Annotated in this window: 53 protein-coding genes (2 of these 53 cut by a window edge); 25 read left to right on the plus strand and 28 right to left on the minus strand. The window is 70.4% G+C overall.

Going from position 1 to position 57027, the window contains the following annotated elements; genetic code table 11:
- A protein-coding gene (locus tag DN771_RS09600; RefSeq protein WP_162941749.1) for a DUF480 domain-containing protein crosses the window boundary here: on the minus strand, window positions 1-97 show its beginning. 674 nt of this gene lie to the left of the window's left edge; the window shows 97 of its 771 coding nt (coding positions 1-97); the start codon lies at window positions 95-97; its stop codon lies off the left edge, out of view.
- A 100-nt stretch (window positions 98-197) separates the two neighbouring features.
- Here DN771_RS09600 and DN771_RS09605 point away from each other — a divergent pair, with 100 nt between their 5' ends.
- Complete coding sequence (locus DN771_RS09605) at window positions 198-1418, plus strand: siderophore-interacting protein (protein ID WP_116997142.1); 1221 nt, start codon at window positions 198-200, stop codon at window positions 1416-1418.
- A 25-nt stretch (window positions 1419-1443) separates the two neighbouring features.
- Window positions 1444-1662: a hypothetical protein gene (locus tag DN771_RS09610; RefSeq protein ID WP_116997143.1), complete on the plus strand. Its 219-nt coding sequence runs from the start codon at window positions 1444-1446 to the stop codon at window positions 1660-1662.
- A gap of 140 nt (window positions 1663-1802) precedes the next feature.
- Here the strand turns inward: DN771_RS09610 and DN771_RS09615 are convergent, their stop codons facing one another.
- Window positions 1803-3041, minus strand: coding sequence for a chloride channel protein (locus DN771_RS09615; RefSeq protein ID WP_116997144.1), 1239 nt, complete (start codon window positions 3039-3041; stop codon window positions 1803-1805).
- Window positions 3042-3145: 104 nt separating this feature from the next.
- Between DN771_RS09615 and DN771_RS09620 the strand changes: the two genes are divergently transcribed.
- Window positions 3146-3640, plus strand: a complete 495-nt coding sequence (locus tag DN771_RS09620) for a Dps family protein (RefSeq protein ID WP_116997269.1) — start codon at window positions 3146-3148, stop codon at window positions 3638-3640.
- Between the two features lie 83 nt (window positions 3641-3723).
- Here the strand turns inward: DN771_RS09620 and DN771_RS09625 are convergent, their stop codons facing one another.
- Window positions 3724-4611 carry a family 43 glycosylhydrolase gene (locus tag DN771_RS09625; RefSeq protein WP_205528506.1) on the minus strand — a complete coding sequence of 296 codons (888 nt, stop codon included), beginning with the start codon at window positions 4609-4611 and terminating at the stop codon, window positions 3724-3726.
- 483 nt (window positions 4612-5094) lie between these two features.
- On the opposite strand from DN771_RS09625, the gene DN771_RS09630 reads away from it, so the two are divergent.
- Together DN771_RS09630 and DN771_RS09635 are read left to right on the plus strand one after the other, a co-directional pair.
- The gene (locus tag DN771_RS09630; RefSeq protein WP_240394200.1) at window positions 5095-6339 is read left to right on the plus strand and encodes an ammonium transporter; all 1245 of its coding nucleotides are present in this window, start codon (window positions 5095-5097) and stop codon (window positions 6337-6339) included.
- A gap of 34 nt (window positions 6340-6373) precedes the next feature.
- Window positions 6374-6715 carry a P-II family nitrogen regulator gene (locus DN771_RS09635; protein WP_116997146.1) on the plus strand — a complete coding sequence of 114 codons (342 nt, stop codon included), beginning with the start codon at window positions 6374-6376 and terminating at the stop codon, window positions 6713-6715.
- A 109-nt stretch (window positions 6716-6824) separates the two neighbouring features.
- Here the strand turns inward: DN771_RS09635 and DN771_RS09640 are convergent, their stop codons facing one another.
- Window positions 6825-8279 carry an amidase gene (locus DN771_RS09640; RefSeq protein ID WP_116997147.1) on the minus strand — a complete coding sequence of 485 codons (1455 nt, stop codon included), beginning with the start codon at window positions 8277-8279 and terminating at the stop codon, window positions 6825-6827.
- A gap of 63 nt (window positions 8280-8342) precedes the next feature.
- Window positions 8343-9605 (minus strand): acyl-CoA dehydrogenase family protein, encoded by a 1263-nt coding sequence (locus DN771_RS09645; RefSeq protein ID WP_205528507.1) that lies wholly within the window; start codon window positions 9603-9605, stop codon window positions 8343-8345.
- Window positions 9606-9735: 130 nt separating this feature from the next.
- Between DN771_RS09645 and DN771_RS09650 the strand changes: the two genes are divergently transcribed.
- From DN771_RS09650 to DN771_RS09665, 4 genes are all read left to right on the plus strand, one after another.
- Window positions 9736-10425, plus strand: coding sequence for an alpha/beta fold hydrolase (locus DN771_RS09650; protein WP_162941750.1), 690 nt, complete (start codon window positions 9736-9738; stop codon window positions 10423-10425).
- 86 nt (window positions 10426-10511) lie between these two features.
- Complete coding sequence (locus DN771_RS09655; protein ID WP_162941751.1) at window positions 10512-11951, plus strand: MFS transporter; 1440 nt, start codon at window positions 10512-10514, stop codon at window positions 11949-11951.
- Window positions 11952-12010: 59 nt separating this feature from the next.
- Window positions 12011-12718: a crotonase/enoyl-CoA hydratase family protein gene (locus DN771_RS09660; RefSeq protein WP_116997151.1), complete on the plus strand. Its 708-nt coding sequence runs from the start codon at window positions 12011-12013 to the stop codon at window positions 12716-12718.
- Window positions 12719-12727: 9 nt separating this feature from the next.
- Entirely contained in the window at window positions 12728-13396 is a 669-nt protein-coding gene (locus DN771_RS09665; RefSeq protein ID WP_116997152.1) for an MSMEG_1061 family FMN-dependent PPOX-type flavoprotein, read from the plus strand.
- 62 nt (window positions 13397-13458) lie between these two features.
- On the opposite strand, the gene DN771_RS09670 is transcribed toward DN771_RS09665, so the two are convergent.
- The 3 genes from DN771_RS09670 to DN771_RS09680 all read right to left on the minus strand — a co-directional run bounded on the left by DN771_RS09670 (window position 13459) and on the right by DN771_RS09680 (window position 16634).
- Window positions 13459-13878 carry a TIGR03618 family F420-dependent PPOX class oxidoreductase gene (locus DN771_RS09670; protein WP_116997153.1) on the minus strand — a complete coding sequence of 140 codons (420 nt, stop codon included), beginning with the start codon at window positions 13876-13878 and terminating at the stop codon, window positions 13459-13461.
- 111 nt (window positions 13879-13989) lie between these two features.
- The gene (locus DN771_RS09675; protein WP_116997154.1) at window positions 13990-14928 is read right to left on the minus strand and encodes a fumarylacetoacetate hydrolase family protein; all 939 of its coding nucleotides are present in this window, start codon (window positions 14926-14928) and stop codon (window positions 13990-13992) included.
- Window positions 14916-16634 (minus strand): class I adenylate-forming enzyme family protein, encoded by a 1719-nt coding sequence (locus DN771_RS09680; RefSeq protein ID WP_116997155.1) that lies wholly within the window; start codon window positions 16632-16634, stop codon window positions 14916-14918. The genes DN771_RS09675 and DN771_RS09680 overlap by 13 nt, the downstream gene beginning before the upstream one ends.
- A gap of 160 nt (window positions 16635-16794) precedes the next feature.
- On the opposite strand from DN771_RS09680, the gene DN771_RS09685 reads away from it, so the two are divergent.
- The 6 genes from DN771_RS09685 to DN771_RS09710 are packed head-to-tail and all read left to right on the plus strand — an operon-like array spanning window position 16795 to window position 23318.
- Window positions 16795-18324 (plus strand): ABC transporter substrate-binding protein, encoded by a 1530-nt coding sequence (locus DN771_RS09685; RefSeq protein ID WP_162941752.1) that lies wholly within the window; start codon window positions 16795-16797, stop codon window positions 18322-18324.
- A gap of 3 nt (window positions 18325-18327) precedes the next feature.
- Window positions 18328-19272 (plus strand): ABC transporter permease, encoded by a 945-nt coding sequence (locus DN771_RS09690; RefSeq protein ID WP_116997157.1) that lies wholly within the window; start codon window positions 18328-18330, stop codon window positions 19270-19272.
- Window positions 19269-20150: an ABC transporter permease gene (locus tag DN771_RS09695; RefSeq protein WP_205528508.1), complete on the plus strand. Its 882-nt coding sequence runs from the start codon at window positions 19269-19271 to the stop codon at window positions 20148-20150. Before DN771_RS09690 ends, DN771_RS09695 begins: the two co-directional genes overlap by 4 nt.
- A complete protein-coding gene (locus tag DN771_RS09700; protein ID WP_116997158.1) occupies window positions 20147-21223 on the plus strand; it encodes an ABC transporter ATP-binding protein in 1077 nt (358 codons plus the stop codon). Before DN771_RS09695 ends, DN771_RS09700 begins: the two co-directional genes overlap by 4 nt.
- Window positions 21220-22353: an ABC transporter ATP-binding protein gene (locus tag DN771_RS09705; protein WP_116997159.1), complete on the plus strand. Its 1134-nt coding sequence runs from the start codon at window positions 21220-21222 to the stop codon at window positions 22351-22353. The genes DN771_RS09700 and DN771_RS09705 overlap by 4 nt, the downstream gene beginning before the upstream one ends.
- A complete protein-coding gene (locus DN771_RS09710) occupies window positions 22278-23318 on the plus strand; it encodes an MBL fold metallo-hydrolase (protein ID WP_116997160.1) in 1041 nt (346 codons plus the stop codon). Before DN771_RS09705 ends, DN771_RS09710 begins: the two co-directional genes overlap by 76 nt.
- A 70-nt stretch (window positions 23319-23388) precedes the next feature.
- Here the strand turns inward: DN771_RS09710 and DN771_RS09715 are convergent, their stop codons facing one another.
- Both DN771_RS09715 and DN771_RS09720 read right to left on the minus strand, forming a co-directional pair.
- The gene (locus DN771_RS09715; RefSeq protein ID WP_116997161.1) at window positions 23389-24942 is read right to left on the minus strand and encodes a class I adenylate-forming enzyme family protein; all 1554 of its coding nucleotides are present in this window, start codon (window positions 24940-24942) and stop codon (window positions 23389-23391) included.
- Window positions 24939-25613, minus strand: a complete 675-nt coding sequence (locus DN771_RS09720) for a GntR family transcriptional regulator (RefSeq protein ID WP_116997162.1) — start codon at window positions 25611-25613, stop codon at window positions 24939-24941. Before DN771_RS09720 ends, DN771_RS09715 begins: the two co-directional genes overlap by 4 nt.
- A 98-nt stretch (window positions 25614-25711) precedes the next feature.
- Between DN771_RS09720 and DN771_RS09725 the strand changes: the two genes are divergently transcribed.
- Both DN771_RS09725 and DN771_RS09730 read left to right on the plus strand, forming a co-directional pair.
- On the plus strand, window positions 25712-26623 hold the full coding sequence (locus DN771_RS09725; RefSeq protein ID WP_162941753.1) for an SMP-30/gluconolactonase/LRE family protein: 912 nt from the start codon (window positions 25712-25714) through the stop codon (window positions 26621-26623).
- Window positions 26620-29022: an HAD-IC family P-type ATPase gene (locus DN771_RS09730; RefSeq protein WP_116997164.1), complete on the plus strand. Its 2403-nt coding sequence runs from the start codon at window positions 26620-26622 to the stop codon at window positions 29020-29022. The genes DN771_RS09725 and DN771_RS09730 overlap by 4 nt, the downstream gene beginning before the upstream one ends.
- Here the strand turns inward: DN771_RS09730 and folE are convergent.
- Window positions 29000-29590: a GTP cyclohydrolase I FolE gene (folE, locus tag DN771_RS09735; RefSeq protein ID WP_116997165.1), complete on the minus strand. Its 591-nt coding sequence runs from the start codon at window positions 29588-29590 to the stop codon at window positions 29000-29002. The genes DN771_RS09730 and folE overlap by 23 nt on opposite strands.
- Before the next feature lie 4 nt (window positions 29591-29594).
- The gene (folP, locus tag DN771_RS09740; RefSeq protein WP_116997166.1) at window positions 29595-30485 is read right to left on the minus strand and encodes a dihydropteroate synthase; all 891 of its coding nucleotides are present in this window, start codon (window positions 30483-30485) and stop codon (window positions 29595-29597) included.
- A gap of 57 nt (window positions 30486-30542) precedes the next feature.
- On the opposite strand from folP, the gene DN771_RS09745 reads away from it, so the two are divergent.
- Both DN771_RS09745 and DN771_RS09750 read left to right on the plus strand, forming a co-directional pair.
- Window positions 30543-30980, plus strand: coding sequence for a nitroreductase family deazaflavin-dependent oxidoreductase (locus tag DN771_RS09745; protein WP_116997167.1), 438 nt, complete (start codon window positions 30543-30545; stop codon window positions 30978-30980).
- A gap of 29 nt (window positions 30981-31009) precedes the next feature.
- The gene (locus DN771_RS09750; protein ID WP_116997168.1) at window positions 31010-31603 is read left to right on the plus strand and encodes a DinB family protein; all 594 of its coding nucleotides are present in this window, start codon (window positions 31010-31012) and stop codon (window positions 31601-31603) included.
- A 12-nt stretch (window positions 31604-31615) separates the two neighbouring features.
- Here the strand turns inward: DN771_RS09750 and DN771_RS09755 are convergent, their stop codons facing one another.
- From DN771_RS09755 to DN771_RS09780, 6 genes are read right to left on the minus strand one after another with little or no spacing between them, the layout of a single operon-like run.
- On the minus strand, window positions 31616-32320 hold the full coding sequence (locus DN771_RS09755) for an ABC transporter ATP-binding protein (protein WP_116997169.1): 705 nt from the start codon (window positions 32318-32320) through the stop codon (window positions 31616-31618).
- The gene (locus DN771_RS09760) at window positions 32317-35124 is read right to left on the minus strand and encodes a branched-chain amino acid ABC transporter permease/ATP-binding protein (protein ID WP_116997170.1); all 2808 of its coding nucleotides are present in this window, start codon (window positions 35122-35124) and stop codon (window positions 32317-32319) included. The genes DN771_RS09755 and DN771_RS09760 overlap by 4 nt, the downstream gene beginning before the upstream one ends.
- A gap of 35 nt (window positions 35125-35159) precedes the next feature.
- On the minus strand, window positions 35160-36389 hold the full coding sequence (locus tag DN771_RS09765) for an ABC transporter substrate-binding protein (protein ID WP_162941754.1): 1230 nt from the start codon (window positions 36387-36389) through the stop codon (window positions 35160-35162).
- Window positions 36386-37942 (minus strand): aldehyde dehydrogenase family protein, encoded by a 1557-nt coding sequence (locus tag DN771_RS09770; RefSeq protein WP_162941755.1) that lies wholly within the window; start codon window positions 37940-37942, stop codon window positions 36386-36388. Before DN771_RS09770 ends, DN771_RS09765 begins: the two co-directional genes overlap by 4 nt.
- 15 nt (window positions 37943-37957) lie before the next feature.
- Entirely contained in the window at window positions 37958-39490 is a 1533-nt protein-coding gene (locus DN771_RS09775) for a carboxylesterase/lipase family protein (RefSeq protein ID WP_162941756.1), read from the minus strand.
- 2 nt (window positions 39491-39492) lie between these two features.
- On the minus strand, window positions 39493-40890 hold the full coding sequence (locus DN771_RS09780; protein WP_116997174.1) for an amidase: 1398 nt from the start codon (window positions 40888-40890) through the stop codon (window positions 39493-39495).
- Between the two features lie 142 nt (window positions 40891-41032).
- Between DN771_RS09780 and DN771_RS09785 the strand changes: the two genes are divergently transcribed.
- Window positions 41033-41665: a TetR/AcrR family transcriptional regulator gene (locus DN771_RS09785; RefSeq protein WP_162941757.1), complete on the plus strand. Its 633-nt coding sequence runs from the start codon at window positions 41033-41035 to the stop codon at window positions 41663-41665.
- Between the two features lie 5 nt (window positions 41666-41670).
- Here DN771_RS09785 and DN771_RS09790 read toward each other — a convergent pair whose 3' ends face one another.
- Both DN771_RS09790 and DN771_RS29425 read right to left on the minus strand, forming a co-directional pair.
- Entirely contained in the window at window positions 41671-42399 is a 729-nt protein-coding gene (locus DN771_RS09790; protein ID WP_116997176.1) for a VOC family protein, read from the minus strand.
- Entirely contained in the window at window positions 42396-43583 is a 1188-nt protein-coding gene (locus DN771_RS29425) for a mandelate racemase/muconate lactonizing enzyme family protein (RefSeq protein WP_162941758.1), read from the minus strand. The genes DN771_RS09790 and DN771_RS29425 overlap by 4 nt, the downstream gene beginning before the upstream one ends.
- Before the next feature lie 117 nt (window positions 43584-43700).
- On the opposite strand from DN771_RS29425, the gene DN771_RS09800 reads away from it, so the two are divergent.
- Window positions 43701-44711: a LacI family DNA-binding transcriptional regulator gene (locus DN771_RS09800; RefSeq protein WP_162941759.1), complete on the plus strand. Its 1011-nt coding sequence runs from the start codon at window positions 43701-43703 to the stop codon at window positions 44709-44711.
- A gap of 16 nt (window positions 44712-44727) precedes the next feature.
- On the opposite strand, the gene DN771_RS09805 is transcribed toward DN771_RS09800, so the two are convergent.
- Entirely contained in the window at window positions 44728-45741 is a 1014-nt protein-coding gene (locus DN771_RS09805) for an NADP-dependent oxidoreductase (RefSeq protein ID WP_116997178.1), read from the minus strand.
- 138 nt (window positions 45742-45879) lie between these two features.
- On the opposite strand from DN771_RS09805, the gene DN771_RS09810 reads away from it, so the two are divergent.
- Together DN771_RS09810 and DN771_RS09815 are read left to right on the plus strand one after the other, a co-directional pair.
- Window positions 45880-47028 carry a LysM peptidoglycan-binding domain-containing protein gene (locus tag DN771_RS09810; protein ID WP_116997179.1) on the plus strand — a complete coding sequence of 383 codons (1149 nt, stop codon included), beginning with the start codon at window positions 45880-45882 and terminating at the stop codon, window positions 47026-47028.
- Between the two features lie 61 nt (window positions 47029-47089).
- Window positions 47090-48808, plus strand: coding sequence for a SulP family inorganic anion transporter (locus DN771_RS09815; protein WP_205528509.1), 1719 nt, complete (start codon window positions 47090-47092; stop codon window positions 48806-48808).
- Window positions 48809-48867: 59 nt separating this feature from the next.
- On the opposite strand, the gene DN771_RS09820 is transcribed toward DN771_RS09815, so the two are convergent.
- Entirely contained in the window at window positions 48868-50391 is a 1524-nt protein-coding gene (locus DN771_RS09820; RefSeq protein WP_116997180.1) for a class I adenylate-forming enzyme family protein, read from the minus strand.
- Between the two features lie 140 nt (window positions 50392-50531).
- On the opposite strand from DN771_RS09820, the gene DN771_RS09825 reads away from it, so the two are divergent.
- Window positions 50532-51233: a TetR/AcrR family transcriptional regulator gene (locus DN771_RS09825; protein WP_116997181.1), complete on the plus strand. Its 702-nt coding sequence runs from the start codon at window positions 50532-50534 to the stop codon at window positions 51231-51233.
- Here the strand turns inward: DN771_RS09825 and DN771_RS09830 are convergent.
- Window positions 51187-51972 (minus strand): SDR family oxidoreductase, encoded by a 786-nt coding sequence (locus tag DN771_RS09830; RefSeq protein ID WP_116997182.1) that lies wholly within the window; start codon window positions 51970-51972, stop codon window positions 51187-51189. The genes DN771_RS09825 and DN771_RS09830 overlap by 47 nt on opposite strands.
- A gap of 136 nt (window positions 51973-52108) precedes the next feature.
- Between DN771_RS09830 and DN771_RS09835 the strand changes: the two genes are divergently transcribed.
- Complete coding sequence (locus tag DN771_RS09835) at window positions 52109-53305, plus strand: aromatic ring-hydroxylating oxygenase subunit alpha (protein WP_205528510.1); 1197 nt, start codon at window positions 52109-52111, stop codon at window positions 53303-53305.
- Window positions 53306-53357: 52 nt separating this feature from the next.
- Here the strand turns inward: DN771_RS09835 and DN771_RS09840 are convergent, their stop codons facing one another.
- The 5 genes in view from DN771_RS09840 to DN771_RS09860 are tightly spaced (at most 12 nt apart) and all read right to left on the minus strand, a layout consistent with a single transcriptional unit that may run on beyond the window.
- On the minus strand, window positions 53358-54569 hold the full coding sequence (locus DN771_RS09840) for a thiolase C-terminal domain-containing protein (RefSeq protein WP_116997183.1): 1212 nt from the start codon (window positions 54567-54569) through the stop codon (window positions 53358-53360).
- Window positions 54566-55225 carry a TetR/AcrR family transcriptional regulator gene (locus tag DN771_RS09845; RefSeq protein WP_116997184.1) on the minus strand — a complete coding sequence of 220 codons (660 nt, stop codon included), beginning with the start codon at window positions 55223-55225 and terminating at the stop codon, window positions 54566-54568. Before DN771_RS09845 ends, DN771_RS09840 begins: the two co-directional genes overlap by 4 nt.
- A 12-nt stretch (window positions 55226-55237) precedes the next feature.
- A complete protein-coding gene (locus tag DN771_RS09850; RefSeq protein ID WP_116997185.1) occupies window positions 55238-55672 on the minus strand; it encodes a Zn-ribbon domain-containing OB-fold protein in 435 nt (144 codons plus the stop codon).
- Window positions 55669-56433, minus strand: coding sequence for an ABC transporter ATP-binding protein (locus DN771_RS09855; RefSeq protein WP_116997186.1), 765 nt, complete (start codon window positions 56431-56433; stop codon window positions 55669-55671). The genes DN771_RS09850 and DN771_RS09855 overlap by 4 nt, the downstream gene beginning before the upstream one ends.
- On the minus strand, window positions 56417-57027 hold the 3' portion of the coding sequence (locus DN771_RS09860) for an ABC transporter ATP-binding protein (RefSeq protein WP_205528511.1). The gene runs 142 nt beyond the window's last position; 611 of the gene's 753 nt are visible here — the last part of the coding sequence; its start codon lies off the right edge, out of view — the gene reads right to left on this strand; the stop codon is at window positions 56417-56419. Before DN771_RS09860 ends, DN771_RS09855 begins: the two co-directional genes overlap by 17 nt.

A 57027-nucleotide genomic window follows, 5' to 3' on the forward strand; every position in this document is an offset into this window, starting at 1 on the left:
GCAGCGCCGTCAGCGTGAGCGGATAGCTGTCGGGGACCGCCGCTTCCTTCTCGATCAACGAGGCCAGCACGCGGATCTGGGGACCGGACAGCTCCATGGCGTCAGTCTGGCGCGGCGGGACCGGTGCATCGGGTCTCCGGCAGCCGACTCGAACCGCGATTGCCCAGCGGGACGTCCGACCATTAGGTTCTCTTAACGTGACGACGCAGGAGACCAAGACGACCGTGACGACCGTGACGACCGTGACGACCGCGACGACCGCGACGACCGACGCTCCATCGATCGCCGACGAATTGGCCGCGGCCGAAGCGTCGATCATCGACCACTTCAACGCCTTCTATCCCGATGCCGTCGCGGTCGTCTGCCGGGCCCACACCGGCCGGGACGACCTCACCGCCACCGCGCTGGCAGGGCTGAGCCTCGAGTCGCTGGCGCTGCGGGCCACGGCGGCCGACGGATCTGTCCACGAGGCGATGGTGCCGTTCTCGCGTCCGGTGGCCACCCTCAACGACCTCCATCCGCTGGCGATCGAGGTGACGACGGCCGCCCGCACGTCGCTCGGCATCACCGAGCTGACGAGCGCCGAGATCGAGGACCAGAAGCTGCACGCCATCCGCACGCACATCACGTCCGTCGTGAGGGTCGAGCAGCTCACCCCGAGCTTCCGGCAGATCACGTTCGGCGGCGGCGATCTGACCTCCTTCCAGCCCGGCGGGCTCGACCAGTTCATCTACGTGCTCGCCCCACCGCCGGGCCGCACCGAGCTGACGATCGACGCCTCGTTCTCGTGGGACGACTACGGCCAGATGCCCGACGACGAGCGTCCGATCGGGGCGTACTACACGCTGCGCCGCTGGCGACCCGACGTCGCCGAGATCGACATGCTGTTCGTGCTGCACGGGGTGGCGGACCGCCACGGCGAGCCGGGTCCGACGGCTCGTTGGGCCGCCAAGGCCGAGCCCGGCGATCCCGTCGCGCTGTGGGGTCCGCGCACCGCCTACGAGCCGCCGGCCGACACGGATTGGCTGCTGCTCGCCGGCGACGAGACCGGGCTGCCGGCCATCAGCGTGATCCTCGAGCACCTTCCCGCGGGCACCCCGGCCCACGTGTTCGTCGAGTTGGGCGACGACGCCGATCGTCTCGCTCTGCCCGAGTCGCCCGACATCCACGTCACGTGGTTGATCCGCGGCGACGCGCCGGCCGGAACGACGACCCTCCTGATCGACGCGGTTCGGGCGCTCGACCTTCCCGACGGCAAGGTCTACGCCTGGGGCGGCGCCGAGTCGCGCACGATGACGCAGATCCGCAAGTACCTCCGCCGCGAGCGCGGCTTCGAGCGCACGCAGGTCTGCATGGTCGGCTACTGGCGTCACGCCTCCACGTCCGACGCCGACGCCTTCGACACCGAGGACGCCTGACCGCGCCCACACCTTCAGCGGCGCGATGAGCGATCGGTCCGCTCGGTGGCCTCATCGCTCATCGCGCCGTGGCAGCCCCGGGTCGCCCGATGCGGTCCTCACGTACGGCAACCCCGACGACCCGGCCGACCCGGCCGACGCCGTCGGGCTGGCGGACTTCTCGGCCGGTGAGTTCCAGCCCCTCGCCTTCACCGCCGAGGCCGTGGCCGCAACGACCGTCAGCTCGGCGACCGTCACCGGCTGACGCCCGTCGTTCTGGTGGAGCAACAACGCTCAGCCACGGCCTTTCGGCTCCACCAGAACCATCGCCGTCGTTCTGGTGGAGCAACAAGGCGCAACCACGGCCTTCTGGCTCCACCAGAACGCACACGGCAGAGCGACAGGTCAGCGGTGCTTGACGGCGACGACGCGCTGGGTGGCGTAGATGCTGCGGTGACTCGAGAACACATAGGCGACGACGCAGCCGATGGCGATCAACGGGATCGCCTCCGCCCCGAACATCTCGGCGCCCATCACGGTGCACGCCAGCGGGGTGTTCGATGCCGCCGCGAAGACCGCCACGAAGCCGACCGCGGCGAGGAGGTGGGGCGGGGCGTCGAGCACGCCCGACAGGCTGGCGCCGAGCGTCGCGCCGATGACGAACAGCGGCGTGACCTCGCCGCCGGGGAAACCGGAGCCGAGCGTGACCGCCGTGAACAGCAGCTTCAGGGCGAACACGTACCCAGCGACCCCGACGCCGGCGAGGGCGTCGTCGGCGAGCGGCAACGACAGGCCGAGGTAGTCGCGCCCGCACAGCGCGGCGAGGGCGACCAGGACGACGCCGCCGAGCGCCGGGCGCAGCGGTGCCCACGTCACGTAGCGCCGGACGACGGCGGCGACGCCGTGGATCGACTCGATGAACGCCACGCTCGCCAGTCCGAAGGCGAGTCCGGCCGCGGCGACCTTGAGCGCGACCACGGCGCCGAGTCCGGTGGCGATCTGCGGTAATGCGGCGTGCTCGTAGCCGAGTCCCGACACGACGAGATCGCCGACGACCGACGCCGTGAGCGCCGGCACCAGCGCTTCGTAGCGGACGCGCCCGACCGCCTGCACCTCCATGGCGAACACGGCGCCGGCGAGCGGCACACCGAACACCGACCCGAAGCCACCGCCGAGGGCGGCGATCAGCAGCAGGCGACGGTCCTCGTCGCGCAGCCGCAGCGTCCGCGACAACAGGTCGGTGAGGCTCCCCGACATCTGCAGCGCCGTCCCCTCGCGTCCGGCCGAGCCACCGAACAGATGCGTCAACCACGTGCCGCCGAGCACGAGCGGGGCCATGCGGCGGGGCACCCACTGCGTGGGCTCGTGGATCTCGTCGAGCAGCAGGGCGTTGCCGCGCACCGCCCGTCCCCCGAACAGGTGGTACAGCAGCCCGATCACCAGGCCGCCCATCGGCAGCAGCCAGACGAGCCACCCGTGGTCGAGCCGGAACTCGGTGACCCGATCGAGCCCTTCGAGGAACACCCACGACGCCAACCCGGCGAGCGCGCCCGACGCTGCTCCGAGCACGATCCAGCGTGCCAGGAACGCCGTGACCGAGGCCTGCTGCCGGAGCGCCGCGGCAACATCGGGGCGGCTCGGCATGGGGCCAGCATGGAGCACAACACCGTCGCCGAGCCAGGCATTCCGACTACCCGGTGGTCGAACATCACGGCGACGACCAGCATCTTCTCGGCGACAATGGAGCCATGAGCGACACGCAACACCTCGGTCCCGCAGGCATCGACATCGGCATCCCCAGCGAGACGCGCAAGGAGATCGCGGACGGTCTGAGCCGGGTCCTCGCCGACACCTACACGCTGTACCTGAAGACGCACAACTACCACTGGAACGTCACCGGCCCGCTGTTCAACACGCTGCACCTGATGTTCGAGACGCAGTACAACGAGCTGTGGCTGGCGGTCGACCTGATCGCCGAGCGCATCCGTTCCCTCGGTGAGTTCGCGCCCGGCTCCTACAGCCAGTTCGGCGGGCTCACCTCCATCACCGAGGCCGACGGTGTCCCCTCCGCCGAGGAGATGATCGCCGACCTCGTCAAGGGCCACGAGACCGTGGCCCGCACGGCCCGGGAGATCTTCCCGACGGTCGACGCCGCCAACGACGAGCCGACGGCCGACCTCCTGACGCAGCGACTCCAGGCGCACGAGAAGACGGCCTGGATGCTCCGCTCGATGCTCGCCTGACTGTGACGCGTCGCCGTCGGTCCGGTGACGTTGAAGGGCCTCGGAGCCCTCCGGTCAAGCGTGGGGGCCGATGCCCTGCGACGTCATGACGACCGGTCGCAGCCGGCCGTCGGGCTCGTAGGAGAGGCGATCGATGCAGACCGACCGGTGGTGGCTGTCGCCGCCGGGCAGCGCGCCGTTGTGGTACAGGAAGTACCACAGCCGCCCTCGAACTCGATGACGCACGGCCGGTTGGTCTCGCAGTTGCCGGCGACCTCGTTGAGGAGTCCGACGAACGTCCACGGCCCACCGGGGTGCCGGCTCATGGCGTAGGCGACGCGCTCGGGATTCCCGTAGCCGTAGCTGAGGTAGTACCAGTCGAGCCGCCGATGGAGGTGCGCTCCCTCCTCGAACTCCGGGAGGTCGACGGCCACGATCGACCCGTCGAGTGACGTCATGTCCTCGCCGAGCACGGCGGAGTAGCACCGCCCGTTGCCCCACACGAGGTGGACGGTTCCGTCGACGACGATCGCCGTCGGATCGAGGTTCGCCTTGGGGTTGTCCGTCGGGGGCAGGTCGGCCCGCGTGACGAGCGGCCGGCCGAGGAGATCGCCGAACGGACCGACCGGCGTCGGCGCCGCGGCGATGCCGATGGCCGAGTCCCCGTGGCGATCCGCCACCGAGACGAACCAGTAGAACGTGCCGGCGAGCTCGAGCATCTTCGATGCGTACGCCTTGCCGCTGGCCCAGGCGAAGTCGTTGGCGCTCAAGGGCACGGGGTGCTCGGTCCATGTGCGGAGATCTGGACTGGAGAAGCACAGCCACTCGTTCATGACGTAGTCGTGCGTCCCAGGCGGAGCCTCGTCGTGTCCCGTGTAGAGGTAGACGTAACCGCCGTGGACGATCGCCGTGGGGTCTGCCGTGAACTTGTGGCGGATGATCGGATTCCCGTCCGGGAGACGATCCGGCCGTCCGTCGACCGCGTCGCTCATGGCCCGTGCCGTACCCACGCGATGGTTGGCGAAGTCGGGGACCCATCCGCCACGGCGGGTGACTCGATGACGCTCACCGCCCAGGCAAACCTGCCGCTGAGTCAGCATTAACACGGAGGAAACAGTGCGCGACGCCCTCACTGACCCCCACTTCGTGCCGTTGACCACGAGGTTCCTGGTCGTCGGCCCGCGCTGTGCCGAGAGCCCAAACCTTCGTAACGCGCCGGAAACACGCCATTCATCACGGTGTGATCGACCATCTCTATGGTCCCGCAGTGCAAGGCGGCCACGGAGTCAGCGACGCCTCTCTCGGCCAGAAACACCAGTGACGTCCCACGTCGTGGGCGTCACAACTCGGGTCCCTGACGCGTTCGCACCCATCCGGTCGGCGGGTCCGGACCCTCTCACCGACACAAGGAGACTCCTATCGTGGATACCGGCGATGCTGCGTGGGTGCTGGTTTCAGCAGCACTCGTGCTCTTCATGACTCCGGGACTAGCCCTCTTCTACGGAGGAATGGACCGCAGCCGCAACGTGCTCAACATGCTGATGATGAACTTCTGGTGCCTGTTGATCATCCCGATCCTCTGGGTGGTCGCCGGCTTCTCGCTGGCCTCGGTGGACAGCAGCCAGATCATCGGCAACTTCGACCTGGCCTTCCTCGACGGGATGAGCATCACCGGTGAGGACGGCGGCGCCGGCCTGCTCACCATGGTCTTCCTCGGCATGTTCGCCGTCATCACGCCTGCCCTGATCTCGGGCGCCGTCGCCGACCGCATGAAGTTCGCCGCCTGGGCGATCTTCGCCCCGGTGTGGATGCTGCTGGTCTTCGTCCCGGTGTTCAAGTGGGTCTACGGCGGCTGGCTCGGCGACCGCGGTTCGCTCGACTTCGCCGGCGGCACCGCCATCCACGTCAACGCCGGCATCGCCGCCCTCGCCGCCGTCCTCGTCCTCGGCCCCCGCAAGGGCTGGCCGCGTGAGGGTCACCGCCCGCACTCGATGCCGCTCGTCATGCTCGGCACCGGCATCCTGTGGTTCGGCTGGTTCGGTTTCAACGCCGGCTCGGCACTCGCGGCCAACGGCCAAGCCGTCCAGGCCTTCCTCAACACGTTCCTCGCCGCGGCTGCCGCCGGTCTCGCCTGGGCGATCGTCGAGCGCATCCGTGACGGACACTTCACCAACCTCGGCGCCGCCTCGGGCATCGTGGCCGGCCTCGTGGCCATCACCCCGGGCGCCGGCTTCGTCGCCGGCATGTCGCCCATCTACATCGGCGCCATCGCCGGCGTGGTGTGCTGCTTCGCCGTCGGCCTGAAGACCAAGCTCGGCTACGACGACGCCCTCGACGTGGTCGGCGTGCACTTCGTCGGCGGCCTCGTCGGCTCGCTGCTCATCGGGTTCTTCGCCGACCCCGACTTCTTCGGCGGCGAGTTCATGGAGGGCCTGTTCTTCGGTGGCGGCCTCGAGCTCCTCGGCGAGCAGGCCCTCGCCAACCTGGCGGCGATCGTCTACTCGTTCATCGTGACCACGATCATCATGCTCGCCCTCAAGGCGACGATCGGCGTGCGGGTCCCGGAAGCTGCCGAGGAATCGGGGCTCGACCTCGCCGAGCACGCCGAGACCGCCTACCACAGCGGTGCCGCTGCGTCAGGATTGCTCGGCGGCGGAGCCGCCTCAGGAGTACATGGTGCCTCCGCTGCTGACCGTCCTGCCTTCGTCACCGGCCACTGAGCCCCAACCAGACTCGAACGGGAGATCCAACGCCATGAAACTGATCACGGCCGTCATCCAACCGGCCAAGCTCGACGACGTCCGTCGCGAGCTCAAGGCCGCCGGGGTGCAGGGCATGACCGTCACCGAGGTGCAGGGGTTCGGCCGCCAGGCCGGCGTCACCGAGGTCTACCGCGGTGCCGAGTACACGCCATCGTTCATCCCCAAGATCAAGGTGGAGTTGCTCGCCGACGCCGCCGACACCGACCGGCTGACCGAACTGATCATCACCACCGCCCGCAGCGGCGCCATCGGCGACGGCAAGGTGTGGTCGGTCGACCTCGACGCCGTCTACCGCATCCGCACCGGCGAGTCGGGAGCCGATGCTCTGATCTGATGCCGCCCCGTGGAAGGGGGTTTGCCGAACCGGTGAACACACGAAGGGCACCCGTCCGACAGCTCGTCGGGCTGGCGCCCTTCGTCGCGTCCGGCGCGAGTTGGCGCTGTCAGATCGTCGGGCGGAGGTGGGCCCAGGGGCTCGCCTGCTCGAGCTGCGACGCAACCCGGATGAGCACGTCCTCGCGTCCGTAGGCGGCAACGAGCTGGATGCCCACCGGCAGGCCGTCGGGGGTGCGGTGGAGCGGCAGGCTGATCGCCGGCAGTCCGCTGACGTTGAAGGCGGTCGTGAACGGGACGAAGCGGCCGACCCGGCGACCGTACGCCTGCGGATCGGCGGGGTCGAACCCCAACTCGCCGAGCTTCGGGGGCGGGTCGCCGAGCGTGGGACTCACGAGCAGATCGAAGCCGTCCGCCCACCATTGCTGCACGCCACGACGGAACACCGCACTGGCGGAGAGGGCGAGGGCGTAGTCGGGCGCCGGGAGGGCACGGCCATTCGTGGCGAGCACCCAGTTGAACGGCTCGACATCGGCCTCGGTGACCGGACGGCCGATCAGCTCCCCGATCCGCACGATGCTGGCACTCATGTTCGTCGCCCACAGGGCGTTGAACCGCCGCGCCGACTCGGGGTCGGCGAGCGGCGCCGGGAACGACTCCTCCACGTGATGACCGAGTGACTCGAGCAGCGCCGCAGCCGCTCGGGCGCCGTTGGTGCACTCGGCGTCGATGTCCACCCCGAGGGGATGATGGTCGAGCAGGCCGATGCGGAGGCGCCCGGGATCGGCACCCAACTCGTCGACGTACGGGCGATCCGGTGGTGGGGCGATCACCGTGTCGCCCACGCCCGGACCGCGGACGGCGTCGAGCATCGCTGCGGTGTCCCGGACGGTGCGGCTGACGCAAAGCTCGACGCTGAGCCCACTCTCGTCGCGGGTCGGGCCGAGCGTGATGCGGCCCTGCGACGGCTTGAGGCCGACGAGCCCGCAGCACGACGCGGGGATGCGGATCGACCCGCCGCCGTCGCTGGCGTGGGCGATCGGCACCATGCCCGCGGCGACGGCCGCCGCCGCGCCGCCGCTCGAACCGCCCGGCGTTCGGGTGACGTCCCAGGGGTTATGCGTCGGACCCCAGGCGGCCGGCTCGGTGGTGGGCACGCTGCCCAGCTCCGGGCTGTTCGTACGCCCGGCCGTCACCAGCCCGGCGTCTCGGAATCGTCCGACGAGTGTGGTGTCGGCATCGGCGACCGGCATCGTCGCCTTCATCGCCGCGTTGCCGTTGCTCATCGGCTGGCCGGCGTACGTGGCCCACAGGTCCTTGAGCAGGAACGGCACACCGGCGAACACGCCGTCGACGCCGCGACCCGACCGCGCGTCGATCGCCGCCGCGGTCTCGCGAGCCTCGTCGAACCACCTGAGCACTACGGCGTTGATCGCCGGATCGGTCGCTTCGATCCGTTCGATCGCCGCCTCGAGCAGCTCGACGGCCGTCACGTCCTTGCGCCGCACGAGCTCGGCCTGTTCGGTGGCGTCGAGCCAACGGGTGTCGTCTGCGAGGTTCCCCATGACGCGAACCGTACGCCGCGGCGAGGACGTCCGTGGGAGCCGGACGGTGTCAGAACCGGCGTTTCACGACGAGCGGAGCGCGGCGCGGAAGGGGATGTCCTTGTCGGGCGCCGGCTCGCGCGGCAGGCCGAGCATGCGCTCGGCGAGGATGTTGCGCTGGATCTCGTCGGTGCCGCCGGCGATCGACTGGGCGGGGACGGAGACGAGCACCTCGGCGATCACGCCGTCGAGCGGGCCATCGGCGCCGCTGAGCGTTCCCGACGCACCGGCGAGCATGGCGTGGACAGCTGCCGCCTGCCGGGCGACGACGCTGCGACCGAGCTTGCCGATCGAGCCCTCAGCGCCGGGCTGCCGTCCCAGCCGCCGGGCGGCCTCCGCCCGGCGCGCGGTCCACTGACCGGTGCTGTGCCACGACAGCAGCCGGGCGATGGACTGCCTCACCACCGGATCGGCCGATCGTCCCGTCGCCCTGGCCCGCTCGACGACCAGGTCGACCCGCCCGGCGCGCTGCGGATACCAGTCATAGGTGGCGAAGTGGGCGTCGGCCTCACGGTGCGCCTCGCTCACCACCCGGCCGGTCGACGACGGCAGCACGGGGCGACCCAGAGTGCCGAACCGGCGCTCGTGGGCGAGCGTCGTGAGGGCGACTCGCCAGCCCTCACCGGGCTCGCCGATCGTCCACGCGGCGGGAATCCGGGCGTCGGTCAGGAACACCTCGTTGAATGACCGGTGATCGTTCATCTGGCGCAGCGGTCGCGCCTCCACGCCGGGCTGTCGCATCGGCAGGGCGAAATACGTCAGCCCGCGATGCTTCGGAGCATCCCAGTCGGTGCGGGCCACGAGCAGGCCGAAGTCGGCGTGATGGGCGCTGGTGGTCCAGACCTTCTGCCCGTTGACGACCCACTCGTCGCCGTCACGGACGGCGGTGGTGGTCAGCCCGGCGAGGTCGGAACCGGCACCGGGTTCGCTGAACAGCTGACACCAGATCTCCTCGCCGGTGACGATCGGCGGGAGGAACCGGGCGCGCACGGCGTCGGAACCGTGGGCGAGGATGGTCGGGGCAGCCAGGCCCACCCCCGAGCCGACCGGGAGACCGACCGCACCGGCACCGGCGATCGCGGCAGCCACCTCGCCGTCGGCCCACGCCGGCAGCTCACGACCGCCCCATCGTCGTGGCCACGACGGCACGGCCCAACCGGAGGCGGCGAGGCGTCGCCGCCACTCGACGAGCGACAGGTCGGGGTCCCACTGCTCGGCGAGCCAGCCGCCGACCTCCGTCACGACTGCTGCCCGAAGCTCTCCCCCGTCACCGGTCCCGCCGCTCACGACGTGAGCCTCGCGCCACTCCCCCTCCCCCGATCCACTCGTGCGCCGCTCATCCGAGTACGGAAGGCCCCGAATCAGGGCCTTCGGTACTCGGGTGAGCTCCCAGACTCGGATGAGAGAGCGTGACGGGGTGGACCGCTACGGTCGGCGCATCGAGACGCCGACGCTGCACATCGACACGACGGGGTCGCCCGACGCGAGGCCGCCGATCGTGTTGACGCATGGCTTCGGTGACACGTCGGCGACGTGGGACTCGCTCGTCCCCCTGCTCGCCGAACGTCATCTCGTCGTCCGCTGGGATCTGCGCGGCCACGGGTGCAGCAGCCCGGCCGATCGTTACCACCCCGACGACGGTGTGGCCGACCTCCGTAGGGTCGTCGACGCAGCCGGCGATCCGGCCGTTCTCGTGGGTCATTCGCTCGGGGGTTTCCTGTCGCTCACCGTCGCCCTGCGTCACCCCGAGTGCGTCCGTGCCCTGGTGCTCATCGCGTCCGGCCCTGGTTACCGCGATGCGGCGGCCCGCCAGCGGTGGAACGACTACGTCGACGGGGTGGCGTCGGGGACCGACACGGCGCCGGGCGCCGCTGGGTTGTGCCATCAGCACGACAGCTGGGTGATCGACCACCTGGCCGAGCTCCGGCCCCCGCTTCTGCAGATCCTCGGCGAGCGGGACGAACGCTTTCGCCCGGGCGTCGACTACGTCGCCCGGGTTCTCCCGGAGAGCCGGCTGATCGTCGTCGCCGGCGCCGGGCACTTTCCCCACGTCCGCTACGCAACGGAGGTCGCCGCGGCCATCGAACGGGTGGTGCCACCGGTGTGAGCCGGGCGCGTCGACCCGGGGGTGCCGACCGCGGGTTGACGTCGGACGTCATCGACACCACGCACGGGCCGGCCCACGCTGGAGGCGTGACCTCCACGTACCCCGCGGCCGCAACGCCGGACTCGCCCCCGGCCACACTCGCGCCGGACAACCGGAGCCCGGCGCTCATGCTCACCGTGCTGCTCACCGGCACGTTCATGGCCAGCCTCGACGTGTCGATCGTCAACGTCGCCGTGCCGCGCATCGGCGACGAGCTCGATGCGTCCGAAGCCGCCCTGCAGTTCGTCGTGTCGGGTTACACCGTGGCCTACGCCGCCCTGCTGATCACCGGTGCGCGGCTGGGCGACGATCGCGGCCACCGGCGGATGTTCACCACCGGGCTGGCGGTGTTCACGGCGACGTCGCTCGTGTGCGGGGTCGTTCCGGGGGTCGAGCTGCTCGTCGTCGCCCGCGTGCTGCAGGGTGCCGCGGCGGCGATGATGGCACCGCAGGTGCTCACGATCGTGCAACGCCGGCTGCCCAGCGAGCGGCAGCCGATGGCCTTCGCCCTGTACGCCAGCGTGATCTCCGGCGCGGTCGTGGCCGGCCAGGTGCTCGGCGGCGTGCTCGTCGACGCCGATCTGTTCGGCTGGTCGTGGCGGACGGTGTTCCTCGTCAACGTGCCGATCGGCGTGGCGGTGCTGTCGGTCGTGCCCCGGTGCGTCCCCGAGACCGACGAGCTCACCCGGCGCCGTCTCGACATCACGGGCGTCGGACTGCTCGCCGCCACGGTGGCGGCGATCATCGTGCCGCTGGTCGTCGGCCGCGAGACCGGCTTCTCGTGGGGCTTGTGGGTCCTGCTCGCCGCTGCCGTGCCCCTCGGCGCGCTGTTCGCCCGTCACGTGAGCGTCCGCCAGGCCGTCACCGGTGACGCCCTCATCGATCTGGCGCTGCTGCGCCGGCCGGCGGTGGCCCTCGGCTTCGGCTCGGTCGTGGCCCAGATGGCGGCCTACGGGGGGATGCTGTTCGCCATCACGTTGCACCTGCAACGCGGTCTCGGCTTCTCCCCCATCAGGTCCGGGCTCTCCCTCGTCACGTTCGCCGTGGCCTTCGCCATCAGCAGCCTCGCCGTGCCGCGCCTGTCGGCGGCCGCTCGGCGGGCGGCACCCGTCGCCGGGCTCGTCGTGACCGCCGCCGGGTTCCTCGTCGCGGCCTGGCTCGCCCGCGAGGGCCACTGGAACATGGCGACGACGGGGCTCGCCTTCGCCGTCGTCGGTGGCGGATTCGGGTGCGGCTACAGCCCGGTCGTCAGCCGGACGGTGGCCACGGTGCCGCGAGCGCGCGCTGCCGACGCCAGCGGCATGTTCACCACGCTCAACCAGCTCGCCTTCGCCATCGGGGTGGCGGCCGTCGGCAGCGTCTACCTCGCCGCCCGGTCCGGGCCCACGGCCGGCGACAGCGGCTCGGCGATGGCGGTGACGTTCGTCGTCGCCGCCGCCCTCATGCTGGTCGCCGCAGGCGCCGCCGCCACTCAGCGCGCCGACTGACCGCCCGGCCCGCCGACCCGCATTCGAGCCACTGATGCGTCGGTCCGTACGCTCGCGCCATGTCCTCCAGTGTGTCCAGCACGATCGCCGACGGCACGGCGACCATCACCCTCGACGACGGCAAGGCCAACGCCCTGCGACCCGAGACGCTGAGCGCGATCCACGCCGCGCTCGACGAGGCCGAGGCGGCGGAGGCCGTGGTGGTGCTGACCGGGCGGGACGGGATCTTCTCGGCCGGCTTCGATCTCGACATCATCCGCGCAGGTGGGGAGGGCACGGCATCGCTGGTGCGCGGCGGCATGGAGCTCGCCCTCCGGCTGCTGTCGTTCCCGGCGCCGGTGGTGGTGGCCTGCAGCGGCCACGCGATGGCGATGGGTTCCTTCCTCCTGCTGGCCGGCGACTACCGCCTCGGCGTCGCCGACAGCGGTCACCGGATCAGCGCCAACGAGGTGGCGATCGGCATGACGATGCCGCGAGCGGCCATCGAGATCTGTCTCCAGCGTTTGACTCCGGCGGGCTACAACCGCGCCATCCTCCTCGCCGACGTGTTCACGGGTGACGGCGCGGTCGCCGCCGGGTTCCTCGACACCACCGTGCCGGCCGGATCACTGGCCGACGCCGCCGCAGAGCGGGCGGCCGCCTTCGCCGGCCTCTCCCGGCGGGCCCACACCGAATCCAAGCTCCGTCTTCGCCAGGCGATGCTCGACCGGCTCGCCGCCGCCATCGAAGCCGACGACGTGTACCTGCGATCGCTCGTCGTGCGATAGACCATTGCCATGGACGTCGCAGAGCGCCTCACCGCCATCGATCCGGCCACCAGAGAGCGGCTGTTCGCCAACCGGGTCACCACCGTCGACGAGCTGCACGAGCTCAACGGCGTGCCCCACCCGCTGATCCTCGAGAAGCACACGACGCAGCTCACGCCTCTGCTCGCCGACTTCATCACGATGTCGCCGCTGTTCTTCCTCGCCACGTCCAACGAGGACGGCTCCACCGACGTCTCGCCGCGGGGCGACCCCGCCGGCCAGGTGAGGATCCTCGACGAGCGCACCATCTTCTTCGCCGACCGCGCCGGCAACCGGCGCCTCGACTCCTTCCGCAACATCGTGTCGCGTCCCTCGGTGGGCCTCGCCTTCCTCGTCCCGCCCGTCGACGAGCTCGTCCGCGTCAACGGCCGCGCGACGATCACCAGGGACGAGGAGTTCCTCGCCGCCATGACGATCCGCGGCCGGACTCCCAAGCTGGGCGTGCTCGTCGAGATCGACGAGGTGTACGGCCACTGCTCGCGAGCCCTGCTCCGCAGCGCGGTGTTCGACCCGGCGACGTGGACCGACCCCGACACCGTGCCGACGCTGAGCGCGATCTACTGCCAACAGAAGAACCTGCCGGCCCCCGACGAGTCGGGCGGCAAGCGGCAGGAGGACTACCGCAACGAACTCGGCTGAACGAGGTGGCGGGTAACAGATGGTGCCAGGCACCATCTGTTACCCGAAGCCGTGGCCCGGCGTCAGTCGAACCAGGGCCCGATGCCACCGATCCGATCGACGCGAATACGTGTCAGCCATCCGGGCGGAGCGTCCGCCGGCGGAAATCCCGAGTCCGGGGCGAGGGTCGCTGCCAGCTCGGCGAGTAACTCGGGCGCTCCACCTTCCTCGATGCGCGCCGTTCCGGCGACCGACAGGTAGTGCTGCATCAGCCCGTCGTTTTCGGCCGACACGACGGTCAGCGCGACCCGACCATCGCGACGGACGTTTCGCACCTTCCGGTGCTCGCCGAAGTGGCCGCAGACCAGCTCATCATCGTCGCCGTCCGATCGGAGGGCGACCCAGACCAGGCTCACTTGAGGACTGCCGTCCTCGTTGAGCGTGACGAGGGTTGCGTTGGCACCGGCACCGATGAGGTCACGCGCAGCGTCGGGAAGTTTCACACCCGTCTTCGACGTCCGCTGACTCCGAGATATTCCCGTGCGTCGGCATCACAGCGGCGGTAACAGATGGGGCCAGGCACCATCTGTTACCGCCCGCGGTCGGAGGCTCGCTCAGAAGCCGGTGCGGAGACGGTGCACCGGCTTCGACGGCAGGATCTCGTGCTCGATGAAGCCGAGCTCCTGCACCTCGAGACGCACCACGTCGCCCGGCTGCAGCCAGCCGCGGAACTTGTCGGGGCCGTCGACGGCGAAGTGCTCGACGAGGCACCCGGTGGGCACGGTGCCCGAGCCGATCACCTCGCCGGGCAACAGGCGCGTGCCTCGCGACGCGTACGAGAGCACCTCGCCCCACGACCAGTCCATCTGGTCCATGAAGCCGTGGCTCACCTTCTCGCCGTTGACGTACCCGGTCATCTCGAGGTGGTACGACGGGCCCGACTTGAACGGTTCGAGCTCGTCGGTGGTCACCAGCATCGGGCCGAGCGTGTTGGCTCCGTCCTTGCCCTTCGAGGGTCCGAGGCTGAGTCGCATCTCGTGGAACTGGAGATCGCGAGCGCTCCAGTCGCAGAAGATCGTGAACCCGGCGATGTGGGACGCCGCCTCGTCGGGATGGAGGTCGCCACCCTCGCGGCCGATCACCGCGCCGACCTCCAGCTCGTAGTCGAACTGCTCGGAGCCGGGCGAGATCGCCACCTTCTCGCGCGGCCCGATCACCCCGGTGGTGTTGGAGAAGTAGAACGCCGGGATCTCCTCCCACGCGGGGTCGATCTCGCCGCCGATCGCCGAGCGGGCGTTGCGGAGGTGGTCGAGGAACGTGAGGCAGTCACGGATCTGGCCGGGACGGATCGGCGGGCCGAGCGCCGCCTCGTCGAACGGCACGACGTCCGTCGGCCGCTCTCTGGCCTGCTGGGCCGCGGCGTCCATCTTCTCGCCGTCGTCGCCGAGCAGGTCGATCACCCGGCTTCCGGCGGCGAGCCCGTGGACGGCCCCGTCGAGGACGAGCCCGGCTCGCTCGTCTCCGTCACCGGATCGGTACATCACCCATCGCATGATTCGCTCCCTTGCTGATTGTGGTCGTGGTTCGAGTTGTCGGTCGAGTTGCTCTTCGAGTTGCTGTTCGAGGCGTGGCTCGGAGTGGTGTTCGAGTCGTGGCCCGGATCGTCGGCGTCGAGCTCGTCCCCGTCGGCGGCAGCCGTGGGTTCGGCGCCGAGGAGGAACTTGCGGATCTTGCCCACCGACGTGCGCGGCAGGTCGTCGACGAAGTGGTACGCCGCGGGGCGCTTGGACGGGGCGAGGCGCTCGGCGACCCACGCGCGGAGCTCGTCGTCGAGCTCGGCCGGCTTCGGCGCGCCCTCCGCGGCCACGACGTAGGCCACCGGCACCTCGTCACGCATCGGGTCGGGGCGTCCGACCACGGCCACATCGCCGACCGCCGGATGCTCCGCGAGGACGTGCTCCACCTCGACCACCGACACGTTCTCGCCGGCGACCTTCAAGACGTCGCTGCGACGGCCGGCGAAGTGGAACATGCCGCGGCCGTCCACGGTGGCCCGGTCACCTGTGTCGAACCAGACGAACCCGTCGGCGGTCTCCTCGACGATCGCCGCGGCGGTGGTGTCGGGGTCGTCGAGGTACTCGGCGAAGACGGTGACGCCGGGGACGCCGCCGACGTGGATAGCCCCCTCCTCGTCGAGGGCGACGGCTGTCCGCGACGGTCCGACGACCCGGACGGCGCAGCCGAGCGTGGGTCGACCGATCGCCGACGGCACGGCGCCGACCAGCGGATTGGACAGGACGGCGGGCACCGTCTCGGTCATGCCGTAGATCTGTCGAGGCGTGCAGCCGAGCAGCTCGGCCGTCCTGGCGTATTGGTCGGCCGACAGGTTCTGGGCGAACCACGCGTTGCGCAGCTTCAGTGGCGCCGTGTCCTCAGGCGTCCGGGCGAGGATCATGCGGATCGGCGCGGCGAAGAGCGATGCGTGGGTGACCTCGTGCCGTCGCGCCTGCTCGACGAACCGTGACGCCGAGAAGGCGCCGATGAGCGCCACGCTGGCCCCGGCCGCGATCGCCGCGGCGAACGAGTAGTACTGCGCGTTGGCATGGAACAGCGGCAGCACCACGAGTTGCCGGTCGAAGCGCGTGAGCGACGACGAGGCGGCCATGACCAGTCCGGCGTAGGCGTAGTTGGCCTGGGTGAGCACGACACCCTTCGGCGCCGACGTGGTCCCCGAGGTGAACATCACGGCGAGCCGGGTCATCGGATCGACCGTTGCCGGCACCGAGACCGGCTCGGCAGTGGCGAGCCGGCCGAGGGTGACATCGCGCTCGTCGACGGCGACGACCTCGGTCGTCACGCCCGGCGCCAGGTCGCACGCGGCGAGGAGGTCGGCCTCGCGCCTTGGCGTCGTGACGGCGACTCGTGGAGTCGTGCGGCGCAGGTGCTCCGCCAACTCGGCGACGCCGGCGCGCGGATCGCTCGGGACGATCCAGGCACCGAGCGCCGAGCAGGCGAGCCACACGGCGACGAACGCCACGGTGTTGGGCAGCACCAGATGCACGGCATCACCGGCGCCGACGCCTCGGGCCGTCAGCCCTCCCGCGACCCGGCGCACGAGCCGGTCCATGTCGCCGTAGGTGAAGTCGCTCACCGCGCCGTCGACGTCCTCGAAGATCAAGAACGGGCGACGGCCGCACTCGTCGACGGCGAGCTGCCACAGCTCGGCGAAGCCCGGTACGGCGGGCGCTCTCGGCGTCATCGGCGATCCCCCATGGCCGGATCCCGGTCCGGCTCGTGTCGTTCCAACATGCTCAGTCCCGACCCTCGTGTGGACTGCCGTCCGAGACAGGGTCTTGAAATCTATAGATTGTCGAATGTACATTGACACAGGGCAACGCATTCGACAAGGGGGAATTGCCATGCGCACACGACGTGTTCGCTGTCTGATCGCGGCCGTAGCCGCCGCCGTCGCCGCGACGGGGTTCGGCACTGCCGGGGCCACCAGTCCACCGGCGGCGTCATCCGACGCCGTCATCCGCTACCAGTGGGGAACGCCGGGCGGGAGCAACTACGACCCGCAGCAGGCCTTCAACCAGTTCGCCAACATCTACCTGTACCCGGCGTACGACCGCCTCACCGAGCTCACGCCCGAGGGCGAGGTCATCCCGATGCTCGCCGAGTCGTGGGAGTTCGCCGAGAACGACACCGTGCTCCGCCTGGTGCTGCGTCAAGGCGTCGTGTTCCACGACGGCGAGCCGTTCAACGCCGAGGCCGTGAAGGCCAACATCGAACGTGGCCAGACGCTGGAGACGTCGGCCGTCAAGCCCGACCTGGCCTCCATCGAGGAGGTCGTCGTGGTCGACGAGCACACCGTCGAGCTCCATCTGTCGTCGCCGGGCTCGTCACTTCCCGCCCTGCTGTCCGACCGGGCCGGGATGATGATCAGCCCCGCCGCGTTCGACAATCCCGACATCGACCTGATGCCGGTCGGCGCCGGCCCCTACCAGGTGGTCGAGCACGTGCCCGGCTCGGTGATCAGCTTCGAGCGCTTCCCCGACTACTGGAACCCGGAGATGCAGACGCTCGGTGGGGTCGAGATCACGATGCAGCTCGACCCCGACGCCCGGCTGCGGGCCGTCGCCGACGGCCAGGCCGACGGGACGACGCTCAACCCCGATCAGTTGTCAGCCGCCGAGGACGCCGGGCTCACCGTGCAGACCCGTGAATCGGCCGGAGCGTTCCTGCTGTTCCTGAACATGGCGAGCCCGGGGCTCGACACGCTCGAGGTGCGCCAGGCGATCAGCATGGCGATCGATCGGCAGGGTCTCGCCGACGCCCTCCACGCCGGGCTCTGCACGCCGACGAACCAGATCTTCCCGTCGAGCTACTGGGCGGCCAGCCCGGACGTGGTGACCGACAGCTTCGACGTGGAGGCCGCCCGTGCCCTGCTCGAAGAGGCCGGGTACGGCGACGGACTCGCGCTGAGCGCCGTCGTGGTCAACGTGCCGTTCTACGTGGCCCAGCTCGAGGCGCTCCAGGCGATGCTCGGCGAGATCGGCATCGACCTCGAGGTGACGGCCCTCGAGCCCACCGAGCTGCTGTCCCGGTTCAGCACCGGCGACGCCGACATGTACTTCACCCAGTACCCGGGCAGCGTCGACCCAGCCAAGACGGTCGCGTCGATCTTCGCCGCCCAAGCCGCGCTGAACCCCGGCCACTACAGCAACGCCGATGTCGACGCCCTGGCCCTCGAGGGCCTGTCAATCGTGGCCCAGGAGGAGCGGGCCCCGATCTACCAGGAGCTGTCCGCGGCCGCGGCCGCCGATTACTTCCACATCCCGATCTGCAGCCCGCAGGGCGTCTTCGTCCTCACCGATGCCGTGGGCAACTTCACACCCACGCTGAGCGGATCGGTCGATTTTCGTGGGGTGACCCTGGCGGGGTCGTGACGGATGCTCCGACTGACCCTGCGCCGGCTCGCCGCGCTGATCCCACTCCTGTTCATCGTCACGGTGGTCGTGTGGGGTCTCCTGCTGCTCATTCCGGGGGATCCGGCCCAGTCGCTGGTGGGCGACTCGGCCACCCCCGAGCAGCTCGCCGCGGTGCGTGAGGAGTTGGGCCTGAACGACCCCGCCTACGAGCGGTACGGCCGCTGGTTGGGCGGGGTCGTCCGGGGTGATCTGGGCACCTCGCTGTTCACGAGCTACCAGGTGACCGACGCGATCACCGACCGCCTGCCCGTCACGCTGTCGCTGGTCGCCTGCTCGTTCGTGCTGGCGACCATCCTCGGTATGACGGCGGGCGTGGTCGCCGCCACCCACCGCGGCCGGTGGCTCGACCGGCTGCTGACCGTGGGCACGTCGGTGGGCGTGGCCGTTCCCAACTTCTGGCTCGGTCTCGTCCTCGTCACCTTCTTCGCCATGAAGCTCGACCTCTTCCCGGCCGGCGACTACGTCGGACTGACCGAATCGCCGCTCGGTTGGCTGCACCACATCACCCTGCCGGCGGTCACGCTGGCGTTGGCCGCCGCGGCCGAGATCGCCCGCCAGATGCGCGCCAGCATGGTCGACGTCCTCGAGCGCGACTACGTGCGGACCCACCGCGCCCGGGGCATGCCCGAACGAGCCGTCGTCGGCCGGTACGCCTTGAAGAACGCGGCGATGCCCGTGGTCACGGTCGCCGGCCTCCAGGTCGCCCGCCTCTTCGGCCTGTCGACGATCATCGAACAGATCTTCAACATGCAGGGCGTCGGCCAGCTCGCCGTCGACAGCGTCTTCAAGCGCGACGTGCCGATGATCCAGGGGGTCGTCCTCACGATCACCGTCGTGGTCGTGCTCACGAACCTCGTCGTCGATGTGTCGTACGGCCTGCTCAACCCCAAGGTTCGAGAATCGTGACGGCGGTCGCCATCGCGGCCACGCCGGCGCGCGGCGAGAGCCCGGCGCGGCGGTTCGTCCGCCGATTCCGGCACGATCGCGCCGCGATGACCGCCAGCGTCGTCCTGCTGGTCATCGTGGTGTGCGCCGTCGCCGCTCCCCTCCTGGCCCCGTACGACCCCGACGCGCAGTCCTTGACCGACCGGCTGCAGGCCTTCAACGGCGATCACTGGCTGGGCACGGACGACCTCGGTCGCGATGTGCTGTCCCGGCTGCTGTTCGCCTCCAGGGTCTCGCTGATCGCCGCCGTCCAGGCCACCGCCGTCGGCGTGGTGCTCGGCGTGCCGACCGGCCTCGTCGCCGGCTACGCCCGGGGCGTGATCGACAACGTGCTCGGCCGCATCGCCGACGCGATGATGTCGATCCCCGCCCTGCTTCTCGCCCTGGCCATCGTCGGCGTGCTCGAGCCCAACCTCACCAGCGCGATGATCGCGATCGGCATCGTGTACGCCCCACGCCTGTTCCGCATCACGCGGTCGGCCGCGCTGTCGGTCCGCGAGGAGACGTTCGTCGAGGCGGCGTGCAGCGTCGGGGCGGGGCCGTGGCGCATCGTCACCGGCCACGTGCTGCCCAACGTGCTCTCGCCGCTGATCGTCCAGGTGTCGCTCTCGATGGGCTTCGCCATCCTCTTCGAGGCCAGCATCAGCTTCCTCGGCCTCGGCGTGCAGCCCCCCGATGCGTCGTGGGGTTCGATGCTGGGTCGCTCGACACGCTTCTTCGAGCAGAGCCCGCATCTCGTCGTCGTGCCGGGCGTGATGATCCTCGTCACCGTCCTCGCCTTCAACGTGATCGGCGACGGCATCCGCGACTCGCTCGGCACGGAGGTGCGGCGCGGATGAGTGCCGACGACGCCCGGACCACCCCTCCCACCGCCGACAGCGTCACCGTCGGGCGGTCGCCGCTGTTGTCGGTCGAGCACCTCGAGGTTCGCTTCGCCACCGAGTACGGCGTCGTCCCCGTCGTCGAAGACGTGTCGTTTCACGTCGAGCCGGGCGAGATCGTCGGACTCGTCGGCGAGTCGGGGTGCGGCAAGTCGGTGACCTCGCTCGCCATCATGCGGCTGATCCCGTCGCCGCCCGGCCGCATCACCGCCGGCCGGATCGTCTTCGAGGGCCGCGACCTCCTCACCCTGACCGAGCACGAGATGCAATCGGTGCGCGGTGACCGGATGGCGATGGTGTTCCAGGAGCCGATGACCAGCCTCGACCCGGCGTTCAAGGTCGGCGAGCAGATCGCCTCGACCTACCGCCGCCATTGCGGCGGCACGAAACGAGCGGCCTGGGAGCGAGCGGTCGAGGTGCTCGACCTCGTCGGCATCCCCGGCGCGCGGGCGCGGGCAGGCGACTACCCGCACACGTTCTCGGGAGGCATGCGCCAGCGGGTGATGATCGCCATGGCCCTCTCGTGCGGGCCGTCGCTGCTGATCGCCGACGAGCCGACCACGGCGCTGGACGTGACCATCCAGGCGCAGGTGCTCGATCTCCTGCGCGACCTCCAGTCGCGCCTCGGCATGGCCGTCGTCTTCGTCACCCACGACCTCGGTGTGGTGTCGGAGATGTGCGACCGGGTCGTCGTCATGTACGCCGGGCAGGTGGTCGAGTCGGCGCCCACGCGCGAGCTGTTCGACGATCCGGCGCACCCCTACACCCACGGCCTGCTCGACTGCCTGCCGTCCGAGCACATCGGCGAGCGCCTGCGCCCGATCCCGGGTTTCGTGCCGCCGGCGGGTCAGATGCCGGCGGGATGTCGATTCCACCCGCGGTGCCCGCACGCGCAGCCCGGTCGTTGCGACACCGACGCCGTCGTCCTCGGTCCGGCCGGACCCGGGCGCCTCGCCCGATGTGTCCGCATCGGCGAACTCGTCCGCGAGGAGGCCGCCTCGCCGCTCGTCACGGACGGGGCGGTGCGATGACCGTCACCCTCGAGGCCTCCGGCCTGGTCAAGTCGTTCATCGCCCGCCGGGACGTGCTCGGTCGCCCGACCCGGCGGGTCGCAGCCGTCGCCGACGTCTCGCTCGCGGTCGGTGCGGGTGAGACCCTCGGTCTGGTCGGCGAGTCGGGCTCGGGCAAGTCGACGGTGGGCCGGCTGGTCGCCCAGCTCATCTCCGCCGATGCCGGGACCGTTCAGCTCGCCGGCCGCGACCTCGGTGCGCTGCGCGGCAGGCAGCTGAGGCAGGCCCGGCGCGACGTGCAGGTGGTCTTCCAGGATCCGTTCGCGTCACTCGATCCGTCGTGGATCGTCGGCAACATCGTCACCGAGGGGCTGCGGGCCCAGCGCCTCGTCGCCCGCGGCGATCGCGAGGAGCGGGCGGTGGAGCTGCTCGAGCTCGTCGGGCTGCGGGCCGACCACGTCCGCCGATATCCCTACGAGTTCTCGGGCGGGCAGCGTCAGCGCATCGCCATCGCCCGGGCGCTCGCCCTCGAGCCCAAGGTGTTGATCTGCGACGAGGCGGTGTCAGCGCTCGACGTGTCCACCCAGGCAGCGATCCTCGTCACGCTCGAGGACCTGCAGGACCGCCTCGGGCTCAGCTACCTGTTCATCTCGCACGACCTCGGAGTCGTCCGCCACGTCAGCGACCGCATCGCCGTGATGTATCTCGGCCGCATCGTCGAGACCGGGCCCGCCGCCGAGATCTACGACGATCCGCGGCACCCCTACACCCAGGCCCTGCTGTCGGCGATCCCTCAGGTGCGTACGGCGCGGCGCGAGCGCATCGCCCTGTCCGGCGACCTTCCTGACCCGAGCGACCCGCCCACCGGCTGCGCCTTCCACACCCGCTGCCCGGTCGTCATCGAACGCTGCCGGACCGAGCGCCCCGCCCTCGGTCCCGTCGCCGGTTCGCCGGGACGGGTGGCGGCGTGCCACCTCGTCGCCGACCACAGCAGTCCGCCCCCCACCGACCTCGACCATCCCACCGATCCCACCGTCTATCTCGGCCCGGTCCCGAACCGGGCCAAGGAGGAGCCATGTCCGACCACCACGCCGCCCACGCCGCCCACGTCAGTGTGCCCGCCGGGCCCGACACCAACGGCCACGTGCTGACCGACCAGCATCTCGCCCACCTGCACCCCGGCACCATCTACAAGAAGGGCCTCCACGAGGTCGGGGACGGGTGCTTCGCATGGCTCGAACCCGACGGCAGCTGGGGCTGGAGCAACGCCGGTCTCATCACCGGCGACGGCGTGTCGATCCTCGTCGACACGCTCTTCGACGTGCCACTCACCCGCAACATGCTCGACGGCATGGCGTCGATCACGTCGACCAAGCCGATCTCCACGGTGTTCAACACGCACTCGAACGGCGACCACTGGTTCGGCAACCAATTGCTCGCCGATCGCGAGATCATCGCCTCGGCCAAGGCCGCGGCCGAGATGCCCGAGGCCGGACCGGAGCGCCTCGTCGCCTTGCGCGAGCTGCCCGGACCAACGGGCGACTTCGCACGCGAGATCTTCGGCCCGTTCGACTGGACCGACTGCACGCCGGCGCTGCCGACGCGGACGTTCGACAAACAGCTCGATCTGCAGATCGGCGGCGTCGACGTCGTGCTCTACGAGCTCGGGCCGGCCCACACCAATGGCGACACCGTCGCGTGGGTCCCGTCGACCAAGACGTTGTATGCCGGCGACCTGCTCTTCATCGGCGGTACCCCGATCATCTGGGCCGGCCCACTCTCCAACTGGGTGGCGGCGTGCGACTTCATGCTGTCGCTCGAGCCCGAGTTCGTGGTGCCCGGGCACGGCCCCGTGACTGACGCCGGCGGCATCCAGGTCGTGCGTGACTACCTCACGTACGTCGACACGGAGAGTCGCAAGCGCTTCGAGGCCGGCATGAGCGCCGAGGAGGCGATCCAGGACATCGATCTCGGCGACTTCGGCCTGCTGGCCGAGCACGGCCGCATCGCCCAGAACGTGCTCTCGGTGTTCTACGAGCTCGACCCGGAGACGCGCCGCCGCGACGTGCTCGAGGTGTTCGCCGAGATCGGCCGCCTCGAGGGCTTCACCGGCTGACCATCAACGCCGCCGCCGGGTCCCGAGATAGTGCCAGGCACTATCTCGGGACTCCTCGCATGGAGTCAGCTCAGTTCTGGCCGTCGGGGCCGAGCAGCCGCTGCAGGTCCCGCTTGAGCACTTTGCCGAGCGTGTTGCGGGGGAGCTCGTCGATGACGACGAGACGCTTGGGCACCTTGTAGTCGGCGAGCCGCTCGGCGGCCCAGGCCAGCAACTCGTCAGGGGTCGCGTCGTCGCCGGGCTGCAGCACGACGAAGGCGACGATCTCCTCGTCGCCGGCGGCATTGGCCGCCCCGACGACCGACGCGTCGAGCACCGACACGTGCTCGTAGAGCACCCGCTCGATCTCCGGCGCCGACACGTTGTCGACGCCCGGCTTGATCAGTTCCACGGCTCGTCCGAGGAAGCGGAAGCTGCCGTCGGGCTCCTGCACCATGCGATCGCCGGTGCGCAGCCACCCGTCGCGGAGCACGAGGGCCGTCTCCTCGGGACGGCGGTAGTACCCCGCCATGAGCGTCCGGCCCGGCTCCCCCTGGACGACCAGCTCGCCGTCCACGCCGGGCGCGACGTCACGGCCGGCCCGATCGACGAGCTTCACCGTGGCCCACAGCGCCGCCCGGCCGAGCACGTCGGCGTCGCGCGGCCCGTACGGAGCGTCGGCGATCGTCGGGGCGATCGTCTCGGTGAGGCCGTACACCTGCACCGCCGGAGCGTCGAAGCGCGCTTCGATCTGCTCCCGTTCGACGGACGTGAGGTGCTGGGCGAACAGGAACAAACGCAGCGTCGACGGCGCGGCGTGCGCGGGTGGGTCGACCGACAGGAGGCTGCGGGCATGGACGGCGAACAGGCTCGAGAGCGTCGCACCGGTCGCATCGACGGCGGCGTCCCACGAGCCCGGGTCGAACCGGTCGAGCAGGGCGACCGAGGCCTGCGACGAGATGGCCGACATCAGCGAGTAGCCGAGAGCGTTGAGGTGGAACAGCGGCAGCGACACGAGCCACCGGTCGTCGGGGCGCAGCCGCACGTGGGCGGCGACCGCTTCACCGGAGAACAGCAGATTGCGATTGGAGAGCATCACGCCCTTGGGCCAGCCCGTCGTCCCGGACGTGTAGAGCACGGCGGCGAGGTCGCCGTCGCGCCCGTCATGGTCGGGGGCACTGGCCGGCTCGGCGTCGCGCAGATCCTCGAGGCGGCCGACGCCCTCGGGCGCGGTCGCCGCCCCGACGCTGATCACGTGGACGATCTCGGGAGCCATCTCGCGGGCGGCGAGCACGACGTCCACACCGATATCACCGACGATGCTCACAGCGCACTCGGCGTGCGACGCGATGTAGGCGACGTCGTCGGTCGTGGACGCCGGGCTGGTGGGCACGAGCACCCCGCCGAGCCGGTTGACGGCGAAGAGGCAGGCCACGAACTCGATGGAGTTCGCCAGCTGCACGTGCACCGCCGAGCCCGACCCGACACCCAGACCGGCCAGCGCCGCCGCCGTGCGATCGACCAGCGAGTCGACAGCGGCGTAGCTCCAGTGCGCTCCCCCACCCGCCACGTCGACCACGAACGTCGCGTCGCCGGCGACGGCGGCAACCTCCCGGAGCCGCTGCGAGATCGTCACCGCCATCATCCCCCCTCCAGATGCGCATACCCCTCGGCGAACAACTCGATCTCGGCTCGGACAGCAGCCGCAGCCGGCTTGGCCTTCCCGCCCGTCGCCGCCGCCGCCAGACGACCGATCAGGTCGGCGAGATGCTCCCGGTCGAGACTCTCGAGCGTCGCTGCCCGGTACCTGGCGTGCTGATCACGCACGGACGTGGCGTAGCGGCGCAGCCGGACTGAGTCGCAGGTGCTGGTGAGCGTGGCGTAGAAGGCGCGGTAGGCGTTCTCGCTGACCGCGACGACGTGGCGGCGCGCGCCGAGGGCGGCGGTCAGGTCGGCTGCCGACGATGCCACCGCCGCGACCCACGTGTCCGACGGGTGCTCGAGCGCATGGACGACGCACGCCGGCTCGAGCAGCACGCGCAGCTCGGTGAGCTCGCGGCTGTCCGTCGCCGACAGCTCGGCGACCCGGGCGCCGCGCTGCGGGATGAACTCGACGAGGCCCTCTCCGGCGAAGCGATGGAGCGCTTCGCGCAGCGGCGTGGGGCTCACCTGGAAGCGCTCGGAGAGCTGCGCCGTCAGCAAGCGCTCGCCCGGTGCCAGCTCCCCGTTGAGCAATGCCGTGCGCAGTTGCTCCTCGACCCATTCGATACGGCTGATCGGACCGTCGGCGATGACTGCCTCCTGCGGACGCGCCACCCGGACGGCGGCGGCGATTTGACAATCTATCTGTTTCGCCCGAGGGGCCGCGTGGAAGACAGACGGCAGGGGACGTCGACGATCGTTACCCTGCGGGCGTGGCCAACCCCCCGATCGCGACGACGGACGTCGTCCTTCGCAACGTCGCCGACCTCATCGAGTGTCCGCTGTGGGACGAACGCTCCGGACGAGTCGTGTTCGTCGACTGCCTGGGCGCCCGCGTTCTCGACGTCGATCCCGCCGATCCGGCGTCGCTCAGGGTCCGCTACGACGACCTGGGGCCGGACGGCACCATCGTCGGGTTCGCCGGGTTGGCCGCCGACGACGGGCTCGTCGTCGGCTCCACCGGCGGCGTGTACCAGGTCGCTCCCGACGGCCAGATCACGCAGTTGGCCGATCCTCCCCCCGGCGCGCCCGACGACGTGCGCTTCAACGACGGCCGCGTCGACAGGCACGGACGTCTGTGGGCGGGCACGACCACGGCCGACCGGCGCCCGGGCGCCGGTCTGCTGGCACGGCTCGAGCCCGATGACGGCGACGGCTGGCGTTGGCACCCGGTGGTGCCGGGCGCCGCCCTGTCGAACGGCCTCGACTGGAGCGACGACGGCCGGACGTTGTACTACGCCGATTCGATGGCCACGCTCGTCACCCGCTACCGGTTGGACGATGCCGGCCGCGACGTCATCGAGTCCGAGCCGTTCCTGTCGTACGACCTGCCGATCGGACCCGACGGCCTCGTCGTCGACGCCGAGGGGTTCGTGTGGGTCGCGGTGTGGGGGGCCGGCGAGGTGAGGCGCTACGACCCCGACGGCGAACTGGAGCGCGTGGTCGTGGTCCCGACGGCCAACGTCACCAGCTGCTGCTTCGGCGGGGCCGACCTCGACCTCCTCTTCATCACGTCCGAGGGACCCGTCGCCGACCAGGCCGCCGGTGGGCACCACGAGCTGGGCGGCTCGCTCTTCGTCACCCAGCCCGGCGTCCGCGGCCGCCTGTCGCACCGGTTCGCATGAGCACCTCCCCCGCCACCACGTTCGCCGGACTCACGTCCGCCGAGGTCGCCGCTCGCGTCGCCGACGGGCGCGTCAACGCCGTCCCGAAGGCGCCGGTACGGACACTCGGCGAGATCGTCAGGGCAAACGTCTTCACGTGGGTGAACGCCATCGTGGGCGTACTGTTCGTGCTGCTGCTCGTGGTGGGTCGCCCCGCCGACGGCCTGTTCGTCGGCGTCATCGTCTCCAACAGCGCGATCGGGATCTTCCAGGAACTCCGGGCTCGGCGCACGCTCGAAGCGCTCGCCGTGCTCAACGCCCCGAAGGCCCACGTCCGCCGGGACGGCACCGACCACGAGATCGCCCTCGGCGACATCGTCGCCGACGACCTGCTGCTGCTGTCGACCGGTGACCAGGTCCCCGTCGACGGCGAGGTACTCGACAGCACCGGGCTCGAGCTCGACGAGTCGCTGCTCACCGGCGAGGCCGACCCGGTGACGAAGGGGGTGGGCGACGAGGCACTGTCGGGCAGCTTCGTCGTCGCCGGCAGCGGCATCATGCGGGCGACGAAGATCGGCGCGGCCTCCTACGCCAGCTCGCTCGCCGAGGAGGCCCGCCGGTTCCAGATGGCGTCGAGCGGCCTGCGGGCCGACGTCGACCGCGTCCTGCGCTGGCAGATCGTCATCATCCCGCCCGTCGCGATCCTCCTGCTGATCCGCCAGCTCGACCTTCACGACGACTGGCGCGACGCGGTCACGGACATGGTCGCCGCGGCCGTGTCGATGGTGCCGGCCGGTCTCGCCCTGCTGATCTCGATCGCCTTCATCGTCGGAGTGCTCGAGCTGGCGCGGCGCAAGGCGCTCGCCAAGGAGCTGGCGTCGGTCGAGCTGCTTGCCCGAGTCGACACGCTGTGCCTCGACAAGACGGGCACGATCACGACTGGCGAGATCTCCTTCGCCGACGCCGAGACGGTCGGCGACGTCGACGGCGAGTGGCTGCAGTCGGCGCTCACCACCCTCGTGTCGTCGGATCCCAATCCCAACCCGACGCTGCAGGCGATCGCCGCCGGCAACGACGGGGCGCCACCCTGGACCGTGGCGGCCACGGTGCCGTTCTCGTCGGCCCGCAAATGGGCGGCCATCCGCGTCGACGGTGAAGGATCGATCTATCTCGGTGCGCCGGAGATGGTGCTCGCCGGCGTCGACCTCGACGGTGACGGAGATCCCGACGGGTTGGTCGACCGCACCAACGCGCTCGTCAGCGTCTCGGCGGAAGAGGGCAAGCGGGTCCTCGTCGTGGCCCGGAGCGACGAGTGGGATGACGACCGCCTCCCCGGTCACGTTCGGCCTGCCGGCGTGGTGCGGCTGGAGGACACCGTCCGCCCCGACGCCCACGAGATCCTGTCCTACTTCGGCGAGCAGGGCGTCACGTTGAAGGTGATCTCGGGCGACAACCCGCGGACGGTCGCCGCCGTCGCGGCGCGGGCCGGCGTGCCCGGTGCCGACCACTGGATCGACGCCCGCGAGCTGCCGACCGACAACGAGGAGCTCGCCGATGCCCTCGAGCAGCACGCCGTCTTCGGACGCGTCGGTCCGCACCAGAAGCGGGCCATGGTGAAGGCGATGCAGTCGCGGGGACACACCGTGGCGATGACGGGCGACGGCGTCAACGATGTCCTCGCCCTCAAGGACTCCGACACGGGTATCGCCATGGGATCAGGATCGGCGGCCAGCCGCGCCGTCGCCCAGCTCGTGCTGCTCGACAACAAGTTCTCCACGCTGCCGGTCGCCCTCGCTCAAGGCCGCCGAGTGATCAACAACATCGAGCGCGTCGCCAACCTGTTCCTCACCAAGACGGCGTACGCCCTCACCCTCACGCTGCTGGTCGGGATCCGCGGCGTACCGTTCCCGTTCCTGCCGCGCCAGCAGACGCTCATCGACACGTTCAGCATCGGCGTGCCCGGGTTCGTGCTCGCCCTCGCCGCCAACACCGACCCGATCCGCCCCGGCCTGCTCCGCCGGGTCCTCTTGTTCGCGATCCCCGCCGGGATCGTCGCCGGCACCGCCTCGTTCACGTTGTACGACGTCGTGCTCGACCGCAGCGGCACCACCCTCGACCAGGCCCGCACGGCGTCGACGCTCACGCTGCTCGGGATCTCCCTGGTGGTCCTCGTGCTCGCCAGCCGCCCCCTGGCGGTCTGGAAGGTCGTCCTCGCCGGCGGGATGTTGGCGTCCTACGCGGCCATCACGGCGATCGGCCCGCTGCGTCGCTACTTCCGGTTGGACGTGCCGGACGAGGGCATCGTGCGTTGGTGGATCGCCCTGGCGATCGTGATCGGTGGTGCGGGGGTGGTAGCGGTGCGGCTGATCACCGATCGGCTCGACGACCACCGGACCGCTAGCGCGTCGCGGGCGACGTGATCAGGCTCATCGCCTCGGCGCGGGAGCGGGCGTCATCGCGGAAGAGGCCGCGGACGGCCGACGTCACCGTGAGCGCACCGGGCTTGTGCACGCCACGGATCGACATGCACAGGTGCTCGGCCTCGAGCACCACGATGACACCCGTGGGTGCCAACGCCTCCTCCATCGCCGTCGCGATCTGCGTCGTGAGACGCTCCTGTACCTGAAGTCGCCTGGCGAAGCCGTCGACGAGCCGGGCCAGCTTCGACAGGCCGGTCACCCGCCCGGTCGGTCCGGGGATGTAGCCGAGATGGGCGCGACCGATGAACGGCAGGAGATGGTGCTCGCACATCGACGAGAAGGCGATGTCGCGAACGATGACGATCTCGTCGTGGTCGGCCTCGAACGTCGTCTCGAGGTGCATCGCCGGGTCCTCGCGCATACCGGCCGTGACCTCGGCATACATGCGGGCCACGCGACCCGGGGTGGCGAGCAGCCCGTCGCGGCTCGGGTCCTCACCGATCGCGGCCAAGAGCTCACGGACGGCGGCCTCGATTCGGTCGTGATCGGCAGAGACGACGTCGGTCATCGGGTCAGCTTGACGGGCGCCCGCCGGCGGCGGCAAACGCAGCGTCCAGCGCGGCCGCCATGCGGAGGGCCTGGATCTGGGTGACCACGTCGTGGACGCGCACGATGGCCGCGGCCCGGCGGGCCGCCTCGACGTGGACGATCGCCGAGCCGACGTCGCGATCAGCTGCCGCCGCCGCCCCGGTGATCGCACCGACGAACCGCTTGCGGGATGCTCCGATGAGCACCGGGCCGTCCACGTCGAGAGGAAGGGCGGCGAGGATGGCGAGGTTGTGCCGCTGACCCTTCCCGAATCCGATGCCGGGATCGGCGATCACCGAGGGGATGCCGGCGGCCCGGGCCATGGCGATGCGATCGGAGAGCCAGGCGGTCACCTCGGCCACGACGTCGCCGTACTCGGGCTCGTCGCCGAGCGCCACGGGGATCCCGCGGTGATGCACGACGACGACGGGGACTCCGGCACGCGAGCACACCCCGGCCATGTCGGGGTCGTCGAGGCCGCTCACGTCGTTGACGAGATGGGCGCCGGCGGCCGTCGCCGCCTCGGCGACCACGGCGTGGCGCGTGTCGACGCTGATCAGCGCGGGCAGTGACTCCTCGCGTAACGCCGAGATCACCGGCAGGACCCGGGAGAGCTCGACCTCGGGATCGACCGGATCGGCGCCGGGCCGGGTCGACTCGCCGCCCACGTCCACGATCGCCGCGCCGGCGGCGACCATCTCCCCGGCGTGCTCGACCGCCGAGGTCGCATCGGCGAAGCGGCCGCCGTCGCTGAAGGAATCGGGCGTGACGTTGACGATGCCCATCACCGCCGTACGGTTCCATCGCCACACGCTGCCGCCGTCGACGCCGCGGCCGCCGGGCAGCCGCTTGGCGCTGTGCAGCTCCCACGTCATCGGTTGCGGAGGGTACTCGGGGAACAACGGAGGCAGCTCTGTGGTTGAGTGTGACCGATGAGTATCTCAGGTGACTACGAACCGAGCCCGACCGACTGGGTCCGCCAGCAGGTGGACAAGATCGCCGAGACCGGCGACACGGGCTCGGTCGACATCCGCGGACGGGCCGTCGTGCTGCTGTCGATGATCGGGGGCAAGTCGGGCAAGCTCCGCAAGGTGCCGTTGATGCGGGTCGAGCACGACGGCGTGTACGCCGCCGTCGCCAGCCTCGGCGGCGCACCGCAGCACCCGGTCTGGTACTACAACCTGCTCGCCAACCCGGACATCGACCTTCAGGACGGGACGACCACCACCCCACGCCGAGCCCGTCTGGTGACCGACGAAGCGGAACGGGCCGTGTGGTGGGAGCGGGCCGTCGAGGCCTACCCCGACTACGCCGACTACCAGACCAAGACCGAACGCGTCATCCCGATCTTCGTCCTCGAGCCCCGTTGATCAACCGTGGTGGGTGACATGCTGGAGTGATGGGCGACCAGTCGAGCACCGACCAACAGAAAGACGTCCTGCGCCGGTACCTCCAGGCCGGCCGGGACGCGCTGCTGAGCAAGCTCGACGGGGTGAGCGAGTACGACGCTCGCCGGCCCGTCGTGCCCACCGGGACCAACCTCCTCGGCCTCGTCAAGCACGTCGCCAGCGTCGAGTCGGGCTACCTCGGCGACACGTTCGGGCGGCCGTCGGGCGAAACGCTGCCCTGGTTCGACGACGACGCCGAGCCCAACGCCGACATGTGGGCGACGGTCGACGAGTCGCTCGACGACATCGTCAGCCTGTACCGGCGTGTGTGGGCGCATTCCGACGCGACGATCGCCGCCCTCGAACTCGACGCCCCCGGTCACGTTCCGTGGTGGGGCGATCGCAGCGAGGTCACGCTCCAGCAGATCCTCGTCCACATGACCGTCGAGACGCACCGTCACGCCGGCCACGCCGACATCGTGCGGGAGCTGATCGACGGCACGGCCGGCCTGCGCGCGCCGAACGACAACCTGCCCGGCGAAGACGCGGCCTGGTGGGCGGACTATCGTCAGCGCGTCCAGCAGGCCGCCGACCACTTCCGCTGAGTGCGTCGAACCCTACGAGAGGTACGCCGACTCGAGCAGTGACCGGTCGTCCCCCAACTGGCCGGCATCACCGTCCAAGACCACGCGACCGCGGACGAGAACGACCGCACGATCGGCGATCTCGAGGGCCGCGGCGACGTGCTGCTCGACCAGGAGGACGCCGATACCCAGTTCGTCAGTGATACGCCGCACGATCGGGAGGATGGCGTCGACGACGACGGGCGCCAGACCCATGCTCAACTCGTCGATCAGCACGACGCGTGGCCCGCTGACGATCTGGCCGGCGAGCGCGAGCATCTGCTGCTCACCGCCCGACAGCAGGCCGGCGCGACGGGTGAGCAGGCCTCGCAGCGCGGGGAACAACTCGAGGACCGAGGCGATGGCGACCTTGCTGCCACGGCGATGGCGCAAGCGGAGATTGTCCCCCACCGTGAGCTGGGGGAAGAGACCGCGGTCTTGTGGTAGCAGCGACAGACCCCGGCGCGCCAACACGTGGCTCGGCCGTCCGACCGCCGGCTCACCGAGTACGTCGATCTCCCCGGCGATCGCGGGCACCGCTCCGGCGATCGTCATCAGCGTCGTCGTCTTGCCGGCGCCGTTCGGACCGAGCAGTGCGACGACCTCCCCGGCGCCGACGGTGAGGTCGAGGCCGCGCACGACCGCGACGCCTGCGTAGCCGGCGACGAGTCCGCGCACCGAGATCACCGGGTCGGTCACGAGCCGGCCACCGCCGCCACTCGGGCGTCGCCACCACCGAGGTATGCCTCGACGACCCGCGAAGACGAGCGGATCTCGGTCGGAGGACCAGATGCGATCATCTTGCCGAAGTCGAGCACGTACACGCGATCGCACACGTCGAGAACGAGGCTCATGTCGTGATCGACGAGGAGGATGGCGGGCCCGGTTGCGGCGATGTCGCGTAGACGATCGCCCAGTTCGGCGCTCTCCGCGGTGTCCAACCCGGCCGCCGGTTCGTCGAGGAGCAGGACCGCCGGATCGGCGGCGAGAGCGCGAGCCACGCCGACCAGCTTCTGCTGCCCGAGCGACAGCTCGAGCGGCCGGCGTGTCGCGGCGTGGGACAGACCCAGCTGGGCCAGGACTCGATCCTCGTGGCGCACCTCTGATCGGCGGCGCGGGAACAGCACACCGAGGGCGAGGTGCTTCCAGTCGGCTCGCTCGCCGGCGACCTGCAGGTTCTCGATCACGTCGAGGTCGTCGAAGAGCTCGACGGACTGCCACGTGCGGATGAGCCCGGCCGCCGCCCGGCGGTGCGGCGGCAGGGCGGAGATGTCCCGACCGCGGAGCCTCACGGCACCGCCGGCGGGCACGAACCCGGTGACGGCATCGATGAAGGTGGTCTTGCCGGCGCCGTTGGGACCGATCAGGCCGACGATCTCACCGGCGTGGACGGTGAGATCCACACGATCCACGGCGACGACGCCGCCATAGGTGACGCTGAGCGAGGCGACGTCGAAGACGACGCACCCGACCTCACGTCGAGACGGCACCGGGAGCGCTCGGGCGGCCGACGCCGACATCGCGGGGACCGCGACGACCGGCTCGAGCGGACTTTCGGAGACCGGGCGACCATGTCGCGTCACCCGGCGCAGGGCGTCGGCGGTCGCCTGGGCGATTCCGACGGGATTGAAGATCGCCGTCGTCACGAGGCCGATGCCACCGAGCAGTGAGTAGGTCTCGACAGAGAGATCGAACCACCGGTCGAGCACCACGAACGTGACGCCGAGCGGAACGAACAGACCGGCGAGGACTGCGCCACCGACGCTCGTGATGCCGCCGAGGTAGGCGAAGGCCAGCACCGAGATGCCGACGGTGGCGGTGAACGAGTCGGCAGACAACTGGTTGCGGCTGTACCCGAGGAGCGCGCCACCGAGTCCGGCGAGGAACGACGCGATGCTGAACGCCAGCACCTTGGTCCGGGCGACGTCGACCCCGGCGGCTGCCGCAGCTCGTTCGTTGGAACGCACGGCGAGGAACCGTCGTCCGATCCCGCTACGCGTCAGATTCCCGACGAGCCAGCACGCGGCGAGCAGCACCACGAGAACCATGACGCCGAACTGGAGACGGGCCACATTGGTGCCCGATCGGACGGACAGGTCGAGACCGAGCAGCGTCGGGCCGTCGACGCGGTTGCCGTGAGCCGTCGTGATCGAGGGGTTGCGGAACACGAACTGCTCGATGGCCACGGCCATGGCCAAGGTGACGACGGCGAGCTGGGCGCCCCGGATCCGCAGCGCCGGGAGCCCGACGACCGCACCGAGCGCGCCTGCGGCGAGGGCGGCCGCCAACGGCGCCACCGGGAAGGGGAGAGACGGTCCGACCTTGGCGAGCACGAAGCCCCCGGTGCCGGCGAAGGCGGCCTGGGCGAGCGAGATCTGACCGACGAGTCCGGTCAGCACGACCAGCGACAGGGCGATGACCGCGAAGATCATGCTCGTCACCACACCGAAGCGGTAGCCGCCACTCGTCACGACCAGGCCGACTGCGCCCGTGATGGCCACCGCGAGCAACGTACCGAACGGGCGTGATCCGCGGCGACGCACCTCGGGGAGGGGATCGGCGGGAGCCGAACCGCGCAACGGGACCCGGTGCCCGACGGCGAACAGTGCGGCGACCACGATCAGGAACGGCAGGGCGTCGACCGCGCCGCTGCGCCCCCACCCTGGCCACCATGAACGCGTCGTCCAGAACTGCAGGACCGACTGCACGGCACCGATCGACAGCCCGGCCACCGCCGTCACCCAGAGTCTGCTGAACCGCCCGATCAGAGCCGCGGCGAGAGCGGGGACCACCGCCAGACCGAACTGCGACGGCGTGAGGATCGTGGTCGGGCTGACGAGTACCGCCAGGAAGCCCACCACGGACGACGCCACGATCCAGGCCGTCGCCGCCAGGCGGCGCGGCGAGTACCCGGCGAGGCCGACCGCGTGCTCGCTGTGCGCACCGGCACGGATCGCCAGGCCGATACGAGTCCGGAAGAGGAGCGTCAAGACCGCGGCGACGGCCAGCACCCCCGCGGCCAGCCAGAGGCGGTCGCGCGGCACCGCCTGGCCGGCGATCCGCACTGCCTCGGCCGGCACGATCGGCTCGACCCTGCGCGCGTTCGACGAGAAGTGGAGTACCACGAGCGCCTGGATCGTCAGCATCAGCCCCACGGAGCCGACGACCTTCGCCAGCACCGGGGCGCGGCGAAGCGGATCGAACACCAGGACGTGGGCGAGTGCTCCGATGAGCGCGGCGACAGCGACCGCCAGCACGAGTGCTGGAATGGTCGGGACGGCGTCCCCGAGCGACACGCGCTCGGGGACGATGACCACGGGAAGCACGAGGTCACCGGTCCGGCGCAACTCGTCGTACTCGTACGCCGCGAACGCGCCCATCGCCCCGGCGGCGAAGTTCACGACGCCACTGCCCTGATAGCCGACAACGATGCCGAGAGCGATCGCCGCGTAGAGGACACCAGAGCCGAGCCCGATCGCCGCGAAGAGCAACACCTGATCCATGAGCCCTCAGATCCCCGTCCGAGTGACCACGGTGGTCAGCCCTCCGGCAGGTACGGCGTGATGTCGATCATGCCGTCGCTGTGCAGGGTGATGGCTCCCTCACTCACCGTGTACACGACCACATCGCGACTGCAGGCCGTCTCACCCGGCCACGCCGGCGTCGTGCAGTCGATCGACCCACCCATGAAGCGGTCGACCTTCGCCGACGCGAAGGCCGCAGCCACGCTCGCCGCGTCGATGTCACCGTCGATCGTCGACAGGATCGAGTGCACGTCGATACCGACGCCGAACCACCCCTGGGCGTTGAAACCATTGGTGACGATCTCGTCCACTCCAGCAGCAGCCATCGCCTCGAGGTAGATCGCCAACTCGTCGCCCGCTCGCCCGCCGATGTCGCCGACCAGAGACGGGGCGAACAGGTCGGCGGTCATGAGCACGCCGTCGGCCGCCTCCGGACCGAGCGTTTCGATGAATTCGGTGCACTGCGAGGCGTACACGAGCCCGTCGTACCCCGCGGCTCGGAGGGCGTCGATCATGGCGATGCAGTCGGGATCGGCCAGCCCGGTGGACCCCACTGCCTGTGGGTCGTCGGAGAGGGCCGCGGCGACCACCGCCGACCAGTCGGCCGCTCCGGGCGCGAAGTAGACCGCGTTCACGTCGACCCCGATGCTCTCGGCGACCGGCTCGATGACGTCGCTGACGAAGTCGTGGGAACTGGGGATGTCGTTGAAGAACAGCGTGGCCCGCTCGGCGCCTTCGTCCTTGAACGTGCTCAACGCGGCGATTGCGAAGGCCTGGAGAGCGCCGCCCGTGAAGTACGAATGGCCGATGTCGATCTGCTGTTGCGGCCCGAACGCGTTCTTGCCGGTTTCGACGATGCCGGCGTCGGTGAGGATCGGCAGTGCCGCGTCGGCACCGGCGTCGACACCCTGCACGGCGAGCACGACCGATTCCTCGACGAATCGGTTGGCGCAGTTGATCGACGACTCGGGCGAGCCATCGGTGTTGCAGACGACGACCTCGATCGGCCGACCGCCCACGCCGCCGAGCTGGTCGTTCACGTACTGCACGGCTGCCTCGAAGCCCAGCCGCAACTCTGGAAGCGACACGGCCCCACCCTCCATGTTGTGGAAGCCGATCTTCACCGCCGGGGGCGGCGACGCGATGGTGTGACCGGAGGCCGCCATCGCCGCGGCGGCCAAGACGGCCGAGGCGACGGCGACGTGGCAAGGCCCCGACCATCCTGGATGCGCTCGATGATTCATGACTGATCCCCTCTCGTCGGGACCGCGCCCGACGTTGCCGGCCGTGGTGGAATGGTCTGGACCAGCAGGCGCTCGTCCATCTGCTGGCGGATCTCTCGACGGAGTCCCTCCCGGCCGTATCCGGAGGTCCCCCATCCGCCGAACGGCATCGGATCGACGCGCCAGCTGTTGACGTCGTTGACGATCACGCTGCCGACGTGCGCCGCCGAGTACAGGCGCCGCACGAGTGTGAGATCGCTGGTGAACAGGCCGACCTGAAGCCCGGATCCGGGCCGGTCGGCCTCGGCGATCGCCTCGTCGAAGTCGTCGTAGCGTTCGACGGTGACGACGGGGGCGAACACCTCCTCGCACGCGACCTGCATGGTCGTGTCGGTTCCCGTGAGGACGGTCGCCGGGAACAGCGTTCCGCGAACCGGTCCACCGACCAGGAGTTCCGCCCCCGCCGCGACGGCGTCCGCCACCCAGCGCTCGGCACGAGACGCGGCCGCCGCGTTGATCATCGGCCCGAGTGTGGTGCGCCGGTCGCGGGGGTCGCCGAGCACGTGAGTGCGGACCTGGCCGACGAGGGCCGACAGAAACGTGTCGGCCACGTCGCGGTGCACGAGGATGCGCTGGACCGAGGCGCACACCTGCCCGGCGAGCAGGAAGCCACCGATCGAACAACGCGCCGCGGCATGGGCGACGTCGGCGTCGCGGTGGACGATCGTCGCCCCGTTGCCTCCGAGCTCGAGCAGCAGCCGCTTCGAGGTGAGCACCGCGCGTGACGCCAGCTGCCACCCGACGCCGGTCGAGCCGGTGAACTGGAACGTCTTGATGCGGCGATCGGTGACGAGGCGATCCGCGACGTCGTCGCCACACGGCAGCACGCTGACCGCAGCAGCCGGTAGCCGGTGGTCGTCGAGGGAGGCCACGGTGAGCCGTCCGAGCGAGAGAGCGCTGAGCGGTGTCGCCGGGGCCGGCTTCACGATGATCGGATTGCCGGCGGCGATCGCCGCGCCGATCTTGTGGGCCACCAGGTTCAACGGCGAGTTGAAGGGTGTGATCGCGGCGACCGGACCGAGCGGGAACCAGCGGGCCTCGGCCCACCGCCCCTCACCTCCCGCCACGGCGTCGATCGGCTCCACCGTCCCGCCGATCCGAGTCGCCTCTTCTGCGGCGAGCCGCATCGTCGTGGCGGCGCGCCGTACTTCCACCTCCGCCTCGGTGATCGGCTTGCCCGTCTCCAGCGTCACTCCGGCAGCGAGATCGACGGCGTCGCGTTCGATGGCCTCGGCGACGGCACGCAGCACGTCGGCCCGTTCGAACGGCGCCGCGGCCGACAGCGGCCCCGCCGCGGCCGCCGCGCCTGCGATGGCGGAGTTCATCTGGGCAGCCGAGGCTGCGCCGACAGTGGCCACCACCGTCGAGTCGTATGGAAACGTCACGTCGAACGTCCCTGCCGTTCCGAGCGTGTCCTGCCCGGCGACGACCAGCGCCACCGACCCGCCGACCTCGACGCTCGAGACACGTCGAACGGTCGGCGCCGATCCGGCGTCTGGTGCGGCTCGATCCATGTCCTGCATCTCCGCTCAGACCCCGAGCAGCCGCTCGGGGAGGTCGTCGTACCACCGCAGCGTTGCCGCGTCGGGGGCGTACGCGACTCCGGACGAGTCGTCGAACACCATCGTCGGACACGTCGCGTCGACCATCGGCCAGGTCAATGACGGTCCCGAGGGATCGCCGTCAGAGACGAACCGCACCCAGGCGGCGTGCATCACGTCGGCGAGCTGCTGAGGAGCATCGACACCGGCGAGCAGGGCGGAGGTGTCGTCGTCGAGCAAGTCGAAGACGTACGGCAGCTCGGTGGCGTGTCCCGCTCCGATCGTTCCACCGAACGCGCTCGACCGGCGAGCGTGTCGGTACAGCCACGCCCGGCCGCCCACCGCGGCCTGGGCGGCCGCGAGGCGGATCGCCGGCACGCGATACTGCCGGTCGGTCTGGATCGCCGCGACGAGGCTCGTCGGATCGGCGCCAGCCGTCTCGGCGTACAGCGCGCGAGCCGCCGAGGCGTGGTCCCCGAACACCGCCCCGTACAGGGCCGCGACGACGTCCTCGTCGACGGTGAAGAACTCGCTGGCGGCGCCGAGGTGCAAGCGGTACTCCTCGGCGCAGTAACCGACGAGGAGAGGGATGTCGGCGACGCGTCCCCGGCGGACCGCGTCGATGGGCAGGTCGGGAACGACGTCGCCGCCGACGACCGGCTGGAACGGGATCGTCCACGGTCGATCGATCACCGGCCCCCAGCGCTCGCGGTCGCTCGACGTGGCCACCTCCGCCGCCACCTCGCCCTGCACCTGGAGCACACGGTCGACCGGTACGGCGCGAAGGGCGTCGAGGCCTTGACCGACTCCGAGCCGTCGCCGGACCTCGGCCGCCACATGAGCTGCGGCCGATCCCGCGAGGCCGTTGTGCCCGGCGCCGCTCTGGAGGATCGCACCCCGAAAGAGGCCGCGGGCACCGGGAGCGGCGAGCAGGGCGGCGACCGACATCGCCCCCGACGACTCCCCGGCGATCGTGACCCGCGCCGGGTCCCCGCCGAACGCTGCGATGTTGTCCGACACCCACCTCAGGGCCGCGATCTGATCGAGCGTGCCGTAGTTCCCCGAGCCCGGCGTGTCGTCGCCGACGTGGAGGAATCCCTCGGCGCCGAGGCGGTAGTTGATGGTGACGCACACGACGCCGTCACGGGCGAAGCGAGAGCCGTCGTAGAGGTCCTCGTTGCCCGAGCCGACCTGGAATCCGCCACCGTGAATCCACACCAGGACCGGCAGTGACGCTCCCGCGTCCGGCGTCCACACATTGAGGTTGAGGCAGTCGCCGCCCTGCGCACCGCGAGGCTGGAAGACGCGATCGAGCGGCGCCGGTACCGGGTTCTGGGGAACAACGACCCCAAGGGCCGAGGCGTCGCGGACGCCGGACCACGGCGCCGGGGGGACCGGGCTCGCGAAGCGGCCGGCTCCGACGGGCGCGGCGGCGAACGGAACGCCGTAGAAGGCATGGACCCCGGAGCAGCCGGCGCGCCGCGTCGGCGTTCCACGGAGGGCTCCACCACTGGTCGTCACCCTCACAGCGGGGCCACCAATCCGAGGCCGAGGACGCGCTCCAGGTGCGCCATCGTCGCGAGCGCCCCGGCTTCGTCGAAGTGGGGCGCGACCACCTGGATGCCGATCGGCAGGCCCTCGGCGCTGAAGCCGGCACACACGGTGCCGGCAGGGTGGCGCGACATGTTGAAGAGGCCAGGGAACCGGGTCCAGTACGGGTCCGGCGTGCCGTTGACCGTTCCGTCGGCTCCGATGCGAGGGGTCAGACCCGCGTTGACAGGGCAGAGGAGTATCGGGACGCGGGCGAAGACCTCGGCGAGCGAGGCGTTGACGTGGTAGCAGGCGTCGAGCGTCCGGGCGTGCTCGACCGCGGTGACGTCCTTGCCCAACGTGATCAGGGTTCTCAGGGTCGGGTCGATCTCATCCCACTCGGGCGTTCCCTCGTGATGCCCGAGCACCTTGCGACGCGACACCGTCCAGATGCGGAAGAAGTCGAGCGACGGGTCCTCCGCGAAGGGGCCGTCGACCTCGATCACGTCACAGCCTGCGGCGGCCAGCGCCGCGACGGCAGACTCGCACACCTTCATCACCTCGGCGTCGACCTCGGCGAACCCGAGGTCGGGCGACCATCCGACCCGGGGCGGCGCAGGCGCTGTGACGACGTGGTCGTGCCACGACGTCGCCTGGCGTGGCAGGGAGAACGGGTCGCACGGATGGGGACCCGCGACCGTGTCGAGGACGTAGGCCACGTCGGCCGCACGGCAGGCCATCGGACCATCCACGGTCATCAGCCCGGTACCGGGGGCCGCCGGGCCGGGGATCGGCACACGCCCCTGCTGTGGCTTGAGCGCCGAGAGCCCGCACAGGGCGGCCGGGATGCGGATCGATCCGCCGCCGTCCGACCCGGTCGCGAGGGGGACGATCCCACTGGCGATCGCCGCCGCCGAGCCACCCGACGACCCGCCGGCGCTGTGGTCGAGCGACCAGGGGTTTCGGGTCGGGCCGAACACGCGGTTGTCCGTCACCGCCTTGTGCCCGTACTCCGGCGCGTTCGTCTTTCCGATGACGACGCACCCAGCGGCGCGGAGGCGGGCGACCTGCAGGCTGTCGGCCGTGGCGGGGGGCGCGTCGGCCTCCAGCGCCGACCCGTGGGTCGTGCGGAACCCGGCAGCGTCCTCGAGATCCTTCACCCCGATCGGGATCCCGGCGAGCGGACCGACGTGGTCGCCGCGTACGAGTCGCTCGTCGATGGTGCGCGCCTCGGCGAGTGCTCGGTCGCCGTCCCAGTCGACGAACGCGTTCACCTGGGAGTTCACCTCCTCGAGCCGCCGGAGCGCGTGTTCCACCAGATCGGCCGCCGCCAGCTCGCGCCGCCGGATCAGCCGACTGAGGTCGGCCAGCCGTATGTCACGAACGTCCATCCTGAGCCCTCCTGATTCTTCCGATCACCCCGGGACGAGCGGACCGATCTCGCCGGGACGAGGCCCCGTCACACGATCGCCCCGGTACTGATTGACCCATATTGGTACCATGAGTGGACGCGCCGATGTGCGTGCCACCTCCATGACTGCGCCGATCGATCAGCCACCCCCGCCCCGTCTCGGACCGCCCTCCGAACAGCTGACGCCCCGTCAGCGCGAGGTTCTCGACGACCTCGAGGCGATCATCGTCGCCGAGGGCTTCGCTCACCTGACGGTCGGCGAGCTGGCGCGCCGCCTGCGTTGCTCGCGCCGAACGCTCTACGAGCTGGCGCCGACGAAGGACGACCTGGTGCTGCTGGTGATCGACCGCCGCCTGCGGCGGACGGGAGCGATCGCGCGTGAGCACATGGCGGCTGCCGACGATCCGGGAGACAAGATCGACGCCTACCTCATCCGTTCGGGTCTCCGGCCGACGTCGCTGCGGTTCGCCGACGACGTGGCAGCCCACCCCGCAGCCCACCGACTGTTCGGCGATCACTACCACTTCGCGATCACGATGCTCGCCGACGTGCTGCGCGCCGGCATGGCGACCGGCCGCGTCCGTCCCGTCGATCCGCTGGTCGTGGGCGAGATCATCGACGCCGCGCTGGAACGTCTCGCTCGGCCCGACGTGCTGCGCGCGACCGGCCGCAGCTTCTTCGACCTCGCCGAGGACCTCAGCGCGCTCGTTCGGTACGGCCTGTTGCTCGAACCGGCATCCGACGACGATCGTTGACGGAGTCACACCAGCTGGATCCTCGTCCGGGCGACGACGTACACCTCGCCGACGCGTTCACGGTCCGTCGCTTCCAGATCGATCGCCGTGAGGCGGTCCGGCGATTCGCCACCGGACTCCGTGAAGCGGATCGTTGCGCCGTCGACCGCCACGTGTCCATCGCGTCCGACGCCGACTCCGGCGATACCTGCGATTCGCTCGGCCACCCGGCGCGCGTTCCGAGCGGCGATCTCGACGCCGACGATGCCGCCCACCACCTGCTCGCGGCGGTGGAGATGCCACGCCTCACCCGCGTACGGCCAGGCCTGTGGCGGCTGGGGATGCTCCAGGGTGAAGAAGGTGCCGCCCGTGTCGCCTGGGTGAAGATGACGCGCCGACGCCGACGCGCCGTTGAGCGAGCGGTCATCGAACGCGTACACCGTTCGCACGTCGGCTGCCGCGGCTCGCTCGGCAGCGGCCGGGAGATCATCGACCTGGATGCAGACCATGTAGCCGGCGTCGCCCCCCTGGGCGAGGAGGAAGCGAGCCGCTGGCGCCGAGTCGACGACTGGCTCGCACACCTCGATGAAGGTGTCCCCGACAGCGAGGACGGCGTTGCGGAGCCCGAACTCCTCGGCGAAGTCGTCTCGCTGGGTCACGGCCACCCCGAGAAGGTCCGTCAGCCGGCGTTCGACCGCGTCGAGATCCGACGTGCACAGCACGACGTGACGCACGCGAGTCTTCGAGACGGTCATCCTGCAGCCTCGATCACGACGGGCGGCGCGGTGGAGAATCGCTCGAGGATGTCACGATCGAGCTCCACACCGAGCCCGGGCTGCTCCGTCAGCTGGAGCCATCCCTTCTCCACGTGCGGGCGCCGGCTGAAGAGGTGAGCCCAGAGCGGATCCCGGTCGCTGTTCGGGAACACCTCCTGGACATGGCCGTTGGGGGCCGCGGCGAGAAGATGCCCGTGGAGCTGCGGATCGTGGTGTGGGGCCATGAGCACGCCGTGGGCCGAGGCGTGTGCAGCCACCTTCAACCAGTCGGTCACGCCGCCGGCGCGCGTGCAGTCGAACTGGAGGATGCGGATGCCGCCGTGTTCGACGAGGTCGCGACAGGACCACCGATGGAGCTCCTGCTCGCCACTGGCGATGGGAATCGTGGTCGACGTTGCGACCTGCGCCGTCCCGTGGACCGGGTCGAACCAGGCGACCGGTTCCTCGAGCCAACGGATGTCGAACGCCTCGAACGCCTTGGCCGCGGCGATCCCACCGGGCACGTCGTAGGCGGAATTGGCGTCGAGCATCAGCCCGACGTCCGGAAGCGCATCACGGACGGCCGCGACCCGGCGGATGTCGTCGTCCAAGGCGACGCCTCCGACCTTCATCTTCACGGCGTCGTACCCTTGGCCGGCGTACTCGGTCATCTCCTCCACGAGCAGATCGATGGCCGGTTCGCCGTCCGGGCCGTAGTAGCCGCCGCTTGCGTAGGCGGCGACCGACGGCTCGGTTCCTCCCAGGTACCGATACAGCGGCTGCCCGGCGGCCTGGGCCTTGAGATCCCACAACGCGATGTCGACGCCGGCGAGGGCCGCCATCAACTGGGGCTTGACGCCGGCCCCGAAGTGCGGTTGGCCGTCGCTGGCGGCGAACACGGCCGACCCTCTGCTGTACGTCAGGCGGAAGATCTGCTCCCAGATCGCCTCGGTGGCCGCTGGGTCGGAGCCGATCAACATCGGTCCGACGCAGTCCCGCAGGAGGCCGATGATCTGATCCTGAGGCCGTCCGTGAATCTGGCCGATGCCGACGAGCCCGTCGTCCGTCGTGACCTCGACGAGCACCTCGGCGGCCCGGGTGTACGGCTCGAGCGACATCCAGTACGAGCGGCACAGCGGGACGGAGATCGCATGGACGCGAATCTCGGCGATCGAACGGGTCACGAACGGTCCTCCTTGGAAACGTTTCTTGGATACGTTTCCAAGACCGTACAGTGCACGACCGCGCCGGCGCAAGCCGTACGCCGAATTCACCCACCGAGATCCAGGAGACGACGAGCGATGCGAACGACCGTGCGCGACGTGGCCCGCGAAGCCGGAGTCGCCATCTCGTCGGTGTCCCGCGTGTTGAGCGGCCATCCCAATGTGCGCGAGGAGTTGCGCCAGCGTGTTCTGGAAGCAGCCGACCGGCTCGGTTACCGCACCAACCTCATCGCACGGAGCTTCCGCACCGACACGACTCGCTCGATCGGGTTCATCGTCGGCGACATCTCCAACCCGCTCATGGCCGAGATCGCCCTCGGAGCGGAACGGGTGCTGGCGGCGAACGGCTATGCGACACTGCTCACGAACTCCGAGGGCGATCCGAACCTGGACGCCCACAACGTGGGGATCTTCGAGCAGCGACGGGTCGACGGCGTGCTGCTGTCGCTCGCCAGCGAACGGCACGCTCGCACCCTGGCTGCGCTGCGGGCGCTCGACGTGCCACGGGTGGTCATCGATCGGCGTCTCCCGCCCGACCTCGCCGCCAGCGCGGTGTGGTCCGACCATGCCGTCGGCGTGCGCGCCGCAGTCGACGATCTCGTCTCGTGCGGCCACCACCGGATCGCCCTGGTCGTCGGCAACCCGATGCGGCCGTCCCGCGAGCGGCAACGAGCGTTCGAGAAGGCCGCCGCTGCGCACGACCTCGGTGACGGCGCGGTCGTCGTCGGCGGCTCGATGACGATCGCCCACGGCGAGGCGGCGGCTGACGACCTCCTCACCGCACACGATCCTCCGACGGCGATCATCCTCGGCGGCAACCAGCTCCTCGTCGGTGCGTTGAGGTCGATGCGTCGGCACCGGATCTCGGTCGGCACCGACGTGTCACTCGTGACGTGTGACGACCTCCCTCTCGCCGAGCTTCACGACCCTCCGATCGCGGTGATCACCCGCGATCTCGGGGCCCTCGGACGCACCGCGGCCGAGCTTCTCGTCGAGCGCCTGGGCGGGGGCGCAGCGCGCACCATCACGCTGCCGACCGATTACGTCCACCGGCCCAGCGTCGTGCCACGTCGCACCGGGGGCCGGTAGACCCAGGACCGTCGGCTCAGTCGGCGACCCGCACGAGGCGCTTGCCGACGTTGGAGCCCGCGAGCAACCCGATCAGGGCACCCGGTGCGGACGCCAGTCCCTCGACGATGTCCTCGACGGCGACCAGCGAGCCGTCGTCCAGCCATCGCCGGAGGGCGGCGTTCGCCTCGTCGAACCGGTGGGCGTAGTCGAAGACGATGAAACCTTCCATCCGGAGGCGCTTCGTCACCAGCAGACCGGGCACGCCGGCCGGACCCGGGTCGGGAGTCTCCTTGTCATATTGCGAGGCGGCCCCGCAGCAGACGATTCGGCCGCGCAGGTTCATCGCACGGAGCATCGTGGCGAGGATCGGCCCTCCGACGTTGTCGAAGTACACGTCGGCCCCGTCGGGGCAGGCGGTCCTCAGGGCGGATCGGAGGTCGGACGCGTGACGGTTGACGAAGCCGTCGAAGCCCAGGCGCTCGACGAGCAGTGCCCCCTTGTCGTCCGACCCGACGATCCCGATGATCCGGGCGCCGGCGATCCGCGCCAACTGTCCGACGAGCGACCCGGTTGCCCCGGCGGCCGCCGAGACCACGACCGTCTCCCCTGGCCGGAGTGCGCCGACGTCGAACAATCCGAAGTAGGCCGTGTGGCCCGTCACGTCGAGGACGCTGAGGTGGCGCGTGATCGGCACGGCGTCATCGACGGGGCGAACGGCCGAGCCCGGCAACGTCGCGTACCGCTGCCAACCGGAATCGCACCGCACGATCGTGCCGGCCGGCACGTGGTCCGCACGGCTCACCACCACTTCGGCGACGGCGGCACCGGGGATGACGTCCCCCACCTCCAGGCGCTCCCGGTAGGTCCGACCCTGCATCCACGTACGCGCAGCAGCGTCGATGGAGAGCCACCACGTCCGGCAGACGACGTCGCCGTCATGCGGCGGTGTGGTCGCCACGTCCTCGATCATGAAGTGATGGTCGGCGAGGGGACCCACCGGACGTTCGGCGAGGATGACGCGCTGGTTGTCAGGCGCTGCGAACCGCATGTCTGGAAACGTTACCAACGAGGTCGTCACGCCATCCAGCCGAACCGCGGCACGGCTCGCCTGGACGGAAGACCGACCTTCCCACCTCTCAGGAGAGCAGGGCCGTTTCGCCAACTCCGGGCGTTACCCTCCCGGCCCGTGAAGACGCCCCACTCCTTGTTCGCTGCGGCCGCGTGCGCGGCGGGAATCGTCGTCGGATCGTCCAGTGTCGGAGCCATTGCGCCGCCGACCAACCCGCCGCCGGCACCGCCGTCCACCGTTGCTCCCTCTGTCGCTCCCGCAACCACGGCGGCCCCGCCGACGACCGCTGCGCCCACCACGACGGCTGCGCCGACCACGACGGCTGCGCCCACCACGACGCTGCCGCCCATTCCCCCCGGTGTCTTCAACCCGGACTGTGCCCGGGTCGTGCAGCCCGGCGATTCGATCAGCCTGCTCAGCGACATCGTCGGCGCCGGGATGCGCGACCTCCAGGCCGAGAACTCCATCGGCGACGGCCACACGCTCCAGCCCGGCGACGTGCTCGACGTGTGCGTCGCCAACGGCGTCAACGACCTCAACGGAGCCAGCCGCCTCCGTCCCCCCACCACGCTGATCCCCGATGCCGACCCGGCCGGGATCATGGCCCAGCAGCAGAAGCTCAACGATCTCTTCGGCCCGTTCGGAATGAAGCCGCTGTCCGTCGACGGCATCTCCGGGCGACTCACGCGTCAACAGCTCTGCGCGGCCCGGGTTTTCCTCGGCCTGCCCATCAGCCGCAGCGACATGGCGATCGGCAGCGAGGAGGAGGCCAAGCTGCTGGCGATGACGTCGGTGCCCGTCCCTCCGGGCGCGCCGAGTGGCAGCAACCGCTGGATCCTGCTCGACATGACGTGCCAGGTCCTGATCGCCGGCGAAGGATCATCCGGGGTGCGATTCGTCTTCCCGACCTCGACCGGGCAGGACGGCTTCGAGACGCGCGTCGTCAGCACCGCCCGGGCCTTCCGGTTCGACCCGGCGATCGACAACGGCGGCTGGCACGACAGCTCGGAGTTCCCGTCGGCATACGACAACCCGTTGAACGGCAACATGTACAAGCCGATCTACTTCAGCAACGGCCAGGCCATCCACGGCGCCAACAACGTGCCGCCCGAGCCGGCCAGCAAGGGATGCGCGCGGCTGCCGGTCGACTCCCACGACGAGCTCGTGGCCTGGCTCGGCCTCAGCGGCGCCACCGGCCCGGTGTGGTCAGAGGGCACGATCGGCCTCACCGTCACCACGCAGGGGGGCTTCCTCCCCGACCCGTGACCGGGTCGGCGCGCCCGACCGATGATCCTGGGACGCGCGCGGGCGCGCTAAACCTCATGCCGTGGAGGCGCAGCCGGCGAGCGAGGTCCGATCACCGCTGAGCGCCGTCCTCCCCGGCCTCCCCGGCCTCGCCGTGCTCCGGGAGTACCGAATCGGCTGGCTGCGCAGCGACCTCGTGGCGGGCCTGACCGTGGGCGCGATGCTCATACCGCAGTGCATGGCCTACGCCGAGCTGGCGGGGCTCCCGCCGCAGTTCGGGTTCTACGCCGTCATCGCCGCGCTGGTCGTCTACGCCCTCCTCGGCACCAGCCGCCACCTCGGCGTCGGGCCCGAACCGGGCACGGCGATCCTCGCTGCCACCGGCGTCGGGGCGATCGCCGGCGGCGACACCGATCGCTACGTCGAGCTGATGGCCGCCCTCGCCATCGTCGTCGCGGCGATCTGCATCGTCGCCGGGGTTGCCCGCCTCGGCTTCCTCGCCTCGGCGCTGTCCAAGCCGGTGCTGGTCGGCTACATCACCGGCGTCGGGCTGACACTGCTCAGCAGCCAGCTCGCCGCCTTCACCGGCGTCGACATCACCAGCGGCTCGTTCTTCCCCCGGTTCCGCGACCTGCTGACCAACCTCGACGAGGTGCACGCCGGTACGTTGCTGCTCGGCGCCGGGACGCTCGCCGCGATCCTCGCCCTCAAGCGGAGGGCGCCTCGCGTGCCCGGCGCCCTGGCCGGCGTCGTCGCCGCCACCGCCATCGTCATGGCGTTCGGCTTGGACGAGCACGGCATCGCCGTGATCGGCGCGATCCCCGGCGGCCTGCCCGTCCCCCGCTGGCCCACCGTCTCGTCCGACGACCTGGTCGAGCTGCTGCCGGTCGCAGCCGGTGTCGCGCTCGTCGGCTACAGCGACAACGTGCTCACGGCCCGCTCCGTGGCCGCCCGCCACGGCTACCGCATCGATGCCAACCAGGAGCTGTTCGCGCTCGGGATGATCAACCTCGCCGCTGGCGTCTCGCGAGGGTTCCCGGTGTCCTCCAGCGCCAGCCGCACCGCCGTGCCGGCCTCGCTCGGCAGCAAGACCCAGCTCGTGTCGATCGTGGCATCGGCATTCGTCGTGGCGAGTCTGCTGACGCTGCGCCCGCTGCTGGCGGAGATCCCTCGTGCCGCGCTCGCCGCCGTGATCGTCTCGGCGGCGATCGCCATCATCGACCTCCCCGGCTATCTCGCGCTCTGGACGGTGAGCCGTATCGAGTTCGCGCTGGCCGTCGTCACGGCCCTCGGCGTGATCGTGTTCGACGTCCTCGTCGGGGTGCTCGTCGCCGTGTCGCTGTCGATCCTCGTCGCCCTCCATCGGATCGCCCGCCCGCACGACGCCGTGCTCGGCGACTATCCCGGCCTCGACGGCTGGGTGGATGCCCGGGCCTATCCCGACGCGGTCCCCGAACCGGGCTTGCTCGTCTACCGCTTCGATGCCCCGCTGTTCTTCGTCAACGCCGAGCACTTCCGCGAACGGGTCGAGGAGGCCGTCGCCAGCAACCCTGGCGACGAGGATTGGCTGGTCCTGGACTTCGAGGGCGTCGGGGCGATCGACGCAACGGCGGTCGACGTGCTCGCAGAGTTCCTCCAGCGCGTGGCGAGCATGGGAGTGCGGGTGATCGCCGTGGCCCGCGCCAACGAAGGGGTGCTCGACCGGCTCCAGCGTGGCGGTCTCACCGAGCCGGCCGGTGTCCTTCGGGTCTTCCCGACGATCAACAGCGCCGTTCACGCCTATCGACGGCGGGATGAGTGACGGTCCTCCGCCGAGCCCCCGGTCGTCGGGACGCCCGTCGGACCGAACCCGCCGGTCTGTCAGCCGCCGACGGTGGCTTGGCGTTGCGGCAGGTCGGCGTACTCCTCGCGGAGCTGGCGCTTGGCGATCTTGCCGCTGGCCATGCGCGGCAGCGGTGACGCCGACCGCACCACGTAGCGCGGCACCTTGAACACGGCGAGCTCGGCGGCGGCCTTGTCGCGGACGGCTTGTTCGTCGAAGCCGGAATCGGAGTAGACGATGGCCGCCGGCGTCTCACCCCACTGCTGGTCCTGGACGGCGATGACGGCGACCTCGCTGACCCCGGGAACCGAGCCGATCACGGCCTCGACCTCGCTCGGCGAGACGTTGAAGCCGCCCGAGATGATGAGGTCCTTGAGCCGGTCGACGTAACGCAGGTACCCGCGTTCGTCGATGATGCCGATGTCGCCCGAGTGCAACCAGCCATCGACGATGGCCGCCGCGGTGGCCTCCTCGTTGTTCCAGTAGCGAGCCATCATCGCCGGGCCTCGCATGACGATCTCCCCTTGCTCGCCGGGGTCGCAGAACGTCCCGTCCGGGCGCATCGTGCGCACCTCGGTGAAGATCGATCCGTCGCCGCACAGCTCGGGGTGGGCCAGGGCATCGGCCGGACGCGGCACGGTGCCGCACCCTCCGACCTCGGTCATGCCGTACATGTGGCGCAGGGCGACGCCGACGCGGTGGAAGGCGGCGAGCAGCTCGTCCGACACGCGGGCCCCGCCGACCTGGGCGACGACGAGGTGCGAAAGATCGTGATCGGCGAAGTCGGGCAGCGCGGCGATGCGCTCGTAGATCACCGGGACGCCGTTGGTGTGGCTGATGCGGTGACGCACCATCAAGTCGAGGGCGGCGGCGGGGTCGAAGTCGCGCATGATCACCGTCTTGCCGCCCCGCGCCATCATGTGGCTGAGAGCGTGGACGATGCCGGCCACGCTGAACAGCGGCAACATGAACAGCATGTTCGTGGCTTCCGGCGGGGTCGGGTCCTTGAGGATCAGCTCGAACAGCCCGGCCAGCACCGTCTCGTTGGTGTAGACGAGCCCCTTCGGCTGGCCGGTCGTTCCGCTGGTGTAGGCGAGGATGACCGGCTCACGAGGGTCGACGTCGATGTCGACGGCAACCGGATCGCCGTGCTGCCGGGCCCGGATCCAAGAGGTCGGCACGACCGGGATGTCGATGCCGCGCGCGGCGAGCTCGGCGAACTTGACCGCTTCGGTCTCGTCGGCGACGACGGCCGCCGGCGTGCAGTCCCGAGCGAGGTACTCGACCTCGCTCACCGTGTACCTGAAGTTCACGGGCGTGACGATGGCGCCGGCCTTCATCACCCCGATCGCCGCGACACACCACTCGAGCGAGTTGTACCCGGCGATCGCCACGACGTCACCGATGGAGATGCCGTGCTCGTCGATGAGCCCACGAGCGACACGATCCGACCACGCACCGAGGTCGCGATACGTGAGCTCGGTGCCCTCGACGTCGAGGGCGACGCGGTCGGGCAGCGCACGCGTCCACCAGTCCAGCGCGTCGGTGATCAGTTCGGCCATCTGTCCTCCTCGGCAGGCGAGTTCGTCGAGCCGGTTCCCCCCGGACCCCGAATATTCTAGGGACGTTAGTCTATTCGTCGGAGTCGGACAAGCCCCCGCTCCGACAACTCGTGCGGCACCTCCGGTAGAGTCGCGCCGCGATGGGTCGACCAGCGGTGATCACGAAGGAGCGCGTCGCCGAGGTCACCTTACGACTGATCGACGAGGAAGGCCTCGACGCGGTGAGCATCGAGCGCATCGGATCCGAGCTCGGAGTCCGGGGCCCGTCGCTGTACCACCACTTCGCCGACAAGGCCGCGATCCTCACCGAGGTCGCCCGGCTCGTGCTCGGCGATCTCGACATGGATCGCCCCGGCGACGATTGGCAGCAGTGGCTGGTCGACACGTCGTTGATCTTGTATCGGCGCGTGCTCGAGCACCCGCAAGCTGCGGTCATCCTGATGCAGTTCATGCCCGACGCGTCGGCGGTGCCCGGCTTCGGCCGCGCCGCGCACTTGCTCACCAAGGCCGGGGTCGACCCGTCCGTGCAGGTCCTGCTGATGGAGGGCTGCGAGAAGCTGATTTGGGGCTGGGCCCTGCAGCGAGCGATGGCGGCGTCGCACGAGGATCGGCGCATCAGGTCGGCGTCGGTCGAGCTGCGCTGGCCGGAGCTCTCGACTGCCGTCCGGGAGAGTCGCTGGAGCGACGAAGCGATGGTCGAAGCGTCGCTTCGGGCGTTCATGCAGGGCGTCATCGACGGCCGGGCCGGAAACCCTGGCGAGCCGCGCAAGACGCGGTCGTCCCGGACCAAGGCCGTCAAGCGGCCGGCCCGCCCGGCGGCGACGCAGCGCGCTCGATCCTGATCGGCGCCGGCCCGCCGAGCCACGCGGCGACGTCCTCACCCGACACGTACGCCGCCTCCGTCGAAGTCAGGTAGGCGACGACCGACGCCACCGCCTCGGGCGGCACCGACGGCCAGGTCGACTCCATGTGGGCGATCGCCCCCTCACCCGCCTCCCGCGTCATGTCGGTCGCCACATAGCCGGGGACCACGGTGTTGACCGTGATGCCGCGACGGGCGGTCTCGATGGCAAGTGCCCTCGTGAGCCCGACGAGACCGGCCTTCGCCGCGGCGTAGGCGCCCGTCCCGGGCGAGATCGACCGACCGCCGCCGGGACTCCCGAGGAAGACGATGCGACCCCAGCCCCGTTCGTACATGGCAGGCAGGGCTGCGTGCGCGCAGTAGAAGGCCCCGCTGAGATTGACGGCGATGCACCGGTCCCAGTCGACAGGATCGAGCTTGATGACTGCGCCGAGCACCGAGAGTCCGGCGTTGTTCACCACGATCGTCGGCGGACCGAGGCGCTCGGCGGCCGCGCCGAACATCGCGTCGACCGCCTGCTGATCGGCGACGTCGGCCTGGACGGCGATCGCCCGGCCACCGGCCGACTCGATCTCCTCGACGAGGGAGTCGGCGGCGGCGGCGCTCCTCGCATAGTTGATCACCACGGGGTGCCCCTCGGCCGCGAGACGACGGCAGATCGCCACCCCGATCCCGCGGGCCCCTCCCGTGACCAGCGCTACCTCACGTCGACGGTCCACACGTCCTCCACATCGTCAAGGGCCGGGCGCGGCGGCTCGCCGTTGACGCCGACCGATCGATCTCAGTAATCTAGTGTTATTCGGAAACGCCGTCCCACCCGGACGTCGTCGTGGGGAACGAGAAGCGGAGGAATCGATGAGCGACGTGACGCTGGAGAAGCCGTACACCCTGACGGCGCCCCGGGAGATGGTCTCGGCGCTCCTCACCCACCTGCGCAACGGCACCACCGACCAATGCGCCGACGTGATGCACCTCGAGCCGGCGATCTTCACCGACCCCGAGATCGCCCGCCGTGAACGGGCCGGGGTCTTCGGGCAGGTGCCGTTCATCGCCGCCCACCGGTCCGAACTGCCCAAGCCTCACGACTTCATCACCAAGCGTCTGCCACGCAACGAGGCGATCATCATCCGCCTGGGTGACGGCTCGGTCCGCACGTTCGTCAACATGTGCCGGCATCGCGGGGCGACGCTCGTCGCCGAGGAGTCGGGCCACTGCCGGGTGTTCAGCTGCGCGTACCACGGATGGTCCTACGACCTCGAGGGCAGCCTGCGCAACCTGACGTACGCCGACTCCTTCGGCGACGTCGACGTCGCGAAGCTGGGTCTCGTCCAACTCCCCTGCGAGGAGCGCCACGGGTTCATCTGGGTGGTCGACGATCCCGATGCCACGATCGACGTGGCCGCCCACCTCGGCCCCGAGCACGACGGGTTCCTCGCCTCGTACGGCATCGAGGGCCTCGAGTGCTATGAGCACGGCGTGTTCGACGAACCGACCAACTGGAAGATCATGCACGATGCCTTCCTCGACGGCTATCACATCAAGTTCGCCCACCCGAACTCGGCCGGCAAGCTGATCCACACGAACACCTACGTCGTGGAGGACTACGGCAGTCACGCCCGCTTCATCTCGCCGCGCAAGTCGCTCGACGCGTGGCTCGAGCGGGACCCGGAGGCGGGCGAGTCGATGGTGGAACACGTGATGCTCACCCACTTCATCGGCCCCAACACGACGCTGCTCCAGCTCCCCGACAACTTCCAGGTGCTCAACTTCTACCCGATCTCCGACGACCCCGGCCGATCTCGCATGGAGATGCGGCTGCTCGTGCCGCCTCGCGAACGCACCGGGCTCGATGAGGAGGCGTGGCGCAAGAAGTGGGACAAGAACTGGTACATCCTCCAGACCGTGCTCGCCGGCGAAGACTTCCCGATCCTGCGCGGGATCCAGCAGGCCTACGGGAGCGCGGCGAAGTCGCCGACCATCCTCGGCCGCAACGAGCTGCTCAACCAGGCGTTCCACCGCGAGGTGGCCAAGCTCCGCGACTCCGTCTCCTGAACGGCGCCGCCGACGGATGGACGCGGGGGCTGCCCATCGTCGGCGGCGCCCGTCAGAGCGTGGCGGCCGAACCGAACAGCGCCGACGACACCAGCGGGGCGCCCGGCCCACCAGCGAGCAACGACAGCTCGGCTCCGGGCACCGGGTTCGGTGAGCCGCCGATGATCTGACGGACCGCTTCGGCCGCGCCGGCCATGCCGTGGACGAACCCCTCGGCGAGATTGCCCCCTGCGGTGTTGATCGGCAGCGAGCCGGTGGGCGTGATGAGGTTGTCGAACGTGAGCACCTTGGCCGCCGTCTCGAGCGTGCAGAAGCCGTGGTCGATCAGCGAGGCGACGGCCGGTCCGGTGAAGTTCTCGTACACCTGCACCACGTCGACGTCGTCGGGCCCGTAGCCGGATTCCGCCCAGAGCCGACGCGCCACGGACTCGAATCCGGCCGACCAGTAGGGCTCGCCGCTCTCCTCCACCTCGCCACCCCACCGGGCCGCCGCGCCGTGAGGCGCCGCGAGCACGTACGCCGGGCGCGCGACCAGATCGGCCGCTCGCTCGGCCGACGTGATGATCAGGGCGATCGCCCCGTCGTTCTCACGCGAGCAGTCGAACAGGTGGAGCGGTTCGGACACCCATCGGGACTGTTCGTAGAGGTCGTTGTCGAACTCCACGTGCCTCCCGAACGCGCGCGGATTGGTGCGTGCGTGATGGTACGACGCTGCGGCGACGGCGTACATCGTCGAACGCGGCACGCCCTCGGCCAACAGGCGTTGCGTCCGCAGGGCACAGATCTGAGCCGGTGACTGAATCCCGTTGACGAGGTACTGCAGGCTGAAGTGCCCCTTCGACACGTCGTCGCGCAGGCGCCCGCCGTCGCGCTCGGCGAGACCACGGACGAAGGCGATCGTCTCGGCCTGTCCGGCGATGATCGCGCTGGCCGCCATCCCGACCGCGGCGGCGATACCTCCACCGCCGCCCTCCCACACCATCGACGACCACCGCAGCTCCCTGCTGCCGAGTGCCGCCATCATCCGTGGACCGGCGTTGCGATCCGATCCGTAGGACACGAAGCCGTCCACGTCACGGGGGTCGAGGCCCGCCTGCCGGCATGCCTCGACCACCGCAGCCACGCAGAGGCCTCGCTCGCCGACCGGTGCGGTACCGCGCCGGTACATCGGCGTGTTGCCGACGCCGACGACGGCGGTCGCGCCGCGGAACCTCGAGGCCGGCCCGGCGGGACGCGGGGAGGTGTCGGTGCTGGGTGCGTTCATCGAGTGGTCTCCTCGTCGGACAGAGATGCGGGCTGCGGTCGGGGTTCGACGTCGGACAACACGGCGAGCGTGCCGCTCAGGTACGAGCGGACGGAGCGCTCGAGTGTCTGGCGGCCGTCGCGCCAGCGGTCACGGCGCCGTGCCTCGCCCAGTTCGGGCCACTGCTCGGCCGGATCGGCGAAGGGGTCGACGTCGCTCGTCGCGAGAACGGCCCGATACAGGGTGAACCCCCACGCCAGGTGTTGGACGCCTTCCATGAGCTGCATGTGGATCGCCGGATCGACCCCCGCTTCCGTCAGCAGCTGCGCGCCGCGCCCGAAACCCACCAGGACCGCCCGCGGGGAGAGGTGCTCCATCAGCAGGGACGCCGCGTGGGGATGGGCCATCACCCGGTCGTGGAAGGCCAAGGCGTTGTCGACGAGCCAGGCTTCCCAGTCGGTCTCGGGGCGCAGGACGTCCAGATCGCCGATCACACGGCGAGCGACGGCGGCGAGGATCGCCGACTTGTCGGGATAGTGGTAGTAGAGCGACGGGCCGCGCACGCCGACCTCCCGGGCGATCCGCTCGAGGCTGAGGCCGGCGACGCCTTCGTCGTCGAGGATCGCCAGGGCGGCGTCGATGACACCTTCCTTGGAGATGTGCTGACGGCGTCCCATCGGTACGGGCGGTCAACCGGCCGGGGCCCCGCGTGCCCAGGTGAGCGACGGGAGCCCATACGTTCGATCGGACGGGGCGAGGATCTGGCCGCGGACCGGCTCACCGACCACCAGTTCGTCGGCGCTGTCGCCGGCGTAGACGCCGAGGACGCGCACGTTCCCCGCCGCTGGCAGCTCGACGAGCACGACGACGTAGGGCAGGTCCGCGGCCCGGACGGCCACGAACGGGTACCACGTGCGGGTCCACGAGTACACGACGCCGACCGGCTCGACGTCGCGCCAGGCGAGTTCGGCATGGAGACAGCCGGGGCATGACGGCTGCGCCGGCCACACCCAGCGGTCGCATTCGGGGCACTGCGGCAGCCGGACGGCGCCGTCACCGAGGCCGCTCCAGAACTGCGCGTCGACGCCGGTCGCGGCCAACTGGCGAGCCGCCTCGGGGGTCATTCCGTGCCGCCCTTTGCGTGATGTCCGCTCGACGCGGGGATCCGTTCGTCGCCGCCGCTCGCGGCGAACAGCCCGTCGCGGGCGACGACGGCGCGCAGCTCGTCGGCGGTGCCGGCGATGTGGATCCGGCCGGTCTCCATGATGACGCCCCGGCTGGCGACCGCGAGGGCGAGCGAGGCGTTCTGCTCGACGACGAGCACGGCGACCTCGAACAGCTCGCGGACGCGCCGGAGCACGCCGGGAAGCTCGTTGACCACGATCGGCGCGAGGCCGAGGGACGGCTCGTCGAGCAACAGCAGCCGCGGGCGGGACATCAGCCCGCGGGCGATCGCCAGCATCTGCTGCTGGCCGCCGCTCATCGCCTTGCCGAGATGACGCCGCCGCTCACCGAGGATGGGGAAGATGTCGTACATCAGGGCGATGTCCTGCTCGATAGCCGCCTTGCCCGAGCGGGAGTGGGCGCCGATGCGGAGGTTGTCCTCGATCGTCATCGCCTGGAAGATGTGCCGGCCTTCCGGCACCAGGGAGATGCCGGCGGCGACGGCGCAGCGTTCGCCGCGCCCGCTGATGCGGTCCCCATCCAGGGTGATCGTGCCGGTGCGGGGCGCGACCGCGCCGGCGATCGCTTTGAGCAGCGTGGACTTGCCGGCCCCGTTGGGACCCATGACGCACACCGACTCGCCGGCCGCGACCGTCAGGTCGATGCCGTGCAGCACATGGGCGTCGCCGTAGTAGACGTGCAGGTCAGTGAGCGCCAACAAGCGAGCCTCCTAGATACGCCTCGATCACGCCCGGGTCGCGCCGGACCTCGGCCGGGGTGCCGGTGGCGATCACCGACCCGGTGTTGAGGACGACGGCGCGCTCGCACAGGGCCGCGATGAACGGCATGTCGTGCTCGATCACCACGAGCGTCACACCGAGCGCACTGAGGCGTTCGAGCATCTCGAGCAGCTCGTGCGTCTCGCGCTCGTTGAGGCCGGCGGCCGGCTCGTCGAGCATCAGCAGTCGCGGGTTCAGCGCCACCGCGATGGCGATGCCGAGCCGCCGGCGGTTGCCGTAGGGAAGCGACTTCGCCGGGGACGCCGCCTGACCGGACAGCCCGGCGAGATCGAGCAGGCTGGGGACGTCGGCCGGCAGTTCCGTCGCCGCCCCGGCCCGGCGGATCAGCGGCAGCTCGAGGTTCTGCTCGACCCGCAGGCCGGGGAAGACGGCGTCGTGCTGGAACGTGCGGACGAGACCGCGGCGAGCGGTCTGCTCCATCGTCAGCCTGGTGATGTCGGCATCGAGGAATCGCACCGAACCGCCCGTCGGGCGCATCGCCCCGGACACCGCGTTGAACAGCGTCGTCTTACCCG

Origin of the sequence: Desertimonas flava, from assembly GCF_003426815.1 — a bacterium.
In the GTDB taxonomy this organism is placed as follows: Bacteria; Actinomycetota; Acidimicrobiia; order Acidimicrobiales; family Ilumatobacteraceae; genus Desertimonas; species Desertimonas flava.

Bases quoted from the DNA above. Each gene is read 5' to 3' on its own strand.
- DN771_RS09610 (WP_116997143.1), top strand. From the start codon at position 1,444: ATGAGCGATCGGTCCGCTCGGTGGCCTCATCGCTCATCGCGCCGTGGC.
- DN771_RS09615 (WP_116997144.1), bottom strand. From the start codon at position 3,041: ATGCCGAGCCGCCCCGATGTTGCCGCGGCGCTCCGGCAGCAGGCCTCG.
- DN771_RS09620 (WP_116997269.1), top strand. From the start codon at position 3,146: ATGAGCGACACGCAACACCTCGGTCCCGCAGGCATCGACATCGGCATC.
- DN771_RS09625 (WP_205528506.1), bottom strand. From the start codon at position 4,611: ATGAGCGACGCGGTCGACGGACGGCCGGATCGTCTCCCGGACGGGAAT.
- DN771_RS09630 (WP_240394200.1), top strand. From the start codon at position 5,095: ATGACTCCGGGACTAGCCCTCTTCTACGGAGGAATGGACCGCAGCCGC.
- DN771_RS09635 (WP_116997146.1), top strand. From the start codon at position 6,374: ATGAAACTGATCACGGCCGTCATCCAACCGGCCAAGCTCGACGACGTC.
- DN771_RS09640 (WP_116997147.1), bottom strand. From the start codon at position 8,279: ATGGGGAACCTCGCAGACGACACCCGTTGGCTCGACGCCACCGAACAG.
- DN771_RS09660 (WP_116997151.1), top strand. From the start codon at position 12,011: ATGTCCTCCAGTGTGTCCAGCACGATCGCCGACGGCACGGCGACCATC.
- DN771_RS09665 (WP_116997152.1), top strand. From the start codon at position 12,728: ATGGACGTCGCAGAGCGCCTCACCGCCATCGATCCGGCCACCAGAGAG.
- DN771_RS09675 (WP_116997154.1), bottom strand. From the start codon at position 14,928: ATGCGATGGGTGATGTACCGATCCGGTGACGGAGACGAGCGAGCCGGG.
- DN771_RS09680 (WP_116997155.1), bottom strand. From the start codon at position 16,634: ATGACGCCGAGAGCGCCCGCCGTACCGGGCTTCGCCGAGCTGTGGCAG.
- DN771_RS09685 (WP_162941752.1), top strand. From the start codon at position 16,795: ATGCGCACACGACGTGTTCGCTGTCTGATCGCGGCCGTAGCCGCCGCC.
- DN771_RS09690 (WP_116997157.1), top strand. From the start codon at position 18,328: ATGCTCCGACTGACCCTGCGCCGGCTCGCCGCGCTGATCCCACTCCTG.
- DN771_RS09700 (WP_116997158.1), top strand. From the start codon at position 20,147: ATGAGTGCCGACGACGCCCGGACCACCCCTCCCACCGCCGACAGCGTC.
- DN771_RS09705 (WP_116997159.1), top strand. From the start codon at position 21,220: ATGACCGTCACCCTCGAGGCCTCCGGCCTGGTCAAGTCGTTCATCGCC.
- DN771_RS09710 (WP_116997160.1), top strand. From the start codon at position 22,278: ATGTCCGACCACCACGCCGCCCACGCCGCCCACGTCAGTGTGCCCGCC.
- DN771_RS09715 (WP_116997161.1), bottom strand. From the start codon at position 24,942: ATGATGGCGGTGACGATCTCGCAGCGGCTCCGGGAGGTTGCCGCCGTC.
- DN771_RS09730 (WP_116997164.1), top strand. From the start codon at position 26,620: ATGAGCACCTCCCCCGCCACCACGTTCGCCGGACTCACGTCCGCCGAG.
- folE (WP_116997165.1), bottom strand. From the start codon at position 29,590: ATGACCGACGTCGTCTCTGCCGATCACGACCGAATCGAGGCCGCCGTC.
- folP (WP_116997166.1), bottom strand. From the start codon at position 30,485: ATGACGTGGGAGCTGCACAGCGCCAAGCGGCTGCCCGGCGGCCGCGGC.
- DN771_RS09745 (WP_116997167.1), top strand. From the start codon at position 30,543: ATGAGTATCTCAGGTGACTACGAACCGAGCCCGACCGACTGGGTCCGC.
- DN771_RS09750 (WP_116997168.1), top strand. From the start codon at position 31,010: ATGGGCGACCAGTCGAGCACCGACCAACAGAAAGACGTCCTGCGCCGG.
- DN771_RS09760 (WP_116997170.1), bottom strand. From the start codon at position 35,124: ATGGATCAGGTGTTGCTCTTCGCGGCGATCGGGCTCGGCTCTGGTGTC.
- DN771_RS09765 (WP_162941754.1), bottom strand. From the start codon at position 36,389: ATGAATCATCGAGCGCATCCAGGATGGTCGGGGCCTTGCCACGTCGCC.
- DN771_RS09770 (WP_162941755.1), bottom strand. From the start codon at position 37,942: ATGGATCGAGCCGCACCAGACGCCGGATCGGCGCCGACCGTTCGACGT.
- DN771_RS09780 (WP_116997174.1), bottom strand. From the start codon at position 40,890: ATGGACGTTCGTGACATACGGCTGGCCGACCTCAGTCGGCTGATCCGG.
- DN771_RS09785 (WP_162941757.1), top strand. From the start codon at position 41,033: ATGACTGCGCCGATCGATCAGCCACCCCCGCCCCGTCTCGGACCGCCC.
- DN771_RS09790 (WP_116997176.1), bottom strand. From the start codon at position 42,399: ATGACCGTCTCGAAGACTCGCGTGCGTCACGTCGTGCTGTGCACGTCG.
- DN771_RS09800 (WP_162941759.1), top strand. From the start codon at position 43,701: ATGCGAACGACCGTGCGCGACGTGGCCCGCGAAGCCGGAGTCGCCATC.
- DN771_RS09805 (WP_116997178.1), bottom strand. From the start codon at position 45,741: ATGCGGTTCGCAGCGCCTGACAACCAGCGCGTCATCCTCGCCGAACGT.
- DN771_RS09820 (WP_116997180.1), bottom strand. From the start codon at position 50,391: ATGGCCGAACTGATCACCGACGCGCTGGACTGGTGGACGCGTGCGCTG.
- DN771_RS09825 (WP_116997181.1), top strand. From the start codon at position 50,532: ATGGGTCGACCAGCGGTGATCACGAAGGAGCGCGTCGCCGAGGTCACC.
- DN771_RS09835 (WP_205528510.1), top strand. From the start codon at position 52,109: ATGAGCGACGTGACGCTGGAGAAGCCGTACACCCTGACGGCGCCCCGG.
- DN771_RS09840 (WP_116997183.1), bottom strand. From the start codon at position 54,569: ATGAACGCACCCAGCACCGACACCTCCCCGCGTCCCGCCGGGCCGGCC.
- DN771_RS09845 (WP_116997184.1), bottom strand. From the start codon at position 55,225: ATGGGACGCCGTCAGCACATCTCCAAGGAAGGTGTCATCGACGCCGCC.
- DN771_RS09850 (WP_116997185.1), bottom strand. From the start codon at position 55,672: ATGACCCCCGAGGCGGCTCGCCAGTTGGCCGCGACCGGCGTCGACGCG.